Raw genomic sequence first — 55545 nt, forward strand, 5'->3', positions numbered from 1 at the left:
GCGCTGGTTCTCCCGGTCCGGGCTGCGCTCGCCGTGTCCTGCACCGCAGACGGCGGCCACCTCGATATCCATCAGCTGCTGCGCGGCACCTCGGACCAGTTCCCGCAGGAAATCCGCATCATCGCTCTTGGCGATCACGCCCGGAAGGTCAATCATGGTCCCGGTCATCGTGCTCTCCTTCGTTGTCATCGGTCGTTGAACAACCTCAGACTACGAAGAAACGCGGTGGCCGCCAGCCCCGGCCGCGCGCTGCGCTACGCCAAAAGGCTCCGCGCGCGGCCTCTTACACCACCCGGTGGGACACTACCGGAACGAGCCGTTGACGATATCGACGCATTCCGAAAAACCGCTGCCGGTGCTGCCGAAACAGTCAATGCCGCTGTCGCTGATCCTGTCCGAGGCCGGAGAGGGCGACGACGAAGACGCGTCATCACACCGCTGTTCGCGCGATGCAGGGGAACCGCGCCCTGTTTCAGGCGTTGATCGAGTGCAGACAAACGAAAGGATACATCATGTTTCGCACAACCACGATTTTGCTGTCGGTGATCTTTGCTTTTGTGCTTTCCGCGTGTGAAACGGTGGAAGGTGCGGGACGGGACATCGAACATCTCGGTGAAGACATCACCGAGGAATCCCAGGAGGCGCAATGAGCGCCCCATCCGCAACAGCCAACCCAGGGGGATATACGCCCATGCCTGCGAAATCGAAGGCCCAGCAAAAGGCGGCGGGCGCCGCACTGGCCGCCAAACGCGGCGAGATAAAGGTGTCCGAGCTTCAGGGTGCGTCGAAAGAGATGTACGATTCGATGAACGCCGACGAGTTGGAGGATTTCGCCTCGACCAAGCGTGAGAACCTGCCGGACAAGGTCGACGGCGACGATTGAGAATTGCAGCGGCGAAAAGGCGGCGCTCGACCGTAGCAACGCTGTTTCGCAAATTCACCCCCGGGTTTCATGCTCGGGGGTGAATTCACTTGCTGTCCCGTCCGGCCAGGTGCCGGCGGGCGACGCAAGAGCCTGTCACGGACAATCGTCGACGTAGCGGTTGCCGTAGGTGTCCTCATAGACGCATTGGCCGGGGTTGTTCGGCGCACGGCCCAGATAGTTCCCCGCTAGGCCGCCGGCGACACCCCCGATGACCGCGCCTTTTGCCTCGTCATCGGAAACCGCTGCGCCGATCGCTGCGCCCGTGGCCGCACCGGCCAGGGTCGATTGGCCTTGTGTCTCGCAGCCCGCCAGCAGCGTCACCGAAGCGGCAGTTAGGATAAACTTTTTCATTGTTGCCTCCTTGATGATTGCAGGAGTCCAACGCGCCTCGCTCGCCGCAGTTCCAGCGCGTGCCCAGATCGGCAAAAATCAATCAAACGTGATCGGAGAGATGGCTGTTCCCACGTCCGTCTCGGAACCTTTGTGCCTGCGCTTGGTTGTTACCACAGACCCCGCGAAAAGCGTTTCGCGGGGAAATACGGAAAGGAAGAAAACGATGAACCTTCTCAAAACAACCGCAATCTGCAGTCTCGTCGCCCTTGGCTCCACGGCGGCCTGGGCCGACATGAAACAAGTCGGCAAGGTCGAGGTAAAGACCGAGCTGGCGGCGTTCAACGAAAGCAATGCGCTGGAATACTGGACTGATCTGGAACAGGATCTGGGCAGCGCCATCGCCGAAAAACTGGACGTGACCGACGACCCCGAGGACGACCGCCTGGTCGTGGCGATCAATCACGTCATGCTGGACGGCAACCCGATGCTGCCCGACACCGGTGAGTTCAACTTCCTCGAAGGTACGATCACGGTGTTCGACGGCCAGGACGAAGGTGCGAATGAAGACGTCGGCAGTATCGACAAGGGAGGGCTGGAAAGCTATGCGCTGCGGGTCTTCGCCGAGACCGAGGGCGCCGTCGTTCCTGAGGGTGCGACTGTGATCACGCCCAACAAGGACGACTTCTACAATTCGCTGATCGAAGGGTTCGCCACCGAAGTCGTAAAAAATCTCGACTAGGTGTTGCGACACGCCTCGGATGAGCAAAATCCACGGCCGCCTTAACGGCGGCCGTGGGCTTTTTCGTCACCCAGCGCCTGCACACTCCAATGCTGACCGCAAACGTGAAGGAACACAGGCTGATACCGATAGCATTATCGGGCGGGATGTAATTCCAGGTACTGCATGATGATGTCGCCGATACGTTCGCGCACCGGGCCCTGCTTGATCGGGCCGGGGCCGCCACTGCCGGCCCTTCAGATCACCTTGATCACGTCCTTGTCGATGGCCAGCATATAGCCGCGCCGGGCGATGTTCTTGACCAGCAGTTCGCTAATCATCTGGTTGCCCAGCGTGTCGCGCAGCCGCTTGATGCGGGTGGCGCCGGCGGCCTCGTCGCAGTCCTCTCGCGCCCGGCCCGAGATGACGGCCTCGATCTCGGCACCGGTCATCACGTCGTCATCCATCCGCGCCTCGGCCAGCACGCTCAGCGTTTCCATCGCCGCGCCGGTCAGCTTGAAGCCCATGTTGTTCAGGTAGACGGTGTTTTCCTCGCGGCTGATCAGCAGCGAATTGACCTGGATGCCGGCGCGCTCGATCTGGGCCATGCGGCGGTTGAGCGCCACAAGCATGACCAGGAACACCAGCGCCGCGATCAGCAACGCGGTGGCAAAGACCAGCAAGACAAAGATCACCATGCGATAGCTGGTCAGCGTCTCGGAAAAAGCGGTGCCGGACAGAGCCAGAATTTCCAGCAGCTTGATCTCGGCATTGCCCGTCAGCGCGTCGTTCTCGACAAAGATCCGCTCGACCCTGGCGTTGAACGCGTTGGCGTCGGGCAGGTTCAGGAACAGCAGCACCGCCGCCAGCGTCAGGATGGCCACGATGGCGATCACCCCCAGCAGCACCACCCGGCTGCCCGAGCGGCGAGCTTCTGTCGCGCTGACGCCTTCGCCGATCACACGCACATTTCCGCCCTCCTTGTCCTTGCCGGATTTATTGTGGCCGCGCCGAAAGGATTTTCAGCAGCACCAGCCCCCTGGCCGCAAGCATCCGCCGCAACTGTGCCCGGGCCGTGCTACAGGGCCCGCTCAGAACCGCCGTATCATAGTAGAGCGTCAGCGGGTTGTCGCTCTTGGCCTTGTATTCCACGCGGCAGGCCGCCTGCGCATCGGCCACGCCCGCCACGGAAAGAGCCGCGCCAAGCAGCACTATGAAGAACATCCGTTTCATGCCGGCAACCATGCGCCAAGGCCGCCAGCTATTCAATAACCTCCCCCGTCAGCAGGCATTTTTCCCGGCCGCTATCCGATAACAGGCGGCCGTTATTGCTTGGCCAGCGAGTCTGCCCCCAACCTCGACTCATGCGTCACGCCCTGAGGGCCTGCTCGCCACTAACGGCACCAACTGGTCAGAAAGGATACGTCATGACCCACAAGCATTTCATCGCCGCCATCCTCGCCGCGGCTGTCAGCATCACCGCGCTTGCCCCTGCTCAGGCACGCGCAGGCAACAACACTGCCGAGATCGTCGCCGGCGTTGCGGCGCTGGCCATCATCGGGGCTGCCATCTCCGAGTCGTCGAACAACAGAAACGTCTATGTCACCCGCAACGTGCATCCCCGCCCGCGCCACGGCTGGCAGCCGCAGCGCCATCATGTGCGGCAGCATCGGCAAATACAGCGGCGCCACCAACAGCAGCACCAACCCCGTCGCCACGGGCACGGCGGCCACCGCTAAGACAGGCAGAGCAGCAGCAGTCGGGGGAAGGGCATCAGCCCTTCCCCTTTGCGCATGGCGCGGTTTCATGCTTTCTGGGCGCATGAGCGGCCCTGACTTTTCCCTTGAACACCAGGCCATTGCCGATGGCCACGCCCCCATCGCCGGGGTTGACGAAGTCGGACGCGGCCCGCTGGCCGGGCCGGTGACAGCCGCGGCTGTCATCCTTGACCCTGCCCGCATCCCTGCGGGGCTGAACGATTCCAAGAAACTGACCGCCCGCCGGCGCGAGGCGCTTTTCCCCGAAATCCTGGCCGTGGCAGAGGTTTCGATCGCCCATGCCAGCGTGGGCGAGATCGACCAGATCAACATCCTGCGCGCCAGCCACCTGGCGATGGTGCGCGCGGTTTCGGGCCTTTCGCGGCGGCCCGGGCTGGTGCTGGTCGACGGCAACATGGTGCCTGACGACCTGACCCTGCCGGCCCGCGCCGTGGTACGCGGCGACGCGCTGTCACTGTCGGTGGCGGCGGCCTCGATCGTGGCCAAGGTCACGCGCGACCGCATCATGCGGGATTTGGCGCAACAGTTTCCCGGCTATGGGTGGGAAACCAACGCCGGCTATGGCAGCAAAACCCACATAGCGGCGCTGCAAAATCTCGGGGCCACCCCACACCATAGGCGTTCGTTCCGGCCCGTGCACAATATATTGTATCAAGACAAATCTGTAAGTCCCTGATTCAAAAAAGAAATTGACGGCGAATCGCCTTTGACTCATCTTCGGAGACAACAATCCGAAGCGCACCAAGCGCCGGGACAGAGGCAGAAATGACGAAAAAGACCAAGACACGGCGCCCCAGCGCGGCGCTTGAACTAGACACGATTCATCAAGGCGATTGCATCAAGGTGATGAACAGCCTGCCCGAGGCCAGCATCGACCTGATCTTTGCCGACCCACCCTATAACCTGCAACTGCGGGGCGACCTGCACCGCCCAGAAGGCAGCGCCGTCGACGCCGTCGATGACGCCTGGGACAGCTTTGCCTCTTTCGCCGCCTACGACCGTTTCACCCGCGACTGGCTGGCGGCGGCGCGGCGGCTGCTGAAACCCGGCGGCGCGATCTGGGTAATCGGCTCCTACCACAACATCTTTCGCGTCGGCGCGGCGTTGCAGGATACGGGTTTCTGGGTTCTCAACGATGTGATCTGGCGCAAGACCAACCCGATGCCCAACTTTCGCGGCAAGCGGCTGACCAACGCCCATGAAACCCTGATCTGGGCCAGCAAGGAAGAGGGCGCGCGCTATACCTTCAACTACGAGGCGCTCAAGGCCCTGAACGAAGGGCTGCAGATGCGGTCGGACTGGGTTCTGCCGATCTGCACCGGGCATGAGCGGCTCAAGGACGAAACCGGCGCCAAGGCGCACCCGACGCAAAAACCCCAGTCGCTGCTGCACCGCATCCTGGTGGGCACCACCAACCCCGGCGACGTGGTGCTGGACCCGTTCTTTGGCACCGGCACCACCGGCGCCGTGGCCCGGATGCTGGGGCGCAACTATATCGGCATCGAGCGCGAAACCAACTATATCCGCGCCGCCGAACGCCGGCTGGCCGCGGTTCGCCCGCTGGATCGTTCGGCACTTGAGGTGACGGCCTCGCGCCGGTCAGAACCGCGCATTCCCTTCGGCCAGCTTATCGAACGGGGGCTGCTGCGCCCGGGCGAACAGCTGCACTCGATGAATGACCGCCACACCGCCAGGCTTCGCGCCGACGGCACGCTTGTCGGCAATGACGTGACCGGCTCGATCCACCAGGTCGGCGCCGCGCTCGAAGGCGCGCCCAGCTGCAACGGCTGGACCTACTGGTGCATCAAGCGCGATGGCAAGAAGGTCTCGATCGACGTATTCCGCCAACAGATCCGCGCCGAGATGGCCGGACGGCCGAACTGAACCCCACCCAACGATAATTCCGCCGGCGCCCCGCCACAAACGGGGCGCTACACCTCTCCCCCGCCCTGACAGGCGGGGGATTTTTTGTGTTGGGTGGTCTCTGCCTGACCGCGTCTTCCCCTCGCCCCGGCCGCCCCAATTGGGGACGCGTTCCGCACCACCCTCGGGGGTTTGGCAAACTCGCGCACATCGTTTTTGCAAATAATTCTCAATTGCATTGACAAATTGCAAATGACTCGCATATTCATTCCCCAACACGAACAGTAACCCCGGAGAAACGACAGCATGATGCCGACCCGCCGGTCCTTTATCGGCCTGACCCTTGGTGCCGCAGCACTTGCCGCAACGCCGCTGCGTGCGGCCACGGCGCAAATCGACGTGGTGGCCACAACCGGCATGATCGCCGATGCCGCGCAGAACGTGGGCGGTGACCTGGCCAGGGTGACGGCGCTGATGGGCCCCGGGGTCGACCCCCATTCCTATCGCCAGACCCGCAGCGACATCGTCGCCCTGACCCGCGCCGACCTGGTACTCTGGCACGGGCTCTACCTCGAGGCGCAGATGGAAGAACTGCTGCTCAAGCTCGCCGCGCGCGGCAATGTCGCCGCCGTGGGCGAGGCGGTGCCGGTCGAACAGCGCATCGCTCATGCGGATTACAGCGGCAAGTACGACCCCCATGTCTGGATGGCGCCCGAACTCTGGACCCACGCCGTGCGCGCGGTCGAGGCGGCGCTGATCCGCACCGCGCCCGAACACGCCGATACGTTCGCCGCCAACGCCGAAACCTACCTGACCGAGATCAACCGGCTGCACGCCTACGCCCGCGATGCTGTCGCCACCGTGCCCCAGGACGCGCGCGTGCTGGTCACGGCCCATGATGCATTCGGCTATTTCGGCCGCGCCTACGGGTTCGAGGTGATGGGCATCCAGGGCATCTCGACGGAATCAGAGGCCGGGCTCGACCGCATCAGGACGCTTGTCGACATGCTGGTCAGCCGCCGCATCGGCGCGGTCTTCGTCGAAAGCTCGGTCTCCGACCGCAATATCCGCGCGCTGGTCGAAGGCGCCGCCGCCCGGGGCCACGAGGTGCGCATTGGCGGAGAGCTGTTTTCCGACGCGATGGGCGAACCCGACACCTATGAGGGCACCTATCCCGGCATGATAGACCACAACGTGACCACCATCGCCGGCGCACTGGGCGGCAATGTGCCGCCGCGCGGGATGGCCGGCAAACTGTCAGCGGGGATCTGAGCGCATGACCCTGACCCTTGCCGCCGCAGACGGACGCCCGGCCCCGGCCGAGGACCTGGCCCATTTCCCGCTGGCGATCCGCGGGCTGACGGTATCCTACGGCGAAAAGCCGGCGGTATTCTCGGTCGATGCCAGTTTTCACCCCGGCGCCATGACCGCCATCATCGGCCCCAACGGCGCTGGCAAGTCGACGCTGCTCAAGGCCGCGCTGGGCATCGTCACGCCCTTGTCGGGGCAGATCACCTGCTATGGTCGCCCCTTGGCGCGCCAGCGCGAACGCATCGCCTATGTGCCCCAGCGCGCAAGTGTCGACTGGGATTTCCCCACCCGCGTGATCGACGTGGTGCTGATGGGACTTTACCGCCAGCTTGGCCTGCTGGGCCGGGTGCGCCAGCGCCACCTGGATACCGCGCGCGCCTGTCTTGACCGCGTCGGCATGGCCGAATTCGCCACCCGCCAGATCGGCCAGCTTTCGGGCGGACAGCAACAGCGGGTGTTCCTTGCCCGCGCGCTGGCGCAGGGGGCCGACCTCTATTTGCTGGACGAACCCTTTGCCGGGGTCGACGCGGCCACCGAAAAGGCGATCATCGCGGTGCTCAAGGATCTCAAGGCGCAGGGCAAGACGGTGGTGGTGGTGCATCACGACCTGGCCACCGTGCGAGACTATTTCGACCGGGTGTTCCTAATCAACACCACCCGCATCGCCGAGGGCACCGTTGCCGAGGCCTTCACCGAGACCAACCTGCAAGCCGCCTATGGCGGACGCCTTGCGACCGCGCAGATGGGCGCGGCGGTCTGACGGGCGCCATGACCGGCAGCACGATCCTTGACGCGCTGACCCTTCAACTGGGCTACAACGCCTCGCTTGTGGCCGTGGGCGCCGCCCTGCTGGGCTTTGCCGCCGGCGCCACCGGCAGCTTTCTCTATCTCGGCAAGCGCGCGCTGGTCAGCGATGCGATCAGTCACGCCACATTGCCCGGCGTCGGGCTGGCCTTCATCGTCATGGTGACGCTGGGCGGCGACGGGCGCGCCCTGCCCGGGCTGCTGGCCGGATCGGCCCTGTCGGCGGCGGCGGGGCTTTTGTGCGTGACCTGGCTGACCACCCGCACCCGCCTGTCCGAGGATGCCGCAATCGGCGCGGTGCTGTCGGTGTTCTTTGGCCTCGGCATCGTGTTCCTGACCATCATCCAGGCCATGACCGCCGGTCGGCAGGCGGGGCTGGAAAGTTTTCTGCTGGGGGCGACGGCGGGTATGCTGCGATCCGAGGCGCTGACCATCGCTGCCGGCGGCGCGTTGGTTCTGGCGCTGACGCTGCTCTTGCGCCGGCCGATGACGCTGGCCTCGTTCGACCCCGACTTCGCCACCGCCAGCGGTCTGCCGGTACGGCGGATCGGGCTGGCAATGATGGGGCTGGCGCTGGCAATCACGGTGGTCGGGCTGAAAATCGTCGGCCTGATCATGATCGTGGCAATGCTGATCATCCCGCCCGTGGCGGCCCGGTTCTGGACAGACCGCGTCGGGCATGTGGTGCTGATCGCCGGGGTGATGGGCGGGGTGTCGGGCTATACCGGCGCGGCGCTGTCGGCCACCGCGCCCGACCTGCCCACCGGACCGATCATCGTGCTGGTGGCGTTTGCCCTTTTCGTGCTGTCGCTGCTGTTTTCACCCGGGCGCGGGGTGCTGGCAGCACTGGTCCGTCACCGCCGCCACCAGGCGCGGGTGCATGTGCGCCAGGGCCTGCTGGCGCTGGCCCAGGGCCAACCGATCTATGAGCACCTGACCCTGCGGCTGATGCGGCGGCGCGGGCTGATCCGCCCCGATGGCGTTGCCACCGAGGCCGGGCGCGCCCAGGCCGCGCGCGCGCTGCTGGATGAACGCCGCTGGCAGATCCTGCGCGCCGACCCAAGGCACGAGGCCGCAGCCGCCCGCTATGATGGGCTGACGCCGCTCGAAACCCTGCTGACCCGCGACCAGATCGCCGAGCTGGACCGAACCCTGAAACCGGAGGCTGTCACATGATCGGCGCCGAATTCGTTCCGCTGTCGCTGCCGCCGCTGCTGATAGGGGTCTGCGCGGCCATCGCCTGTGCCCTGCCGGGGAATTTTCTGCTGCTCAGGCGGCAGGCGCTGATCGGCGACGCCATCAGCCATGTCGTGCTGCCCGGTATCGTTCTGGCCTTTCTTGTCACCGGCGCGGTGTCGGCCTGGCCGATGATGCTGGGCGCCGGTTTCGCCGCGGTACTGGCGGTGGTGCTGATCGAAACCATCCGCCGCGTAGGGCGGATCGAACCGGGCGCCGCGATGGGCGTGGTCTTCACCGCAATGTTTGCTGGCGGCGTGCTGCTGCTGGAACAATCCGACACCTCCAGCGTCCATCTCGACGTGCAGCACGCGCTTTATGGCAGCCTCGAAAGCCTGATCTGGCTGGACGGGCTTGGGTGGGCGTCGCTGCTAGACCCGCAGGCCCTGCGCGGGCTGCCGCCCGAGCTGCCGCGCATCGCGCTGACGCTGATCTTTGTCTCCGCCTTTACCGCGCTGTTCTGGCGCCCGCTCAAGATCTCGACCTTTGACGAGGGCTTTGCCCGCACCCTGGGCCTGCCCACCGGCCTGATCGGGCTGGCGCTGGTCATCGTCGCCGCGATCGCCGCGGTGGCGGCCTTTGACGCCGTGGGTTCGATCATCGTCATCGCCATGTTCATCTGCCCGCCGGCGGCGGCGCGGATGATGACCAACCGGCTGGAGGCGCAGATCGGCTGGTCGGTGGGCTTTGCCACGCTGTCGGCGGTGCTGGGCTATGTGCTGGCGGGTTACGGGCCGCTGTGGCTGGGCTATGCCAACGCTGTCAGCGCCGCCGGGATGATCGCCACCGTTTCGGGCCTGCTGCTGGCGCGCGCGGCAGGCTTTGGCCCCTGCCGCACTCGCGCCGGCGCCCCGGTAGAGGGGTAAGGGTCTGCGAAGGCGTCGCTTGTTCGGCCTGCAACGTCTGGACATCCGAACCGCCGGGCGAAAGGGCAATGATCAGGGCAACCCGCCCTAAGGCAGGAGATCTGCCACCACCTGGACAAAGGCGCGCGGGATGTCGTTCAGGGTGTACCCGCCCGGCCGGCTCTGTACCGCCCAGACAATCAGGCACCCCGACACCACCGCGACAACGGCGGCCGCGCGCGGCCGCCGGCGGTCCGATATCGCCGACAGCATCGCTGGCAGCGACAGCGCCGCCAACACGATGCCGATGACGAGGATCAGATCGCTGTTCATGCCGTGGGCTCCGGGTTGGTGCCGGCGGTTGGCGCCGGGCTGAAAAAGCCTAGCCCGGATCGGTGGCCGAAATCAAACCCTCCTGACACGGCGCGACCCGCAGGATATTCGTGGTGCCCGGCACGTTGAAGGGCACCCCGGCGGTGACCACGATCTGGTCCAGCGGTTGGGCATAGCCCTCGGCCCGGGCGGCCCGCACGGCATCGAGCACCGCCATCTTGAAGCGTTCCAGCGGCTCGGTCATTACGCAGTGGACACCCCATGTCAGCGCCAGCCGCCTGGCGGTGTGGCGCAGGCTGGTCATGGCGATGATCGGCACACGCGGGCGTTCACGCGCGGTCAGCAACGCGGTGGTGCCCGACTGGGTGTAACAGCAGATGGCGACGATATCGGTGGCCTCGGCGATCTCGCGCGCGGCGGCGACGATACCGTCGGCCACACTTTCGCGGTTCACGACGCGAGACGCCTCGATGATCTGGACATAGGTCGGGTCATCCTCGACCTCTTGCGCGACGGCATCCATCGTTGACACGGCCTCGACCGGCCAGCTGCCGGCGGCACTCTCGGCGCTCAGCATCACCGCGTCTGTACCCTCATAGATGGCGGCGGCCACGTCCGACACCTCGGCCCGCGTCGGCATCGGGCTGGTGATCATCGATTCCAGCATCTGCGTGGCCACGATCACCGGCTTGGCCGCGGTGCGGCAGCGGCGCACCAGGCGTTTCTGGATTGGCGGCACGTTCTGCACCGGCAGTTCCACCCCCAGGTCGCCGCGCGCGATCATGATGCCGTCGGACGCGGCAAGGATGCTGTCGAACCATTTCACCGCCGACGGCTTTTCGATCTTGGACAGGATCGCCGCGCGCCCGGCCACCAGTTCGCGCGCCTCTTCCACATCCTCGGCACGCTGGACAAAGCTGAGCGCCAGCCAGTCAACGCCCAGTTCGCAGGCGAATTCCAGATCCTTGCGGTCCTTGTCGCTGAGCGCCTTGAGCGGCAGCACCACGTCAGGCACGTTCACGCCCTTGCGGTCGGATATGGTGCCCCCGACGACCACCTCGGTCTGGGCGAAATCCGCCCCGCAATCGGTGATCTTCAGCCGGATCTTGCCGTCATCGACCAGCAGGGTCGCCCCCGGTTCCAACGCGGCGAATATCTCGGGGTGGGGCAGGCAGACACGGGTCGCGTCGCCGGCGGTTTCATCAAGGTCGAACCGGAACGCCGCGCCCTCGGCCAGATCAACAGCGCCGTCGGCAAACTGACCCACGCGCAGCTTGGGACCCTGCAGGTCGGCCAGGATGCCGATGGGGCTGTTCAGCTCATCCTCGATCTGGCGGATGATCCGGTGTTTTTCGGCGATGCTTTCGTGGCTGCCGTGGCTCATGTTCAGGCGAAAGACATCGGCGCCGGCCTCGTGCAGGGCGCGGATGGTCTGGTAATCCTCCGACGCCGGGCCCAGCGTGGCGACGATCTTGACGTTGCGGTGCCGTCTCAAATGGTGCTCTCCTCAAGCGCTGCGGCCGGTCTGCGTTATCGCTAACGGGCCTCTGTTTCCGTAATATCCAATTCACATCGCTGCGCAACTATCCTAGATCGTGCGCAAAGGACATGACACCCCGATGACTTATCACCCGTTCGAGATCGAAGGGGCCGGGCGCCCCGCGCGCTGGCTCGTGACATGTGACCACGCGTCCAACACCGTCCCGCCCTTTGTGGGCGGCGGTTCGCTGGGACTGGCGGCCGGCGACATGGCCCGCCACATCGCCTATGACCCGGGCGCCGCAGGCGTTGCGCGCGCACTGGCGGAACGGCTGGACGCGCCCTGCATCTGCGCCAATTTTTCGCGCCTGGTGATCGACCCCAACCGGGGTGAGGACGACCCGACCCTGGTGATGAAGCTCTATGACGGCACCATCATCCCGGAAAACCGCCACGTCGACGCTGAAGAAGTCGAGCGCCGCCTCAACCGCCTTTACCGCCCCTACCACACCGCGCTGGCGGAACTGGCCGCGCGGCGCGACGACACGGTGATCGTATCGATGCACAGCTTTACGCCCCAGCTGCAGGGCCGCCCGCCACGGTCGTGGCATGTGGGCGTCCTCTATGCCGCCGACGAGCGCCTGTCGCGCCCCCTGATCACACGCCTGCGCGCCGAGCCCGACCTGTGCATCGGTGAGAACGAGCCCTATGGCGGCCACCTGCCGGGCGACTCCATCGCCCGCCATGCCATCGCCCACCAGCGGCCCAACGCCCTGCTCGAGCTGCGCAACGACCTGATCGAAACGGCCGATCAACAGCGGGCCTGGGCAGAACGGCTGGCGCCGATGCTGGAACAGGCGGCCGAAACCGCCGGGGTCTGAGCGGCACACGCTTGATCCGCCGGGTTCGCACACGCATCTTTGCCACAGGCAACAGGAGGTACCCCATGGACGACCGCACCCGGACCGAGATAGAGGCCGCCGCCTTTCGCACCCTGCGCGCGCACCTGATGGAAAAGCGCCCGGATGTGCAGAACATCGACCTGATGAACTTGGCCGGGTTCTGCCGCAACTGCCTGTCGCGCTGGTACCAGGAGGCAGCAGTAGAACGCGGCATAGAGCTGAGCAAGGACGAGGCGCGCGAGATCTTCTATGGCATGCCCTATGACGACTGGAAGGCCGGCCACCAGACCGAGGCGGACGCCGCGAAACAGGCCGAGTTTCAAAAAGCCTTTGCCGAAAATGTCGGCAAGGACGGCTGATACCGGCAGGCTCGGTATCGCCCCCGAAAACGCGGCGCTGGTTACTTGAGGCGAAAGAGCCCCTATATTCGGTGCCATCCGCAACCGCATCCAGGGGGACTGACCATGATCGACGTTGAACACACCGGCGAACACGGCATCGTCGAAATCCGCATGACGGCCCCGGTCACCGACCGGGACTATACCGAAACCCTGATCCCGGCCATCGACGCGGCCATTGCCCAGGGCGACAGGGTGCGGCTGCTGGCGGTGGTCGAGGCGGGGTTTTCCGATTTCACCCTGGGCGCCATGCTGCAGGACGCGCGCACCGGGCTCAAGCATTGGCGCGGCTTCGACCGGGTGGCGCTGGTCACTGATAATTCAGCGGTCAAGACCACAGCGGCGGCGTTTTCCGTCTTTCTGCCCTGCCCCATGGCCCGGTTCACCATGGCCGAACTGGACGACGCGCGCCGCTGGCTGCGCGAAAGCCTGGGAACCATCCAGCAGGAAGAGATCGGCGACGGCATCCTGCATATCAGCCTGCGCGGCAAGATCGACGGCGCGGCCTATGAGAACGACCTGGAGGACATCAACCGCTTCATGGCGCAGCACGACAAGGTGCGCCTGCTGATCGACCTGCGCGATTTTGACGGCTGGCAGGGCCTTGGCGCGCTCAGGGACCATTTCGAACTGGTACGCGGGCACGCGCCCCGGGTCGAACGCGCTGCCGTTGTCGGAGACGCCGGCTGGCAGGAGATGGCCGTCGGCATCGGCAAGCGCGCCTTTGGCCTTGAAGCCCGGCACTTCGCCACCGGTGAATTCGACGCCGCCAAGGCCTGGCTGGCCGGGTAAAAGGGCGGGTTTGGCGGGACTGTTGCTGAGTGGGCGGGGAGGGTGAGCTATCGCTGGGATTGCTCAAATGTCCTCGCGCTTGGGAAGACCGCAGGAAGGAAGGGTGGTTTCCAGACTTTCGCTGTGCATCGCATGAAGGTCCGCGAAGCGCGGGCAGCGTACTTTGCTAAGCATCGCAAATTGTCGGCCTGGGAGCGACTGTTTGTCCGGCGGGACACGAGCGTCCAAACTGGGCTGTTCCTGTCCTATGGTTTTCAAGAGGCGATTCGTGCAAATTGCCTCGAGAGAAGAGATATTGACGACAGACCAGACTCTATCAACGAGGTAGTATGCAGCAGTATCGGGCGAAAAGCGTCGAGGAGATTGAAACGCTTCTGGGAGAGTTTGGCGAGAACTCACTTTTTCGTGGACAAACCTCTCATTACGGGGAGGCAGCCCTGCCTTCCGTTTTGACTTCATTCGATCGGCACGGTTGCATCCCGAGCGAGATGTTGAAATGGAGCCGCTACGCTAAGAACGTTCTTAATGGTTACCTGTATGGGTATGCTGATCGCTTAGAATTCACACAAGCCCTCCTGCAGCACTACGGATGGCGATCTTTCTATATTGATTGCTCGTCGGACTCGGCTGTCGGCGCATGGTTCGCAAGTCACAAGTACGTCGAAAACTTGACGATTGAGATGAGCGAAGATTACGAAGAGCGGCCCGTTTGGCTTCACAAGCGAATGGCACAATATTCTTTCGAAGCGGGCGACGGCCATCTCTATGTTATTGACAAGGCTGCGGCAGAGCGAGTGGGTGCGATTGATCTTGCAGTTCTTAAGATCAGTGCGAGCAGGTGCCGTACAGATGCTCAGGCGGCTTGGCTCATCGGTCCCCTCAGGGGCGCTCCTGTGCCCAGCAGTTGTTTCCTAGCGCACATCGTCGCTGATCGTTCTATCTTCCGCGACTATGCAGCTAAGAAGGGCTTTCGAGAAACGAGCTCGCTTTTCCCTCCGCCAACCGAAGACCCCATTTTGAACGCATTGCTCGGGTTGCCCTGGCGAGAAATTAAAGGCGTAAGAGATGGCAACTTCTCAATTCCAACCTTCAGGAGAGCGCTAGAATTGCCGGAGTACTCAGAGAGCTTTGTCAAGATCGCCTGGCCGCGAACGGCATTTTTTTGCGGGGAGAAGATTAATGAGAAGTTCGACTCCATCGACGGAGATCCAATTGGAGGCATCTCCATATTAGTGCCTGACATTGTATTATTCGGCTCAGCGGATAAGCGAACGCCGATGCGTTTCCCTGAGGTAGAAGCACTTTTGGAAAAGCATGGTACTGTTGCATTCGAGATCGACGAACTGATCCAGCACGTTAACATGGGCGATACAACATATTATCAAAAAGGGATCGGCATAATTCCTCGTGAGTCAGACCTATTTGAGGTCTGTGAGTTGATGGTTGAGCATCCAGGGCTCGACATTACAGGAGTCGGGTTCGACAGAGGCTGGTTCTATAGGCGGAACCTAGATGGACTATGGATTCACAAGAGACACGCCGAAGAATGCGATTGTGGTAGTGCTGAGGTGCATGATACGCATATTTCTGCCCTGCACATCGTTGAAGCCTTCCTTACTGACCCCGAGGGTTTCTAGGTGGGCTACCGTCGTCAGGAGAAACAGCATTTGATGCGTGTGTCCACTTGGAGCTCTTCAACGAATGACGGCTTTGGGCTTATACCTTTGAAAACTCGCTAAGTAGCTCGCATCCACCAAGCTGCAGAACACCGTTCCTGTTTAGCGGTGCATTTGCCAGACATCGAGGTCCTTCTCAAAAATACCAGAACATCTTTCTGCGACTTTGTTCTTTCAAGCATGGCTGCGGAGTTTTTCAACTGAATGGACTGGCTCCTGTCATCCGCTGCGTTTGGCATGAGTGACCGGAATGGGCCGCGAGCGATCATCTGCCACACGTCGCACGAACGTCCGCAAAGGGCCGTTCGTATCAAAAACCCCCACCCCGCAACCCCGAGCCACCTATCTCAGAGCGCAGCCAATAACCGCCCCAACCACCCAATCCGTGCCAGGCGGCAGACCTATCCGCCGCCCTGCCCTCAGATCGCGGCCTTGCGGCTTTCGTCCAGGTAGATTTCGCGCAGACGGCCGGCCACCGGCCCCGGTGTGCCGTCGCCCAGCTTGGTGCCGTCGATCTCGACCACCGGCATGACAAAGGTCGAGGCGGAGGTGATGAACGCCTCGTCCGCCTGCTGTGCCTCGGCGATGGTAAAGGGGCGTTCCTCGACCTTCATCTGCGCCTCGCGGGCGAACCGCAGCACCGCCGCGCGGGTGATCCCGTGCAGGATGTCGTTCGACAGCTGGCGCGTGATGATCCTGTTGCCCTTGACGATATAGGCGTTGTTCGACGTGCCCTCGGTGACGTGGCCATCCTCGACCATCCAGGCGTCATCGGCCCCGGCGCGTTTCGCCATCATCTTGCCCATCGAGGGGTAAAGCAGCTGCACCGTCTTGATGTCGCGCCGCGTCCACCGCTGATCTTCGATCGAGATCACCCTGATGCCCTTTTTCGCCACCGGGTTGTCGGCCAGGCCGGGTTTGGACTGGGTGAACAGCACCAGCGTCGGCTCCACCTGTTTGGGGTCGGGAAAGACGAAATCGCGGTCGGCGGCGGCACCACGGGTGACCTGCAGGTAAACCAGCCCCTCTTCGATGCCGTTGATCCGCACCAGTTCGCGGTGAATCGACAGAAGGTCGTCGAATGCCGCCGGCTTGGCCATGTCCAGCTCGACCAGCGAACGTTCCAGCCGCGCCAGGTGGCCGTCAAAGTCGATCAGCTTGCCATCAAGGACGCTGGTGACCTCGTAAACCCCGTCAGCCATCAGAAAGGCCCGGTCAAAGATCGAAACCGTGGCTTCGGCTTCAGGCAGGTACTCTCCGTTCACGTAAACAGTGCGCATATCGCTTATCCCCATAGGGCGGTTTCCGGGGGGTGGACCCCGACCGCGTCATACTTCAAGGCGTCGTCGCGGTCTTCGGCCAACAGGAGCGGGCCGTCAAGGTCCGTTACCAGCGCACCCTGCGCCACCAGCACCGCCGGCGCCATCGCCAGGGATGAGCCAACCATGCAGCCGACCATGTCGCCATAGCCCGCCGCGCGTGCCGCGTCGCGCAGCGCCAGCGCCTCGGTCAGGCCGCCAGTCTTGTCCAGCTTGATGTTGATCACGTCGTACTTGCCCTTCAGCGCGGGCAGGCTGGCGCGGTCGTGACAGCTCTCATCGGCGCAGACCGGCACCGGGCGGGCCATGCCGGCCAGCGCATCGTCGTCGCCCGCCGGCAGGGGCTGTTCCACCAGCGCCACGCCCAGGCGCACCAGGTGCGGCGCGAGGTCGGCATATACTTCGGCGCTCCACCCCTCGTTGGCATCCACGATGATCCGCGCCTCGGGCGCACCGGCGCGCACTGCCTCCAGCCGGGGCATGTCGTCGGGCGTGCCAAGCTTGATCTTCAAGAGCGGGCGATAGGCATTCTTTTCCGCCTGTGCGCGCATGTTTTCGGGCGTGTCCAGCGACAGGGTATAGGCGGTTATCTCGGGCCCCGGCGCGGGCAGGCCGGCCAGTTCCCACACCCGTTTGCCGGTCTGCTTGGCCTCCAGGTCCCACAACGCGCAATCGACGGCGTTGCGCGCCGCCCCGGCGGGCAGCAGATCATAGAGCGCGGCACGGTCGATGGTTTCGGGCAGCGCCGCGATCTGCGCCTCGACACTGTCGAGGGTTTCGTCATAGCGCGCGTAGGGTACGCATTCGCCCCGGCCGGTCACGCCATCCTGCGACACCCGCACCGTCAGCACCTGCGCCTCGGTCCTCGACCCGCGGCTGATCGTAAAAACCTGCGCCAGCCTGAACACGTCCCGCGTTACAGTGATTTCCATGTCATTCCGTCCCGGGCCAAACCCGGAACCTCCCGCAGGTTCAGAGGCCCCGGGCCAGGCCCGGGGCGCGTTGCATTCAGATCGCGGCCAGCGCGTCTACCAGCTTGGACGGGCCAAAGCGATAGGGGTCGGTCGCCGGCAAGTCCATCTCGGCCTCGACCTGCGCCAGATATTCCCTTGCCGCGGCCTCGTCCATGTTCTGGGTGTTGACCGCGATGCCGGCCGCGACACAAGCAGGGTTGGACACCCGCGCCAGCGGCAGCGCGGTATCACGCAGCCGCTGCAGCGTCGGCAACTGATAGCCCGGCAGGCCGCGCATGTGCTTGCGGGTGGGTTCGTGGCACAGGATCAGCGCATCGGGCTGGCCGCCATGGATCAGCGCCATTGTCACCCCCGAATAGGAAACATGGAACAGGCTGCCCTGCCCCTCGATCATGTCCCAGTGGTCAGGGTCGTTGTCCGGCGTCAGGTATTCCACCGCCCCGGCCATGAAATCGGCGATCACCGCATCCAGCGGCACGCCGTGGCCGGTGATCAGGATGCCGGTCTGCCCGGTGGCGCGAAAGGTGGCCTTGATCCCGCGCTCGCGCATGTCGCGTTCCATCGCCATTGCCGTATACATCTTGCCGACCGAACAGTCGGTGCCCACGGCCAGGCACCTCTTGCCCGTGCGCTTGACGCCGTTGGCGATCGGGTATCCGACCGACGGCACCCGCACGTCATGCAGCGTGCCGCCATGGGTCTGCGCAGCGGCGACGATGTCGCCCTCGTCCCGCAGCAGGTTGTGCAGGCCGCTGGCCAGATCATAGCCCATCTCGAGCGCCTCGATCAGCACCTTCTTCCAGGCCGGACTGATGATGCCGCCCCGGTTGGCCACGCCGATCACCAGCGTACGCGCGCCGGCCTCTTTCGCCTCGGCCAGGGTCATCTCCTGCAGCCCCAGATCAGCGCCGCAACCGGGCAGGCGGATCTGGCCGACGGCATGTTCCGGGCGCCAGTCACTGATGCCGATCGCCACCTTGGCGGCAAGCATGTCGGGCGCATCGCCCAGGAAAAGCAGATAAGGGGTCTCGATCATCGCGGGTCTCCTTTGCGGGCTGACGCATCTGCCGGAGTGTCCGGGGATTCGCGTTTCGGACAGTTAACTTCAAGCATCGCGCCATTTCCTGCCTGATATTCCCGGCATAGCTAAATAATGCCGAATTATATTCGAAGAATGCTAAGTTATGGCGAAGATTCGTCGATCAGGAATCAGGCAAACGCGCCACGCCTCCGGCGTCACGCCTTGCGGCGCGGGGCGCAATTTTATACCGCTTTGCCCGATACCCACACGACTTCGTCCATGAAAGGCCCCGAAAGATGAGTTTTCGACTGCAACCGCCCGCCCCCGCACGCCCCAACCGCTGCCAGCTGTTCGGCCCGGCATCGAACACCAAACTGTTCGAAAAGATGGCCGCCTCCGCCGCCGACGTGATCAACCTCGATCTCGAGGATTCGGTCGCGCCCACGGACAAGGACAGCGCCCGCGCCAACGCCATCGCCGCCATCAACGATATCGACTGGGGCCGCAAGACGCTGTCGGTGCGCATCAACGGGCTCGACACCGCGTGGTGGTATCGCGATGTCGTCGACCTGCTGGAAAAGGCCGGTGATCGGCTCGACCTGATCATGATCCCCAAGGTGGGCTGCGCCGCCGACATCTATGCGGTCGATGCGCTGGTTACCTCGGTCGAAAAGGCCACAGGTCGGAAAAAGCCGCTGGGCTTCGAGGTGATCATCGAATCGGCGGCCGGCATCAGCCATGTCGAGGAAATCGCCGCCGCCTCGCCCCGGCTGCAGGCAATGAGCCTCGGCGCCGCCGACTTCGCCGCCTCGATGGGCATGGCCACCACCGGCATCGGCGGCACGCAGGAAAACTATTACATGCTGCACCAGGGGCAGAGCTACTGGCCCGACCCCTGGCACTGGGCCACCACCGCCATCGTCGCTGCCTGTCGCACCCACGGGATTCTGCCGGTTGACGGCCCCTTTGGCGACTTTTCCGACGACGAGGGCTTTCGCGCCCAGGCACGCCGCGTCGCAACGCTGGGCATGGTCGGCAAATGGGCGATCCACCCCAAGCAGATCGCCTTGGCCAATGAGATCTTCACCCCCTCGGACGAGGCCGTCGCCGAGGCGCGTGAAATCCTGAAGGCAATGGAAGATGCCAAGGCCCGTGGCGAGGGCGCCACCACCTACAAGGGTCGGCTCGTGGACATCGCCTCGATCAAGCAGGCCGAGAACATCGTGAAACAGGCCGACATGATCGCCGCGATGTAACCAGCCGCCTGCAAGGCCGCACCCCGTCGGATGCCTCCGGCGGGGTACGGGCGGTCCCTTCCCCCGTTGCCGGATTCGGTCTAGAGAGGGCGCATGATCTGGACCGTTCCAAATGTGCTGACCATGCTGAGGCTGCTGGCCGCGCCGGGCCTGGCGGTGATGTTTCTCTATTTCCATCGCCCCTGGGCCGACTGGTTTGCTCTGCTGCTGTTCGTGGGTGCCGCCGTGACCGACTGGTTCGACGGCTATCTTGCGCGCAGCTGGAAACAGACGACACGGCTGGGTACCATGCTCGACCCCATCGCCGACAAGGCGATGGTGGTGATCGCGCTGATGGTGATCGTGGGCTATTCCAGCATGTCGCCCTGGCTGGTGCTGCCGGCAACGGTGATCCTGTTCCGCGAGGTCTTTGTCTCGGGGCTGCGCGAATATCTGGGCGACACCGCCGGCACGCTGAAGGTGACAAAACTGGCCAAGTGGAAGACAACCGCGCAAATGGTCGCCATCGCCGTGCTCTTTGCACAAGGCGTGTTCGAGCATTATCTGTGGGGCAGTACCGACGGCATGGACCAGGCCGTGGTTGATGCCATCCTGACCGGCGGAGGCGACGATGACCTCGGCCTGCGCTGGAAATATGACGGCATGATCTGGTCGGGGCATGCGGGGCTGTGGCTGTTGTGGCTGGCGGCAGCGCTGACGCTGGCAAGCGGCGTTGACTACCTGCGCAAGGCGCTGCCCTTTCTGAAGGATTGAAGCGATGGATGTTCTGTATTTCGCCTGGGTCCGCGAACGTATCGGACAGCCGAAAGAGACAGTCGAGACCACCGCCCCCACCGTGCGCGACCTGGTGAAGGAGCTGCGCGGGCGCGAGGAACGCTATGCCGCCGCCTTTGCCGATCTGGACGCGCTGAGGGTGGCGGTCGACCAGGAACTGACCGATTTCGACGCCTCGCTTGCGGGCGCGCGCGAGGTCGCGTTCTTTCCTCCGATGACGGGGGGCTGAGGTTGGATATCCGGGTTCAGGCCGAACCGTTCGACCTTGGCGCCGAAACCGCGGCCTTTGCCGCGCGCCAGCAAGGCATGGGCGCGGTCGTGACCTTTACCGGCATCGTGCGCGATCCGCCCGACGGCGGGCTGGGCGCGATGGAGATCGAGCATTACCCCGGCATGACCGAAAAGGCCATTTCCGGCATCGCGGCCAAAGCGGCGACGCGCTGGAACACCGGCGACATCCTCGTGATCCACCGCTACGGGCGGCTTGCGCCGTCAGAGATGATCATGATGGTCGCCACCGCAGCCGTGCACCGGGCCGAGGCGTTTCAGGCCGCCGAATTCCTGATGGACTATCTCAAGTCGCGCGCCCCCTTCTGGAAGAAAGAGATCGGCGAGCAGGGCGCCGACTGGGTCGCGGCCAAGGCCGATGACGAGGCAGCGTTGGGCCGCTGGTAAGCCCCGGCTGTTCAGCACCCCTGCCAGCATGGTCGCCCCCGTCTGCAATCCGGGTATCCCGGCAACACAATCCATATAGCTTATACAAGATCAATTCTATATCGTGACAGTGTGCGCGGAAGCTGTAGTTTATCCCTTCTGAAACCCGCCTTTGCCTGTAGGGAGGAATTCGATGTTCAAGGGCCTTATAATTCGCGCAGCCGCCATCGTATCGCTTGGTGTGATCGGTCCCGTTTCGGCAAGTGCGCAGGATATGTATATCGGTATCGACGCCATCGGAACCGTGACCGATTTCGACATGGATGGCAGAAATACCAACGGCAACTTTTTTAACACGGACTCCCAAAGCGAATCGCAACACGGCATCGCCCTGAACTTCGGCCTACGGGACAAGTGGGCCCTGGGCACGACCAAGCTGACGCCCGAGGCCGAATTCGCATGGTATTTTGACCGTTCCGTCACCTCGGCCAGCTTTCCCGGCCTGCCGGCGCCGACGTTTTTTTACAACTCGTCAGTCGAATCCGGTCGGTTGGGGCTGAACCTGTGGGCACTCTTTCATGAAACCAACCACTGGCGGGCCGAGGCTGGCCTTGGTCTTGGTGCCATGTACCGCGACATTTCCACCAGTGATGGCGTTGTGATGGGGTCTGGCGATGACTACGTGCTTTACGGCAAGTTCGGCCTGCGATTCATCCGGGCAATCGACGACCGCAACAACCTCGTCCTCGGGGTGAACTACGTGGTGGCTGACAAGAGCGACATCATGCTGCGGAACGTGGGCGGGGGCGCTCCGGCTGGCAACTTCTCGATGGAAACCAGCAGTGTCGAGCTGCACATCGGGTACCGGCGCGACCTGAACTGATCGGGGCCGGCGCCGCTATCGCGGCGCCCCCCAACCGCCGCCACCCGGCGTTTCCATTCCGAACACGCTGCCTGAAGGCAGATCGATCTCGTCGTTGCCGGCCATCTCGCGCCGGGTCCCGTCGGGCAGCTCGGCCCAGTTGCGCCCGACCTTTCCGGGTGCACCGCCCGCGGCACCGAAAGGCGGCACGATTCGGTGATTTGAAAGCGTGGTGACGGTGACGGGTTCGAGAAACCTGAGCCGCCGCACCAGCCCGTTACCACCGCGCCACTCGCCGGCCCCGCCGGAACCGGGGCGGATTGAAAACTCTTCCAACCGGACAGGAAAGCGCTTTTCCAGGATCTCGGGGTCGGTCATGCGGGTGTTGGTCATGTGGCTTTGCACAGCGTCGCAGCCGTCGAACCCCGGCCCCGCGCCGGTGCCCCCGGCGATGGTTTCGTAGTTCTGAAAAACCTCGTTGCCCCAGACAAAATTGTTCATCGTAGCCTGGCTGCCAGCGACCACCCCCAGCGCACCATAGAGCGCGTTGCAGGCGGCCTGGCTGACCTCGGTGTTGCCGGCGATCACCGCCGCCGGGTAGACCGGGTTCAACATCGAGCCTTCGGGGACGACAATGTCGAGCGGCTTCAGACAACCCTCGTTCAGCGGGATGTCGGCGCCCACCATGGTGCGGAAGACATACAGCACCACCGCCCGGCAGATCGATTTCGGCGCGTTGTAATTGCCCGAATGCTGCGGCGAAGTGCCGGTAAAGTCGATCCGCGCGGACCGGTTCGCCGCATCGACGCTGACCTCGACCTCGATCGCCGCGCCATGATCCATTCCGTAGCTGAAACGCCCGTCGCTCAGCCGGTCGATGACGCGGCGCACGCTTTCCTCGGCATTGTCCTGAACATGGGCCATATAGGCGTGCACCACGTCCAGCCCGAACTGGTCGACCACCTTCAGCAGTTCCTGACGGCCGGTTTCGTTGGCCGCGATCTGCGCCTTGAGGTCGGCCATGTTCTGGGTCGGGTTGCGGCAGGGATAGCGCCCCAAGGCCAAAAGCGCCTCGACCTCGGTCTCGCGCAGCTGGCCGCCAGCCACCAGTTTGAAATTGTCGATCAGCACGCCCTCATCCTCGATATGGGTGCTGTCGGGCGGGGCCGACCCCGGCGTTCGCCCGCCGATATCGGCGTGGTGGCCGCGCGAGCCCAGCCAGAACACCGCCTTGCCGTCGATGAAGACCGGCGTCACCACGGTCACATCGGGCAGATGCGTGCCGCCCTTGAAGGGCGAGTTGAGCATGAAGGCATCACCCGGCGCGGCATCAGGGTTGAGCCGCATCACCGTCTTGATCGAATCCGACATCGAGCCAAGGTGCACCGGCACATGCGGGGCATTGGCGACCAGATCGCCGTTGGCGTCGAAGATCGCACAGGAAAAATCCAGCCGTTCCTTGATGTTGACCGAGGCAGAGGTCTTTTCCAGCGTGACCCCCATCTGTTCGGCCACGGACATGAAGAGGTTGTTGAACACCTCCAGCAGCACCGGATCGGCGCTGGTGCCGGCGGCATGTTCGCGCGCCCGTGCCCGGGTGCGTTCCAACAGCAGGTTGCCCATCGCATCGACGCCAGCCGTCCAGCCGGGTTCGATCACGGTGGTGCCCGTCGCCTCGGTGATGATGGCGGGGCCGTCGATGCGCGCCGCCGGGTCCAGCCGGTCACGGGCGTAAAGGGGCACGTCCTGGCGGGCGCCGTCCACATGCAGCTGCACCTGTGCCACCGGCTGCCCGTCGCCCGCAGGCAGCACCGCCTGCGGCGCCTCACCGGTCTGGCGGATGGCCTCGACGCTGAGCATGTCGAACAGGATCGCACGTTCGGGCGAATGAAAGCCGAATCGCTGGCGATGTGCGGCCTCGAAAGCGGCCTGCATCTGCTCGGCGGTGCCGAACGGCACCTCCAGCGCCTGATGCGCGCCGTCATAGCGCAGATGCGCGCGCGGCTCGATCACGATGTCGGATACGCCCTGTCCGGCGACCTCGGCGCGGGCCTCTTCGGTGATACGGTCAAGCGCGGCGCGCGCCTCGTCCGCCTCTGCCATGGGCGCATCCATCTGGGTTTCGCGCATGGCGCGGATTTCGGCCAGCCCCATGCCATAGGCCGACAACACCCCGGCATGCGGATGGATCAGCACCCGCGTCATGCCCAGCGCATCGGCCACCAGGCAGGCATGCTGCCCCCCGGCGCCGCCAAAGCATTGCAGCGTATAGCGGGTCACGTCATGGCCGCGCTGAACGCTGATCTTCTTGATCGCGTTCGCCATGTTGTCGACGGCGATGCGCAGGAACCCTTCGGCCATTTCCTCGGGGGTGCGGGCGGCCTCGCCCGTCTCGGCGGCGACGGTTTCGGCCAGCTCGGCGAACTTGGCGCGCACCGCGTCAGCATCAAGGGGCGCGTTGCCATCCGGGCCGAACACGGCCGGAAAGTGATCGGGGTTGAGCTTGCCCAGCATGACGTTGCAGTCGGTCACCGTCAGCGGGCCGCCACGGCGGTAACAGGCCGGGCCGGGATCGGCGCCGGCACTTTCCGGGCCGACCTGAAAACGGCCGTCCTGGAACTTGCAGATCGAGCCGCCGCCGGCGGCGACAGTGTGGATATCCATCATCGGGGCGCGCATCCGCACGCCCGCAACCTCGGTTTCAAAGCTGCGCTCATAGTCGCCGGCGTAATGGCTGACATCGGTCGAGGTGCCGCCCATGTCAAAGCCGATCAGCCGGTCATGCCCGGCGGCGACGCCGGTCTTGACCATGCCGACGATACCACCGGCAGGCCCTGACAGGATCGCATCCTTGCCTTGGAAAAGCTGCGCGTCAGTCAGCCCCCCGCTGGACTGCATGAAGCCCAGCCAGCGGCACGCGCGCCCCAGGTCCAGCGCCCCCGCCACCTGGTCGACATAGCGCCGCAGGATCGGCGACAGGTAGGCGTCCACCACGGTGGTATCGCCGCGCCCGACCAGCTTGGCCAGGCGGCTGACGCTGTGGCTGGCGGTGATCTGGGTAAATCCGATCTCGGCGGCGATCTCGGCAACGCGCGCCTCGTGCACGGAGTTGAGATAGGCGTGCAGCGCGGCGATGGCGACGGCGCGAATGCCCCGGTCATGGGCGGCCTGCAGCGCGGCGCGCGCTGCGGCCTCGTCCAGCGGGCGGATGACACGGCCCTCGGCATCGAGGCGTTCGTCCATCTCGGCCACTTCCTCGTACAGCAGCTCGGGCCGGCGGATATCCAGATCGAAAAGCCGCGGGCGGGTCTGATAGCCGATGCGCAGCAGGTCGCGGAACCCCTTGGTGATCAGCAGCAGAACGCGTTCGCCCTTGCGCTCCAACAGCGCGTTGGTGGCCACGGTGGTGCCCATCTTGACCGCGCCGATGGCACCGTCGGGAAAGCGGCCGCTCACGCCCATCACCTCGCGGATGCCCTGCACGGCGGCGTCGGCGTAACGTTCGGGATTTTCCGACAACAGCTTGTGGGTCCGGATACGGCCATCGGGGGCGCGCGCGACGATGTCGGTAAACGTGCCGCCGCGATCGATCCAGAATTCCCAGGTGCTGCCCATTCCATGCTCCGCTTTTCAAACCCGCGCCACGTTTGGGGCGGGGCCGGAAAATGTCAACGCCACCGCCATTGAAATGGCGGGGCGTTTCGGTGCACAACACGGGACATCGCCGCGAAAGGGGGCCGAGAATGGACCTGCGCCAGTTGACCGACCGTTTCACTGTCTCGCCGCAGATCGACGTGGCCCACCTGCACGAGATCGCCGGCGCGGGCTTTCGTTCCATCCTGTGTAACCGCCCCGATGGCGAGGAGCCGGGACAATGCGATTACGACAGCATTGCCGAGGCCGCCCGCGCCGAAGGGCTGGAAGTGTGCTGGATACCCGTCTCGGGCGGCGTCTTTAGCCCGCAGGCGATCGAGGAATTCCGCACCGCCCTGGCCGAGATGCCGGGGCCGATCCTGGCCTATTGCCGCTCCGGCACGCGCTGCACCATGCTGTGGGCCCTTTCCCAGCACGGGGTGATGGCCGACCAGGAAATCGCGCTGCGCGCGGCAAAGGCGGGCTATGACGTCTCGGGCCTGCTGAGCCGACTGCGGACGCGCTGAGGCGCACGCCCGCCCGCAATTCCCCTTGCCTTGCGCCCGCGCCCGGCGTATATGGCGCCCTCATCCGCGCGGCCGGCCCAAGGCGGCATGCCGAGTCGCGCGCGAACCCGACCGTAAAGAGGAGCCGGAAATGCCCAAAATGAAGACCAAGTCGAGCTGCAAGAAGCGCTTCAAGGTAAGCGCTGGCGGCAAGATCATGCGCGCCCAGGCTGGCAAACGCCATGGCATGATCAAACGGACGAACAAGTTTCTCCGAAATGCACGCGGCACCACCGTGATGAGCGAGGCTGACGCCAAGATCATCCGGCCAATGATGCCCTATTCGCGCTGAGGAGGAACTGAGATATGTCACGCGTCAAAGGCGGAACCGTCACCCACGCTCGCCACAAGAAAGTCACCACCGCTGCCAAGGGCTATTATGGCCGCCGCAAGAACACCTTCAAGGTGGCGCGGCAGGCAGTGGACAAGGCCAACCAGTACGCCACCCGCGACCGCCGCAACCGCAAGCGGAACTTCCGCGCGCTGTGGATTCAGCGGATCAACGCCGCCGTGCGCGCCCATGACGAGAGCCTGACCTATTCGCGCTTCGTCAACGGCCTGTCGCTGGCCGGTGTTGAGGTCGACCGCAAGGTGCTGGCCGACTTGGCCGTGCACGAACCGGCGGCCTTCGGGGCAATCGTCGAGCAGGCCAAGAGCGCCCTGGCACGCTAAGCCAGCCGCATCGAGGGACAGAACGGAACGCCGCCGCCCATCCGGGCCGGCGGCGTTTTTCGTTGCCGGGGCAGAGATGAGGATAAGCTCGCCTCGAATGGCACGCTCGCCATCCACCTTTCGTGCTCTGCCCCTGCGCATCCCTTGCGTCCGGGCGCGTGGCGGGGTAACCCGCCGCCAAAGGCCGGACGGAAGAGACCCATGGACGATCTGAGACAGAAATACCTGGGCGCCATCGCCGATGCCGCCGACGAGGCCGCGCTCGAGGCGCTGCGCGTCGCCGCCGTGGGCAAAAAGGGCGAAGTATCCCTGAAAATGCGCGAACTGGGCCGGATGACGCCCGAGGAACGCCAGCAGGCCGGCCCGCGGCTGAATGCCCTCAAGGACGAGATCAACGCCGCACTGGCCGCCCGCAAGGCCGCGCTGGCCGATGCCGCGCTGGATGAGCGCCTGCGCGCCGAGTGGCTGGACGTGACGCTGCCCGCGCGCCCGCGCCGGGCCGGCACCATCCACCCCGTCAGCCAGGTCACCGAAGAGGTCACCGCGATTTTCGCCGACATGGGCTTTGCCGTCGCCGAGGGGCCGCAGGTCGAAAGCGACTGGCACAATTTCGACGCGCTCAACATCCCCGGCCACCACCCCGCACGGGCCGAGATGGACACCTTCTACATGCACCGGTCCGAGGGCGACGACCGCCCCCCGCACGTGATGCGCACCCATACCAGCCCGGTTCAGATCCGGTCGATGGAACTGTCGGGCGCGCCGCTGCGGGTGATCTGCCCCGGCCGCGTGTTCCGCGCCGATTACGACCAGACCCACACGCCGATGTTCCACCAGGTCGAGGGGCTGGCGATCGACACCGACATCTCGATGGCCAACCTCAAGTGGTGCCTTGAGGAGTTCGTCAAGGCGTTCTTCGAGGTCGACAATGTCGAGCTGCGCTTTCGCGCCTCGCACTTTCCGTTCACCGAACCCTCGGCCGAGGTCGATATCCGCTGTTCGTGGGAGGGCGGTACGCTCAAGGTCGGCGAGGGCGACGACTGGCTGGAGATCCTCGGCTCGGGCATGGTGCACCCCAAGGTGCTGGAGGCCGGCAATATCCACCCGTCAGTCTGGCAGGGCTTTGCCTTTGGCGTCGGCATCGACCGGATCGCGATGCTGAAATACGGCATCCCCGATCTGCGCGCCTTCTTTGAATCCGACCTGCGCTGGCTGCGGCACTACGGCTTTGCCGCGCTCGACGTGCCAACCCTGCATGGCGGGTTGAGCAGGTAAGCAGCCATCGCAAGGTGGACCCGTAGGGTGGGCTTTCAGCCCACCATTATGCATGGCCGGTTTTGCCGGATTTGCCGGGCTGAAGCCCGGCCTACGGCATATACCATTTCATGTCTGCCAGTCCCGCGCATTGCCGGCGCGCGCGGTGGCGATGACCGGCAGGTGCCCCGCGCTTTATCCCAGCCAAACCCGCACGACATGGCCGTTGCGCGGAACCTCGGCCAGATCGCCGCCGCGTGGGGGCGCGGCGGCGTGCGGGCACGCCGCTGTTTCGCGCAAGCACGGCCTAGCCTGCGCATATTTGCCCCTTTCACCGTCTCTCCCCGCCGGTATTGTGATCCCAACACAAAGGGGGCCCTCATGCCTGCACGATTTGCAATCATCCTGATGCTTGCCCTCTGGCCGGGGCTTGCGCATGCTCATGCCTCGGAACAGGGCTATGTGCTGTTGTTGCCCACCGATGTCTACATCGCCGCCGGGGTGGCCAGCGTCGCGCTGACGGTACTGCTGATCGCCCTTTTGCCCCCCGGCGCGGCCGAGGCGCTGTTTCGCCCCGCCACGCTGTGGCCCCGCCGGCGCCCGGCGCTGCGCCACCTGACAAGCTGCCTGTCCGCGCTTTTTCTGGGGTTTCTCGTCTGGCGCGGGATGACCGGGCCGCATGACCCGATGATCAACCCGCTGCCGCTGTTCGTCTGGACGGTGTGGTGGGTGGCGCTGGTGGCGGTGCAGGGCCTTGTTGGCAACCTGTGGGGCTGGATCAACCCGGTGACCGGCCCGGCGGCCCTGATCGCACGCCTGAGCGGCGTACGCGCGCCCCTGCGCTGGCCCCGGCGGCTGGGGTACTGGCCGGCGGTCGCGCTGTTCCTGGGCTTTGGCGGCTTTCTGATGGCCGATCCCGCGCCGACCGACCCCGACCGTCTGTCCATCGTCACCGGCGTCTACTGGTGCGCCACCCTGCTGGGCACGCTGCTGTTCGGCCCGGCCTTTGTGGTGCGGGCCGAGATGACGACCGTCATCATGCGCGCCTATGGCCGCATGGCCATCCTGGGCCGCGCACGCGGGTGCCGGGCGCTGGGGGTGCCGGGCTGGCAGGCGCTGGCCGGTCCGGGCGTGCCGCTGTCGTTGGCGGTGCTGATGGTGGTGCTGCTGGGCACCGGCAGCTTTGACGGCATCAACGAAACCTTCTGGTGGCTGGTGATGCTCGGCCTCAACCCGCTGGAGTTCCCCGGCCGCTCGGTCATCATCCCGCAGACGCTGGCGGGGCTGGTGCTGGTCAACCTCGCCCTGATCACCGCCTTTTGCGCCTGCCTCTGGCTGGGCGAGCGGCTGGGCGGCACGCGCCGGCCGCTGGCGGTAGCCTTTCGCCGCTTTGCCCCGTCGATCCTGCCCATCGCGCTGGGCTATCACGTCGCGCATTATCTCACCGCGCTGCTGGTGGACGGGCAATATGTGCTGAAATGGCTCGACGACCCTCTGGGGCGGGGCGCCAACCTGTTGGGGCTTGCCGACACCTATGTCACCACCGGTTTTTTCAACACCCAGCACACCGTCCGCGCGATCTGGCTGACCCAGGCCGGGGCGGTCGTCGCGGGGCATGTGGTGGCCATCCTGCTGGCCCACGCGCTGGCGATGCGGGATGCCGCAGACAGGCGTCAGGCGGTGCTGGGACAGGCGCCGCTGGCGGCGTTCATGGTGGCCTATACCTTTTTCGGGCTGTGGCTACTGGCCTCGCCGCGCGGTATATGAACCGCGCAATTATCTGGACAAAATGTCCTGCGCTTCGCAGACTTTACTCTGAAGGGCCCCGATAACGGACCCGGAGGGACGGCAACAAGGGAGCTTGTCATGACCAAACCCATCAAGACCACCACGCGCCGCGGCGCGCTAAAGACACTGGCGGGCGGCGCCGCCGGGGCGGCGACGCTGCCGCTTTGGGCGCGCTACGGCCAGGCGCAGTCGGCTGAACCTATCCGCATCGGCTTTCAGGTTCACCGCACCGGCATCGGCGCCGCCTATGGCCGCTGGTACGATCGCACCACCCAGGCGGCGGTCAAGCTGATCAACGAAGAGGGCGGCATCAACGGCCGCATGGTCGAGATCGTGGCCGAGGATGACGGCACCGACCCCAAGCGCGGCGCCGAGGTGGTCGAGAAATTCGCCACCCAGCACAATTGCGACGTTGGATACGGCACGCTGTTTTCCCATGTCGTCGTCGGCTCCGCCCCCCGCGCGGGTGAGCTGAAGCTGCCCTATTTCGTGGTGTCCGAGGGGCATCACGTCGCCTCGGGCATGCTCAACCGCTATACGCTGCAGCCCGGCATCACCGACGTGAAAAGCCAGGTACAGGCAATGGCGCCCTTCATCACCGGCAACCTGGGCAAGAAGGTCACGATGGTCTTTCCCGACTACGGTTTCGGCTACGATCACCGCGACAACCTTGGCCCCGCGATCGAGGCCAGCGGCGGCGAGGTGATCGCCAAGATCGCCATTCCGCCCTCGGAAACCTCGTTCACCAAGTATTTCCCAAAGATCCCGCGCGAAACCGAGGTGCTGTATCACGTCATGGTCGGTCCCGCGGTGCTAACCTTCGTCAAGGAACTGGGTGAATTCTTTGGCCCCGCGCGGCCCGAGATTTTCGGCTTTATCGACAGCCTCGAGGCGGTCGACATCGCCAGCCCGGGGCTGGAATTCCTGGATGGCACCTACATGTGGGAAGGGATGCCGCGCCACGCGCAGGAGGATCAGTCGGAATTCGACCGCTTCTACCGCGGAAAGGTCGGGGTCGATGCCCGCGGCGCATCGGTCAGTGACCCCACCGACGTGTCGACCTATGCCCACATGTTCGGCTGCTGGGAGACGCTATTCGTCATCAAGGCCGGGATGGAGGCCGCCGATTATCGCGGCCCCGATGACCGCGCCGCGCTGATCGAGGCGGTGGAGGCAATGACCGAGATGGAACATTCACGCCAGCATCCGCAGGGCGCCAAGCTGTTCAACGGCAAGACCCACCAGGTATTCGGCCCCCAGTTTATCAGCCGGGTCGAGGACGGGTTCCTGCGCAAGGTACACACCACCTCGATCGAGGATACCCTTTACCCCGACGAAGTCGACTATACGACACAACCGTTCTGAACGCAGAGGCGGCGAAAAGACAAAGGGCGCCCCACCGGGGCGCCCTTTTTACATCCGCTGTTCGCGGTGTCAGCCGTTGCCAAGCGACAGCGCCACGAACCGCGGCTCGCCACCCCGGCGCACCAGCAGCAGGATCGACTTGCGCCCTGCATCCTGTGCCTCGGAGATGCGCGTTTCGAGGTCGGTGATGCTGCGCAGCTTCTGCTGGCCGGCCTCGGTGATCACGTCACCGGCGCGCAGGCCCTTTTCATAGGCTTCCGACAGCGTGTCGATGTCCTTGACCACCAGCCCCTCGACGCCATCGTCCAGGTCCAGCTGCTCGCGCAGTTCGTCGTTCAGCGGCGTCAGGGTCAGCCCCATCAGCGTCTTTTCGACCTGGCCCGGCATGTCGTCTCCGGGCTGGGCCACGGGAATTGCGCCCTCGGCCTCTTCGCGGCGGCCCAGCGTCACCTTGAGGGTCTTGGTCTTGCCATCGCGGAAAACAACCATGCGAACGGTCTTGCCGACTTCGCTGTTACCGACGATGCGGACCAGCTGGCGGGTGTCGCTCACCTCGTGCCCGTCGAAGGACATGATCACATCGCCGGCCTCGATCCCCGCTTCGGCGGCGGGGCCCTCGGGCACATCGGTCACCAGGGCACCGGCGACCTTTTCAAGCCCGATCGCCTCGGCCACGTCGTCAGTCACGTCCTGGATGCGCACGCCCAGCCAGCCACGGCGGGTTTCGCCGTATTGTCGCAGCTGGTCGACGACCCGCGAAACCACGTTCGAGGCCATCGAAAACCCGATCCCGATCGAGCCGCCATCGGGGCTGAGGATGGCCGTGTTCACACCGACCACGTTGCCATCCACGTCGAAAAGCGGCCCGCCGGAATTGCCCCGGTTGATCGCCGCGTCGGTCTGGATGTAGTCGTCATAGGTGCCCGACAGCGCCCGGTTGCGTGCCGAAACGATTCCCGCGCTAAGCGAAAAGCCCTGCCCCAGCGGGTTGCCCATCGCCAGCACCCAGTCGCCCACACGGGCGGTGTCACTGTCGCCGAAGCTGACGAACGGCAGCGGTTCCTCGGCATTGACCTTGAGCAGCGCGATATCAGTCTTGGGGTCGGTGCCGATCAGTTCGGCCTCCAGTTTCTTGCCCGAAAAGAATTCGACGATGACCTCGTCGGCGCGCTCGATCACGTGGTTGTTGGTGACAACATAGCCATCCTCGGAAATCACGAAACCAGAGCCTAGCGCGGTCGTCCGGCGCGGCTGATCGCCGTTGCGATCCTGGAATTCACGAAAGAAATCCTCGAAGGGAGAGCCCTTGGGCACCATCGGCATTGGCGTCGCACCCTGGGCGACCACGGTTGTCGTGGTGATGTTGACCACAGCCGGGCTGACCTTTTCGGCCAGCTCGGCAAAGCTGTCCGGACGGGCCTGCGCCGAAATGGCCTGGGCAACGATCAGGGCTATCGTCAAGGCCGTCAGCCAGATGGCCCGGACAGCGCCCTGATGGTCAGCCTGCTGCGCAATTGATCTTGAATACACGGAATTCTCCTCCGTATTGGGGGCCGGCTGGCGGCCCTTCTCTTGATGAGTTGCACCGCCAATGTAGGCAGTGCGACACCGATCTGAAAGAGACGCGAGGGATGTCACGATCATGTGATACTCCGCACCGGCACGATCAGGCGCCCAGCGCCTTGGCGCACCACAGGAATACCAGCCCCAGCGCGACAGCCCCCAGCCCCACCAGGCGGCGGTTTTCCACCGGCATGGCGCGCAGAACGGCAAGCATCTGTTCAACAAGCGAAGGGGCCAGCGCATAGACCAGCCCCTCCACCACCAAAACCAGCCCGAACGCCAGCAGGACGGTCGCCATTACTGCGCTTCCGTCGCGCCAGCCCCGTCATCCGCCGCGCCCGACTGTTCCTGTTCCAGCCTCTGGCGTTCGGCCTCTGGCAGATCGTCCGAGATCTGCTGCTCCGGCGCCATCTCGCGCAGCTTGTCGATGTCGATGCCGTCAACATCGACACTGCCCAGCCCGCCGGCACGAATGGCCGAGAACATCTCGGTCAGGAATTCGCTGTTCGGCGAAAAGACCAGGGTCGAATTCCCCGGCTGCAACGTCCGTTCCAGTGCCGCCAGCGAACGGTAGAAGGCAAAGAACTCGGCGTTGTTGCCGAACGCCTCGGCATAGATGCGGTTCCGTACCGCGTCGGCCTCGCCTCGGGTGATCTCGGCATCCCGCTCGGCGTTGGATACGGTCTCGACAACGGTCCGGTCTGCGGCTGCGCGCACGCGCTGCGCCGCCTCGTTACCGCGGGCGATCTCGTCTGCGGCCTCGCGCTCACGCTCGGCGCGCATCCGGGCAAAGGTGGCATCGAGGTTCTGCTGTGGCAGGTTGGTCTGCTTGAGCCGAACATCGACGATTTCCAGCCCCAGGCCCTCGGCACTGGTACGCGCCTGGGCGCGGATTCGCAGCGCCAGATCACGCCGCTCGGGCGACAGGATCGTATCCGACGTCACCTGGTCGGCGCCCAGCACCTCGCGGATCTGGGCGTTGAGGATCGACGAAAGCCGGTCTTCGGCGGCGCGAATGCCGCCCACGCCCACCGCCTGGCGGAACTGAACCACGTCGGCGATGCGATAGCGCGCGAAGGCATCAACAACCAGCCGGCGGTCGTCCGACGGCGTCACTTCGATGGTTTCGGTGTCGAACGACAGGATGCGGTCGTCATAGCGCACCACCTCCTGGATGATCGGGATCTTGAAGCCCAGACCGGGCTCTTCGACCACCTGCTTGATCTGGCCAAATTGCAGCACCAGCGCCTTTTCACGTTCGTCGACAATGAAGAGCGACGACAAGACCCCGATGACCACGATCACCAGAACGGGAAGAAGAAAGGCCGTTTTCCGCATCAGTTCGCTCCCCCGGTCCCGCGAGAACCCGTGCCGCGCGTCAATTCATTCAGCGGCAGATATGGCACCACGCCATTGCCGCCCTCGCCGCCCGCCAGGGTTTCGTCGATCAACATCTTGTCGAGCCCACCCAGCGTGCGTTCAATCGTTTCGAGATACAGCCGGCGCTGGGTCACTTCGGGCGCACGGTTGAACTCCTGCGCAACGGCGATAAAGCGGCTTGCCTCACCGATGGCCTCGTTGACCACCGAGGCGCGATAGCCCTCAGCCTCTTCCAGCACGCGCGCGGCCTCGCCGCGTGCCTCGGCCAGTACCCGGTTGGCATAGGCGTCGGCCTGGCGTTGCAGCCGGTCACGTTCCTGTTCGGCGGCCTGCACTTCGCGGAAGGCATCGATCACCTGCACCGGCGGGTCGGCGGTATCCAGGTTCACCCGCACGATGTTGATGCCGCTTTCGTAATCATCCAGCGTCTGCTGGATGTTTTCGCGGGCGGTATCGGCGATGATGCCACGGTCACGGTTCAGAATCGGGGCAAGGTTCGTTGCCGCGATGATCTCGCGCATGACCGATTCCGACACCGCGCGCACCGTCAGCTCGGGGTCGCGAATGTTGAACAGCAGCTTGGCGGGATCGTTGATGTTCCAAACCACCTGGAAATCGATGTCAACGATGTTGGCGTCGGTGGTCAGCATCAGCCCGTCATCGTCGCGGCCGCGGCCGACACCGACATCTTCGGTCCGTTCCGAGGTGACGTTGACCACGTCATAGGTCACCACCGGCCACGGCGCAAAGTTGAGGCCCGGATTCCCGATCGAGGAAAACTCGCCCAGGAAGAGCTCGACCGATTGTTCCTCGGGCTTGACGGTATAGAAACTCGCCGCGCCCCACAGGACCACGGCGATGACGGCGCCCAGCAGCACCGTACCCCGGCCAAAGGCGGGGCCTCCGCCCTGGCCGCTGCCGCCGCTGCGGCCACCGCCGCCACGGCCGCCCATCAGCACCCGCAGCTGGTCCTGGCCCTTGCGCACAAGCTCGTCAATCTCGGGGATCTGCGGCCCGCCCTCGGTCGGGCGCCGTCCGCCACGGCCGCCGCGACGATCATCGTCGCCGCCATTGCCGCCCGAACCTCCGCCGCCCCAAGGGCCGCCAGAATTTCCAGCCATCTATCCTCTTCCTTCCGTTTTCAGCGTCTTCCGGAACACTGTGCCCTAAACTGTGTGCGAAGGGGCAAAAATCAACCGCCGCGCACCGGCTCTTTCATAGTTACGACCTCTTCGGACATGGTGGGATGCACCGCAACCGTGCGGTCGAAGTCCGTCTTGGTGGCCCCCATCTTGACCGCGATACCAACCATCTGGATCATCTCGCCCGCCCCGGGCGCGACGATGTGACAGCCCAGCACCTTGTCGGTGGCGCGGCTGACGACCAGCTTCATCAGCACCCTGTCGGACCGGCCGGCAAAGCTTTGCTGCATAGGCTTGAACGAGGTGCAGTAGATATCCACCGGCTCGCGTTCGCGCGCCTCTTCCTCCGACAGGCCGACGGTGCCGAATTCCGGCTGGGTAAAGACCGCGGTCGGGATCAGCTCGTGATCGACCGGCGTCGGGTTGCCGTTGAACACCGTCTCGACAAAGGCCATGCCCTCGCGGATGGCGACCGGGGTCAGGTTGACCCGGTCGGTGACGTCACCGATGGCATAGACAGACGGCACGCCTGTCTGGCTGTATTCATCGACGATCACCTCGCCCTTGCGGCCCAGTTTCACGCCGGCCTCTTCCAGCCCCATGTCGGCGGTGTTAGGCGCGCGCCCGGTGGCGAACATCACCTTGTCGAATACCTGCTCGGTGCCGTTGGTGGCCTTGATGCGCCAGCCGCCCTCGGCCGGCTCCATTCCCAGTATGTTGGTGCCCAGGTGCAGGTCGACACCGTTGTTGATCATCTCTTCGGCGATCAGGCCGCGCGCCTCTTCGTCAAAGCCGCGCAGGATCTGCGCGCCGCGGTAGAATTGGGTCACCTGCACCCCCAACCCGTTGAGGATACCGGCAAATTCGCAGGCGATATAGCCGCCGCCGATGATCAGCATCGACCTGGGCAGATCGTCGAGATGAAAGATGTCGTTCGAGGTGATGCCGTCCTCGGCGCCGGGCAGGTCGGGCTTGACCGGCCGCCCGCCGGTGGCGACAAGGATATGCTTGGCGGTTACGCTGCGGCCGTCAGCCAGCTCGACCGTGTGCGCATCGCGCAGCCGCGCGCGCTGGTCAAAGGTTTCCACCCCATTTGAACCCAGTATCTTGCGATAGACCCCTTCGAGGCGGTCCAGCTCGGCGTGCAGTTTTGTCTTGAACGCCGGCCAGTCGAACCCGCCGGAATGCGCCGTCCAGCCATAGCTTTGCGCGTCCTCAATATGGCCGGGGTATTCGCTGGCAAAGACCATCAGTTTCTTGGGCACACAGCCCCGAATCACGCAGGTGCCGCCATAGCGGTCTACCTCGGCCAGCGCCACACGCGCGCCACCCTGTGCCGCCACGCGGGCCGCGCGCACGCCGCCCGAGCCGCCGCCGATCACGAACAGATCATAGTCGAATGCCATATGCCGTGCCGTTCCTAGTCCTGCAGGTCGGAAAACAGGTTCTCGGATTCCAGGAAATCCAGGCGATCCTGCTCGACCGTGCCCTCGTTGATGTTGCGGGTCTCGACCCGGCCATCGCCATGACCGACGATGACCACATCGCAGATATCCATGAACAGCCCGTTTTCAACGACCCCCGGCATCTGGTTCAGCGCCATCGCCAACTGATGCGGGTTGCCGATCCGGCCCAGGTGCAGATCGAGGATGTAATTGCCCTCGTCGGTGACGAAGGGATGATCGCCGTTCATCCTGAGCGACGCATCGCGCCCCAGTACGTCCATACTGACCAGCAGCTCCTCGATCAGCGCGCGCGTGGTCTGCCAGCCAAACGGGATCACCTCGACCGGCAGGGGAAAGGCGCCCAGGTGTTCGACCTCCTTGCCGACATCGGCGATCACGATCATCTGGTCGGACGCGGTGGCAACGATCTTTTCCTGCAACAGCGCCCCGCCTCCGCCCTTGATCAGGTTCAGATCGCCATCGAATTCATCAGCGCCGTCGATCGTCAGGTCCAGCCATTTCGCCTCGTCCAGGCTGATGACGTCGATGCCGACCTCGCGGGCCAGTTCGGCGGTGCGCACCGATGTCGGCACGCCGCAGATCTTCAGCCCGTCATCGCGCACCAGTTCCCCAAGACACCGTACCATCCAGGCGGCGGTGCTGCCGGTCCCCAGACCGACGCGCATTCCGTCCTCGACGAAATCGACCGCCCGCTTGGCGGCGACGAACTTGGCCTTGTCGATAGGCGACAATTCTCCGGACATGGCAGACCCCCGATACATCCCGCCCGGTTATAAGAGAGATGCGCGCCCGGTGCGAGGGGCAAAAGGGAGGTTCCGGGCTATTCTCTTGCCGGAATGGCCTTGAGATAGGCGGCAATGGCGCGACGGTCCGAGGCAGGCAGATGCGCAAGGTTGCGGCGCACCGCCTCCATCCCCTCGCCCCAGCGGTGCGATTGTGCGTGTGTCTCGGCCGGTTCCAGCAGGGCGGCGATCTCGTCCAGGCCGGCCTCGGCGATCAGGGGCGACGCAGGGGTGATATTGGGCGCGGGCAGGCCATCGGGCCCCTCCAGCGCCTCGGCCCCGGCCAGCCAGCGGCGATAGTCGGGCCCGCCAAGGGCGGCGCGCGGCGTGTGGCAGGTGCCGCAATGGCCCGGCCCCTCGACCAGGTATTGTCCGCGCGCCACGTCGGCATCATCGCCCGCCCCGGCAACCGCGCCGGGCCTCAGAAAACGCTGCTTCCACACCCCCAGCAGCCGCCGGTTGTCATAGGGAAAGCGCAGATCATGCGGGGGATTGTCGCGCGCCTCGGGCGGAAGGGTCTGCAGGTAGGCCCACAGGTCGGCGATGTCGCCCGCGCGCATCCGGGCATAGGAGGTATAAGGAAAGGCTGGATAGTAATGCTCGCCCTGAGGCGATACCCCGCGCGTCATAGCCGCCATGAATTGCCGATCGGTCCATGCGCCGATTCCGTGAGTCGGGTGGGGCGAGATGTTGGGTGCCACGAACGTGCCGTAGCGGCTGACCAGTTCGCGCCCGCCGCCCAGCCGGGGATTGGCGGCGGCGTCGCTGCCGGGTGTGGCGTGACAGGTGCCACAGCCCCCGGCCCGGAACACCGCCTCGCCCCGGGTCGGGTCGCCTGGGGCGGGTGCGTCAGACAAGGGGGCGGGCTCGGGCGCGCAGGCCGCGAGCAGCGCCAGCGCCAAGGCCGTGATCCGCACGCGCATAATCGCCCCGCCCGGCGGCACCGCCGGGCAGCCCCCGGCCGCCCCCCCGGGCGGGGGCTTTACCCCCACCCGCGGCCCGGTGCTGCCCTCTGCGCAAGTGCCGTCATGACCCAAGTCGGATGGATGCGGCCCGAAGGCCAGCCACCATCCTTTGTTCCCTGACTGCGCCGATTTCATCGAAGGTTATCTTGCTTTGGCCGGCGATCACGACATTCGTTCGACCCACCCGGCTGCCCGCGTTCAGCGTTTCTTGAACTTGTAGGAAACCCCCAGCGCGATCTGGTTGCTGATCACCTCGGTGTTCAGCCAGCCACCGCCGCTAAGGTCGGCCTCGATATCGGCCCAGCCCGATTTCAGCTCGGCGAAAACCGCCCAGCGGTCATTGATCTCGGCCTCGACCCCGACCAGCACCTGCGCCGCCGGCCCGCCGAACTGGTATTCCGAGGTCCGCGTGGTCAACGGAACGTTGGCGACCTCGACATGCGGGGTGGTAAAGCCCAGCCCGGCCCCGACATAGGGCGTGAACCGCGATTTGTTGAGAAACCGGTAGTGGACGTTGAATGTCACCATGTTGATGCCGTCGGTGAATTCCAGCATCGAGAACTGGGCCGGCATCGGCTTGGCCGCAACCTTGGTATGGGCGTTGTCAAAGGCCAGGCCCCAGTTGGGATGGTTGTCCATCCACCAGGTCACCCGCCAGCCGAAATAGGGTGGCATCTTGTTTGATTCGCCGTCCCAGTTGGCCCGCGCCGATTGCGGCCCCGCCCCGTCGAGGAAATCGAAATTCACCGTCGAGCTGGGTGAGTCGTTGATGCCGGTATAAAAGGACAACACGATCTCGGCCGAGGCCGGTGCCGCACCGCACATCGCCGCCACCCCCGCAGCCGCCAGAATCCGCCGTCCGATTGTCCGAATCCGTATCATCCTCAGCCCTCGCATCCGTGAATTTGATTGCGCCCGCATAGCGCCGCCCGTTCGGCGGCAAGCCCGGCCTTTGGCCGTATGTTTCCGGGCTCGGTCAGGCTGGTACAAGGGCTTTCCGGCAACAGCGACGATATGTCCGACCAGAGTGCCGCGCGGGGGCGGGTTTCAACGTGTGGTTGCCGGATTCCGGCATGACGCGGGCCCGGATTTCGGGCAACATCGCGGCATGAAACACGGCTACCGCCTGCATTTCGGCCCCGACAATGCCTCGCTGATCGTGCGCCTCGCGCTCGAAGATCTGGGCCAGCCCTATACGACCGCCCTCGTCGATCGCGCCACGCGGGCACAGGAATCGCCCGCCTACCGGGCGCTCAACCCCGCCGGGCTGATCCCGGTTCTGGAAACCCCCGACGGACCGATATTCGAGACCGCGGCGATCCTGCTGTGGCTGGCCGACCGGCACGGCGCGCTTGCCCCCTCCCCCGACAGCCATCAGCGCGCGGCGTTCCTGAAATGGCTGTTCTTTACCTCGAACACCCTGCACACGGCACTGCGGATGCGGTTCTATCCCGCCCGTTATGCCGGCCCCGACAAGGGCGCGCAGCAGGCCCTTTCAGCACATATGCGAGGCGAGGTTGCGCGCCATCTCGACCTGGTAGAGGCAGCAGCGTCCGACCGCCCCGGCTGGCTGGGCGGTGCTGACCCTTCGGTGCTGGACCTCTACCTTGCCTGCCTGATACGCTGGACCCAACTTTACCCCGTGGACGAGGACAAGGGCTGGGCAAACCCCGCCCACCGCCCGCATCTGCACGACATGGCGGCCCGGCTGGAAACACGCCCCAGCGTCGCCGCCGCCATCCGCGCCGAGGGGCTGGGCGACACCCCCTTTACCGCCCCCGGATACGCCCGCCCGCCCGAAGGCAGCGCCACCTGATTTCCACTGCGGCGGCAGGCCACTTGGGATTTAGCAGCCTTGATCGGTCGCTTTGAGACAAGTACGTCCCGGCAGGACCGGCGATAACGCCGGCAAGGAGAGCGCGCGCACATGTTTCTTTCGGTCTTCGATATGTTCAAGGTCGGCATCGGCCCGTCCTCGTCGCATACCATGGGGCCGATGGTGGCGGCGGGCCGATTTCTGGACCTGGTGCGCGCCGCGCCCTTTACCCCGCACGGGGTCAGGGGGTCGCTGCATGGCAGCCTGGCGTTCACCGGGGTCGGGCACGCCTCGGACCGCGCCACTATCCTGGGGTTGGCAGGTTTCAGGCCAGAGGATTACGACCCCGACGCCGCCGAGGCCGCGCTGAAGGAAATCCGCGAAACCCACCGCCTTTCGCCGCCGGGCCTGCCGGAACTGGTGTTCAATCCCAAGGAAGACCTGGTCTTTGACTTCGGGCCCAACCTTCCCGGTCACGCCAACGGCATGATCCTGATGGCCACCGACGCCCAAGGCGACGTGATCCTGCAGGAAACCTATTACTCCATCGGTGGCGGTTTCGTGATGACCGAGGCGGAACTGGCCGCCGGGCGTAACACCGACGACGGCGATCCGGTGCCCTATCCCTTCAAATCCGCGGCCGAGATGCTGCAAATGGCCGAAACCTCGGGCAACACCATCGCCGAGATGAAAAAGGCCAACGAAATATCGCGCGGGGGGCCGGCAAACCTGTCATCGGGCGTGACCCGCATATGGGAGGTGATGAACGCCTGCATCGAACGCGGCATCACCACCGACGGCACCCTGCCCGGCGGGCTGAACGTCAGGCGCCGGGCCAAGGCCATCCATGATGCGCTGCTGGCCGAACGCGGCACCAACATCGACGCACCGCACAAGATCAACGACTGGATCAGCACCTATGCGATGGCCGTGAACGAGGTAAACGCCGCCGGCGGGCAGGTGGTGACCGCCCCCACCAACGGCGCCGCGGGCGTGGTGCCGGCGGTGATCCGCTATTGGCTGGACCATGTGCCGGGCGCGACGGAATCAAAGATCGAAACCTTTCTGCTGACCGCCGCGGCGATCGGCGGGCTGGTGAAATACAACGCCTCTATCTCGGGCGCCGAGGCCGGCTGCCAGGCCGAGGTGGGCAGCGCCGCCGCGATGGCGGCCGCCGGGCTGGCGGCGGTCATGGGCGGCACCCCCGCGCAGATCGAGAACGCCGCCGAGATCGCGCTGGAACATCACCTTGGGATGACCTGCGACCCGGTCAAGGGGCTGGTGCAGGTACCCTGTATCGAGCGCAACGGCCTGGGCGCGATCAAGGCGGTCAGCGCCGCCAGCCTGGCGATGCGCGGCGACGGCACCCACCTGGTGCCGCTCGATGCCTGCATCGAGACCATGCGCCAGACCGGCGCCGACATGAACGAGAAATACAAGGAAACCTCGCTCGGCGGTCTGGCGGTCAACGTGCCCAACTGCTGAGGAATGCAGGGGCTGGTGCGAAACACTTTGCTTTTCAGAGTCGGCTTTCAGGATTTTGCTGCCGGTCGAGTGGAATGCAACGGATGGCATCGCAGGGCCGCGGTCGGGCGATCCGACAATCGAGGTCGGCATTTTATGGTGCCACCACATCTTTTCTCAAATCATGGCGCTCATGGTTTACAATCGCCCGGCCGGGGGGCGGCCGGGCGATGCCCGGGCCGCTACGCGGCTGTTCCGGGCATGGCGCTTTGTGCAGGTGTTGCAGGCAAGCTCCGCCAGCACTGACATCCCTCGTTTTCTGACAAAGCTGGGCCTTGCCGTCTTCGGTGACCTTCCCGACCCGCTGGCCTATGCCGGCATCGCGCTGATCGTGGCGTCGAATCTCACGGTGCGGGCCAACCGGTCGGGGCCGACAACAGCGCGCGCACCGCGATTTCCAGCGTGTCCTGCGGCAGGATCACCAGCATCTTGGGCGCGGTCAGCGTCAGGTGCACCGTGCCCGTGGCGATGTTCGACGTGCCCACCCGCCCGTCAGGCGCAAAGTTGAGCCCGCCAATCGGCCATTTCAGCCCGTCCGAGACCCCTTCGACCGCGCCCAGCGGGAAAAGCGATACCGCCGTTCCCTCCGACAGCGGCAGCGCCAGCGACGGCGGGGCGAGAAACACCAGTTCCTCGCTGCCCAAAAGCAGGCAACGCCGGCCGGGATGACGCACCAGCGTATTATAGGCCGCCAGTTGATGATCCAGCCGATCACCCGAAAACCCGATCCCGATCACCAGGGGCGCGGCGATGTTGCGCAGGCACTTGTCGAAATCGGTGCTGTCCTGCTCTGCAATCGGGTGCAGGCTGTCAGGCGGCAGGCGGCGGCGCGCCTCGTCACCGAGCGAATCGAAATCACCGATCGTCGCACGCGGGATGACGTTGTGGGCCAACGCCGCATCCGCCCCGCCATCCGCCGCCACCAGGTGCGGCGCCACCGCCATGGCGCGTGAAATCCGCGCCTTTGTCACTGCTGCCCCGCCGATCAGGGTGACAGGCTCATTCACGTCTACAATCATGCAAAAATACCCGACATTGTTCCCCAATTAGGAAATAAAACACATTCTGACCACGAAATGATACGGTAATAATCCCAGATTCGGACTGCTTTGGCCTGCGGCACAATGGTAAAAGCGCTAATTGCAGGCAATTCAGAGCGAGCATTGTCATGGTAAGTACAAGTAAAATTCTAACTGTTTCCTACGGCACCTTTTCCTGCACTCTGGAAGGGTTCGACGACTCATTCGACACGATGAAGGCCATCGCGGAATATTTCCGCGACCTTGCGGCCGACGACCGTTATTTCGGCGCCGAACCGCCCACCCCCGATGCCGAGATGCTTGCCCGAATTGCCGGGCGGGAAATTTCGCGCCGTGTCGACGCCCATCAGGGCGAAACCGGCATCGTGCTGCGCGCCACTCAACCGCCCCAGGAACTGGGCCGGACCGAGGCGACGCCGGACCAGGCACCCGAAGCACCTCAGGCGGCACAGCCTGCCGAAACTGCCGAGATGCAGCCGGAACCCGCCGCGCCCGCACCCCAACAGGCCGCGCCGCAGGAAATCGCCGCACAAGAGCCTGCCGAGGTTGAAACCTCTGTGGCTGAAACCGGTGTGGCCGATACTTCGGAGGTCGAGGAAACCACCACTCACGAGAACGAAGAACCCGCAACCGAGGTTCCGGTCGCCTTCGAAGATCTGCCCGCTTCGGCCGCCGAAACGCCTGAAACGCCCGAACCCGCCGACGATGGCGACAGCGTCGCCGCGCGGCTGCGCCGTATCCGGTCGGTCGTGGCCCGATCCGGCGCCAGCTATGGCAGCGACTATTCCGAAGACGAGCACGCGCAGGATTTCCTTGCCCGCACGGCGGACGAGCTTGAAATGACCCTGGCCGGCGACGACGAAGCCGAAGCCGTGGAACCCCAGGCCGAAATAACCGACTTTGACGACTTTGCCGGTTTTGCCGACAACGAAGCTGACGAAGACGGTGAAACCGACGGCACCATCGAATGGGACGCGGCAGAGGATGACGCCGACGACGATACCAGCGTCGTGGATGCGCTCGATGGCCTGGCCGCCCGCCTTGCCGAAGATGCCGAGGCGGTGGACGCCGTCAAAGCGGCCCCAGTCAAAGCCGATACCGGTGAAACCGACGACTTCGACGAAGACGAAGCACTGGAAGACGACCTGTCCGAGGACACGCTGTCCCAGCTTCTGGCCGACGCCATACCCGGCGACGAGCCCCTTGACGAACCTCGCGAAGCCCAGTCCGACACTACCCACGAGACGGCTGGGCACCCCGCCGCGCCCCGGGTGCTGAAGATGAAGCGCAGCGAATTCGAGGCGCTTGCCCTGGGTGAATTCGAGGAACTGGACGAAGAAGACATCGCCGCAGAGGAACCGGAGGACACCGCCCCAGAGGCCATCCAGGACGCCAAAGAGCCGGGCGAGAACGCTGTGTTGAGCCCCGAGGAAGAGGCCGAGCTGCTACTTGAACTGGCCGAGGTAGAGGCAGAGCTGTCCGAAACCTCCAAAGAGACCGGCGAAGACGAAGGCGAAGACGCCAACATCTTTGGCGATACCGATACCGACGACGATCAGGGCACAGACGCCGAGGCAGAGGCAGAAGCCGCCGAAATGCCCTATGACCGGCCCCTCGAACAGGGCCGCGGCACGCATCTGCACGCCAGCGGCGCCGACAACGATGCCTCGCGCATCTTTGACGAGGCCGAAAGCAAGCTCGACGCGCCCGATGCCAGCCGCCGCCGCAATGCCATCCAGCATCTGCGCGCCGCCGTGGCCGCGTCAAAGGCCGAGATCCGCGCCGGCAACCGGCTGGAACCCGACCCTGGCGTTCAGCAGGCCGCCTATCGCTCGGACCTGGCGCAGGTCGTGCGCCCCCGCCGCCCGCAGGCCGATCGCAGCTCGCGTTCGCCCCGGCCCGAAGACACCCGGCCCGCGCCGCTCAAGCTGGTGGCCGAGCAACGCATCGACACCCAGCGCGCACCGGTTCGCCCACGGCGTATCTCGGCGACGCAGATGGCAGCCGAGGCAGCCGAAGGCGCTCCGGCCGACAGCGGCTTTACCGACTTTGCCCGGGAAATCGGCGTCGCCGAACTGCCCGACCTGCTGGAGGCCGCCGCCGCCTATCTGGCCGACATTGAAGGGCACGAACAGTTCTCGCGGCCGATGCTGATGGGCAAGCTCAAGGAAGCGACCGGCGAGGCATTCTCGCGCGAGGATGGCCTGCGGTCGTTCGGAAACCTGCTGCGCCATGGCAAGCTGCAAAAGATCAGAGGCGGCCGCTTTACCGTGACCGAACAGACCGAATTCCGCGCCCAGGCCCGCCGCGCGGCGGGCTGAGCCGGACCGGCGCGCACCACGGGGCACAGGGGCCTCTGTGGTGTGTGTCACGTTCGATTGAAAACACCCGCGCCCCGGGCCAAGCCCGGGGCGCGTAACGGTCTGAACTGGCGGGAAACGCCTTAGCCCTGCCCCCACCCCTCTGACTGCATTTCGCGCAGACGGCTGGCGGTCCGTTCGAACTCGAAACTGCCCTCACCCTCGACATAGAGATACTCAGGCTCGGCCGCCGCCGAGCAGATCAGCCGCACGCCCGCCTCGTAGAGCGCGTCGATCAGGGTGACAAAGCGCTTTGCCTCGTTGAAGTTAGAGCGCGACAATTGCGGGATGTTCTCCAGCACCAGCACCCGCGCCGCATCGGCCAGCGCCAGGTAATCCGCCGGCCCCAGCGCCACGCCGCACAGGTCATAGAACCCCGCCCGCGCGACACCGTTGTGAAAGGCCGGGATCGTCACCTCGCGCTTGTTGACCACCAGGGTATGGGGGGCGCCGGCGCCGCCGCTCAGGTCCTGCCAGATCTCCTCGATCCGCGCGCGCGCGGCGGCGTTAGCCGGAGTGAACCATGTCTGTGCCCCCGCCAGCCTGTCCTGCCGGTAATCGATGGGGCCAGCCATTTCATGCACCACCATCCGCGATTTCAGCATGTCGATGAACGGCAGGAAAAGCTGACGGTTCAGCCCGTCCTTGTACAGCTCGTCCGGCGCCCGGTTCGAGGTGGTGACCACCACCACCCCGGCGGCGAACAGCGCCTCAAAGAGCCGCCCAACGATCATCGCGTCGGTGATGTCGGTAATCTGCATCTCGTCGAATGCCAGCAGCCGCAGCTTGTCGGTCACCGATTTCGCCACCGGCGCCAGCGCATCCTCGACCCCGCGGCCGCGGGCCGCGTGCATCCCGGCATGGATTTCCTGCATGAAGGCATGGAAATGCACGCGCCGGACAGGCACCGACAGCGTATCGATAAAAAGGTCCATCAGCATCGACTTGCCACGCCCGACCCCGCCCCACAGGTACAGCCCCTTTGGCGGCGGCGGCGCTTTGCGCAGCCATCCACGCCGGGCCGGGGCCGCCAGCCCGGCGCGGATGCGCTCGAACTCGGGCAGCGCCGCGGCCTGCGCGGGGTCGCGTGTCAGCGCGCCCTCGGCCACAAGGCGGTCATATCGCTCTGGCAGCGTCTCCATCGGCCCCGCATAGCGCGGCCCGGCGCCGGTGAAAAGTGGCCGCAAGCGGCAGTTCGTCACGATCCGTGAACACCACCCTCACAATCTCTGAATTGACGCCACCGCCCCGGCGGCTAATCTGCGCCGACCGCCACAGGAGCCCAGCATGTCAAAACCCGCATCCATTTTCACGCCGGTGCTGATCGCCGGTTGCGTGATCATGCTGGTTTCCTTCGGCATCCGCGCCTCTTTCGGCGTCTTCCAGATCCCCATCGCGCAGGATTTCGGCTGGCTGCGCGTCGAATTCTCGATGGCCATCGCCATTCAGAACCTCGCCTGGGGCTTTGGTCAGCCGCTTTTCGGCGCGCTGGCCGAACGTATCGGCGACCGCAAGGCGATCATGCTGGGCGCGGTTGTCTATGCCGCCGGACTGGTGCTGTCGTCTTTCGCGGTCTCGCCCGAGGCGCACCAGACCTATGAAATTCTGGTCGGTTTCGGCATCGCCGGTACCGGCTTTGGCGTCATCCTGGCGGTGGTCGGGCGCGCCAGCTCCGACGCCAACCGTTCAATGAGCCTTGGCATCGCCACCGCCGCGGGGTCGGCCGGGCAGGTCGTCGGCCCGCCGGTGGCAGAGGCGCTGTTGTCGGTGATGAGCTGGCAGATGGTGTTCGTCGTGTTTGCCGCCGCCATCCTTGCCACACTGATGATGCTGCCGCTGATGCGCGCGCCGGAGCCGATGTCGCGTGCCGAGCTCGAGGAAAGCATGGGAACAATCCTGCGCCGTGCCTTCCGCGACCCGTCCTATACGCTGATCTTCCTTGGCTTCTTTTCCTGCGGGTATCAGCTGGCCTTTGTTACCGCGCATTTTCCCGCCTTCGTGACCGAGATGTGCGGCCCCATCGCGCCCGGCGGCATGCTGCATTCGATGGGGGTCACCACCACCTCGGCGCTGGGGGCGATGGCCCTGGCGGTGATCGGGATGGCCAATATCGCCGGCACGCTGACCGCAGGCTGGCTGGGCAACCATTTTCCCCGCAAATACCTGCTGACGGCGATCTATGCCGCGCGCACCATCATCGCGGCGGCCTTCATCATGACACCGATGACACCGGCGACAGTGCTGCTGTTCTCAGTGTCGATGGGTGCGCTGTGGCTGGCCACCGTGCCGCTGACCTCGGGCCTGATCGCGCATCTCTACGGGCTGCGCTACATGGGCACGTTGTATGGCATCGTCTTTTTCAGCCACCAGTTGGGCAGCTTTCTGGGCGTGTGGCTGGGCGGGCGGATGTACGATATCTATGGCAGCTATACCGCCGTCTGGTGGGTCGGCGTGGGTGTCGGCGCCTTTTCGGCAGTCGTGCACCTGGCGGTGCGCGAGAAACGGATATCCCCGCTACCGGCCTGACCGGGCGCCGGAACAGGCCAGGGCGTCAGCGCCCGGCCCGCCAGGTATCCAGGATGTATCGGCTGGTCATCAGGTCCAGATGCGCACCGCCACCATTCTTGAACAGCGTGATTTCTTCATCGCTGTTGCGGCGGAACTTGTCAGGCTCATAGTAATCCGCCACCAGGTCGGAACGCGCGATAACGCCGGTCTCAACCGGTGTCTTGATCTCGCCGATATGACCAACGGTGGTGTCATAGCTGTCAACAAAGACACGCGCGCGGGTAATCGCCTCGTCATCGGCCTCTCGCATGTCGGGGCGGTAGGCGCCGATCAGGTCGACATGCTGGCCCGGGCGCAGCCATGCGCCACGGATAAGCGGCTCGGTCGACATGGTGGCCGAGGTGATGATATCGGCCGCGCGTACCGCTGTTTCCAGGTCGTCCGCCACCTGCAGGCCGGGGCAATCCTGCGCCATCGACTCGGCGTTGGCGCGGGTGCGGTTCCAGACCGTGAACCGCGCGCCGGGAAAGGCGGCACCATAGGCCTGGAACAGCGATTTCCCCACCGTGCCCGCACCCACGATCAATATCTCCCGGCTGTCGGGCCGCGCCAGCCGTGTTGCCGCGTACAGGCTGTCGCCGGCGGTCTTCCACTTGGTCACCAGGTGGAAATCTATCACCGCCTCCAGCGCGCCGTCACTGTCGGAAAAGACGCAGACCGCGCCATTGACCATCGGCTTTCCCTTGCCCGGGTTCCCTGGAAAAATCGTGGCCGATTTCACCGCCAGCCCCATGCCGTCAATCCAGGCCGAGCGCGACAGCAACGTGTCGGGATCGCGGTAAAGAAAGGTATCGCCGATCTCGGCCTTGGGCAGTTTATGCCCAGCCTCAAAGGCGGCGCAAAGCGCCATCCAGTCAAGCCCCGCCTCGCCCTCTTCAAAGGGAATGATGGTCGCGCTCATGCCGTGTCCTCCGCTTGCAGCAGCCCGGTGTCGCGCAAAGACTGCGCCAGCCCGGCCGCGCCGTCAAACAGATGTGTGCGCCATCCGCGCGCGGCGGCGGCGGCGATATTGTCGGCCCGGTCGTCGGTGAATAACAGGCGTTCGGGCGCGATGGCACAATCGGCCTCGACCGCGGCATAGATTTCCGGGTCGGGTTTGGCCATCCCCATCTCGCCCGAGATATAGCGGCGGTCGAACTCGGCCAGAAACGGAAATTGCGCCTCGCTGAGCGGGAAATTGGCCGCCCCGAAATTGCTGAGCGCAAAGACCGGCACCCCCCGCGCCCTGAGCGCGCGCAGGATCGCCACCGTGCCCGGTATCGCGGGCTGCGCGATGTCGCACCAGCACCAGCGAAAGCGCATGATCTCGGATCGCCAGTTCGGGTGCCTGTCGGCTGTCTGTCCGATCACCTCGTTGAAATCACCGCCGCTGTCGATCCGCGTCATCATCGCGTGAATATCCACATCGGCAAACAAGGCGCGCCGATGCGCTGCACCGATGACGCGGTCAAAATACCGCTCTGGCTGCCATTCGATCAGCACGTTGCCGATGTCGAAAATCACCGCCTCGATTGGCATGGTCATTTCACGCCAGATGCGGTGATTCTCCGCAATACCCGTTCCAGTGCATCCAGAAAACGCGCCCTGTCTGCCTTGGTAAACCCCTTGCCCCCGCCTTGGCGGAACGGGTCGGCGGCGCGCAGATCGGTCATCAGGTCGCGCGTGGCCAGCACGTTGCCGATATTGGCGGCGGTCAGCGCCTCGCCATCGGGTTTGAGCACCTGCGCCCCGCCCTCGACACAGCGCGCCGCCAGCGGAATGTCAGCGGTGATGACGACATCGCCCGCGCCCGCGCGCTCGGCAATCCACAAATCGGCCACGTCCGGCCCCTCGGACACGACCACCGTCTCCACCAGCGGGTTGGCCGAGGGCCGGATACCACCGTTCGAGACGACGAAAACCCGCACCCGGTGACGCGTCGCCACGCGCTCGACCTCGGCCCTCACGGGGCAGGCATCGGCGTCGACATAGATCACGTCATGCCGGCCCTTGCCGCCCTGGTCTCGTCCGCGTCGGTCACCTCCAGCCCATGCGGGCCGGGGATGATCGGGTCGTATTGGCCCGGCTGGCTCATACCGCCCCCGCGTACAGTGCTTCGGCGTGAAAGGCGACGTGGTCTTCCATGAAGGTGGTGACAAAGAAATAGCTGTGATCATATCCCGGCTGCAGCCGTATCGTCACGGGCTGGCCCCGTTCGGCGGCCGCATGGGCGAAATCGTGGGTGCCCAGCAGGCCGAAGAACTGGTCCTTCGTGCCGGTGTCGGTCAGCACCGGCCCGTCGAAACCGCGCTCGCGCATCAGCAGCGTGGCATCATGGGCGGCCCAGGCGGCCTCGTCCTCGCCCAGATAGGCAGTGAACTGCTTGCGGCCCCAGTCGCTTGCCGTCGGGTGGCAGATCGGCGCAAAGGCCGAGACCGAGCTGAACCGCCCCGGCAGGCCCATCGCCAGCGTCAGCGCACCATGCCCGCCCATCGAATGCCCGGTGATGGCCTGGCGGTCCATGTCCAGCGCGAATTCCGCCCCGATCAGGGTTGGCAGTTCCTCGGCGATATAGTCCCACATTCTGAAATGCGGCGCCCAGGGCGCCTGGGTGGCGTTGACATAAAAGCCGGCCCCCTGGCCCATGTCATAGGCATCATCATCTACCACATCCGCACCGCGGGGGCTGGTGTCGGGAAAGACCACCGCCAGCCCCTGCTCGGCCGCCCACTTCTGTGCGCCGGCCTTTACCATCGCGTTCTCATGCGTGCAGGTCAGCCCCGACAGGTACCACAGCACCGGCACCGGGGCATCGCGCGCCTCTTCCGGCAGGAACAGGCCAAAGGTCATGTCGCATCCGCAGACTTCGGACGCGTGGGTGTAAACCCCCTGCTGTCCCTCGAAACATGCGTTTTCCGAAACCGTTTCCATTCTCTTTCAGCCTCCTTTTCCGTCGGCCCCAACTGTCAGTAAAGCACACTGACCCAGCCGATCACCAGCGACACGGTAAGGACCGCAAACGCCGTCGAGATCAGGATCGAAGCCGAAACCCGGTGCGGCGCGACACCGTAATGCTGCGCCAGGATATAGACGTTGCCTGCCACCGGCAGCGATGCAGCGGCAATCATCACCGCAGCGGCATATGGTTCGACCGAGAACAGCACCAGCGCCGCAAACGCCGCCGCCGCCGGGTGCAGCACCAGCTTCGACAGGCTGAGCCACCCGGCCACGAACGGCCGCTCTGCCGATTTCGACGCCAGAGATGCGCCGATGGCGAAAAGCGCGCCGGGCGTTGCCGCGCCTCCCAAAAGCTCCAGGAACCCGTTCATCACGCGCGGAATCGGCAACTGTAATGTCGACCAGCCCAGCCCCAGCACGATTGCCACGATCATCGGGTTCTTCAACAGCCCCAACCCCACCGTGCGCAGCACCGCCGCGCCCCCGCCCTCGTCGCGTGATCCGGTGACCAGGATTACCACAAGCGAGCCAAACACGATCAGGTCGATCGACAGCACCAGCATCACCGGCCCGATCGCGGCCTCGCCCATCAGCAGCGTCAGCATCGGTACGCCCAGGAAACCGACATTGCCGATCACCCCGCACTGCGCCTCGATGGCCGCCTCCTCAATGGATGTGCCGCGCAGGAACGCCACCAGCATGACGATGCCATAGACAAACCCCGTCGCCCACAGATAGGCGGCGACGAAACGCATGTCGAAGACTTCGCTCACCGACAGGTTGGCGGCAAACCGAAACAACATCGCCGACAGCGCAAAGTAGAATACGAACTTGGTCAGCCACGCAGTCGCCTCCTCGGGGAAAAACCGGGTCAGCCCGGCCCCATAGCCCAACCCGAGGATCAGGAAAAACGGCAGCGTCTGCAAAAAGATATCCAGCATTCCCGCCTTGTTAGCACGGGGCGACGGTTGCGCAAGCCGCAAAGCGGCAGGGGGCGCTGCCCCCGCCGCGGCCCGCAGGGCCGCGACTCCCCCGGGATATTTGCCAAACAGAAGAAGGGGGCAGAGTTGCCCCCGCCCCCGCAGGACGCGCCCGTGCCGCCCGGCCTTCTCCTGTTGCGGTCATCGGCGTCCCCGCCTGTACCGCGCCCCGATCCTGGCGCGACAGGGTTAAGAAAGCGTTGCTTCTTTTGTTTGGAAAATATCCTCGGGGGTGAATTGCCCCGGACATGTGGCCGGGGCAAGAGGGGGCAGACAGCCCCCTTTTCTAACCGCTGCCGATCAGGATGCCGGCGGCAAAGACCAGCGCGCCGCCCAGCACCACTTGAAATGTCGCGCGGAAGAACGGCGTTTCCATATAGCGGGTCTGCATCCACACGATCGCCCACAGCTCGACAAAGACGACGACAAAGGCAATCACCGTCGCGGTCAGGAAATCCGGGATCAGATAGGGCAGCGCGTGCCCCAGTCCGCCAAGCGCCGTCATCACGCCGCTGGCGATGCCGCGTTTCAGGGGGCTGCCCCGGCCCGACAGCTCGCCATCGTCGCTGGCGGCCTCGGTGAACCCCATGGATATGCCCGCGCCAATGCTGGCGGCCAGCCCGACCTGGAAGGTGGTCCATGTGTCCTGCGTGGCGAACGCGGTGGCAAAGATCGGCGCCAGGGTCGAGACAGAGCCATCCATCAGCCCGGCCAGGCCCGGCTGCACCCAGGTCAGCACGAATTGGCGCTTGGCGGTGCGATCCTCCCTCTCGCGGGCATCTTCGCCCAGGTGTTCCTCTTCCAGCGCATCGGCGCGGTCCCGATGATGCGATTCGGCTGCTGCCAGGTCACCCAGCAACTTGCGGGTATCGGCATCCTGGCTGCGCGCCGCGGCCTTGAGGTAAAACCGCTCGGCATCGTGTTCCATCGCCGCGGCCTCTTCACGGGTGCGGTCAAGACCGAGGTTTTCCACCAGCCAGACAGGGCGGCGGGCATAATAGCCGGCCACATGTTCGCGCCGGATCAGGGGGATCACATCGCCAAATCGTTTCCGATGCAGCTCGATCAGGGCGTGGCGGTGGCCATCCTCTTCCTCGGCCATGCCGTCAAAGACCTTTGCCGTGTCGGGAAAATCATCACGCAGCATCTGTGCATATGACCGGTAGATGCGGCCATCATCCTCTTCCGACGAGATCGCCAGCGCCAGAACCTCTTGTTCGTTGAGATCGGAGAAGCGGCGGCGCGCCGACACACCTGGTATCATTGGATCATTCCTTTCTAGAACGATTCTAACCTTTAGACACTGACAACGATCACAAGACCCGCCCCCTCTCACCGGCTTGCAGTTGTCGCGCTGGCCCAACGAGCGTGGCTGGCCAGCATCCCGGAGAGCAGGGATGATGGCCACGGTCGCTGAAATCAAGAAAGGTCGCAAGTTCGAACAGGTGCTAACGGCGCCCGGCAGGTGTTTTGGCCGCCTGGTTGGATAGCGCCAGCATCGACGTGATCGCCCGCACCGCCGGCGTGTCCAAGGCGATGCTTTACAGGTATTTCCCCGACCAGCGGCTGCTGTTTTCCGAGAAAGAGCGCGTCGTGAACGGTGCGGTCGAGATATTTCTCGCCCGCTATCGCGCTCAGCCCGGGCTCAACCCCCGCAGCCGTTCAGACCGCCGTCTGAGCATTTCCACCGTCGTCAGCAGCACGATGGATACCCCCACCAGGATCGTCGCCACCGCCAGGATTGTCGGCGAAATCTGTTCGCGCAGGCCGGTGAACATCTGCCAGGGCAGCGTCTTTTGCCCGGCCGAGCCGACGAAGAGCACGACCACAACCTCGTCGAACGAGGTGATGAAGGCAAACAGCCCGCCCGAGATCACGCCGGGCAGGATCAGCGGCATCTGCACCCGAAAGAAGGTCGTCACCGGGTTGGCGCCCAGGCTGGCCGAGGCACGCGTCAGCGAACGGTCAAACCCCACCAGCGTCGCCGTGACGGTGATGATGACAAAAGGAATGCCCAGCGCGGCATGCGCCAGCACCACACCCCAAAAGGTGCCTTGCAGCCCCAGCCTGGAATAGAAAAAATACATGCCCGCCGCCGAGATGATCAGCGGCACGATCATCGGCGAGATTAGGATCGCCATGATCGCGCGGCGGAACGGGACGTGTTCAGACGACAGCCCGATCGCCGCCAGCGTGCCAAAGCTGACCGACAAAAGGGTTGCCACCGGCGCGATCGAAACCGAGTTCCACAGCGCCTGTTGCCAGTCGGGGTTGGTAAAGAAATCGCGGTAATGCTTGAGCGAATACCCCTCGGGGTCAAGCGACAGCATCTTGGGCGTGAAGGTAAAAAAGTTCTCGGCGTTGAACGACAGCGGCATCACCACCACGATGGGCGTGATCAGGAAAAAGAAGATCAGCCCGCAGACGACGCGAAAGGTGTAATGCCCCAGCACCTGCCCCGGCGTCAGATAGGGCAGCAGCGTCGCGCGGTACCGTCCCTCGCCGATCCAGTAGATGAACCAGCCGAAGAACCAGCCGAAAAGCCCGCCGACGATCAGCCCCGCCAGCCCGCCCAAGTACCAGCCGCCTGCCGCCATCAGCAAGATGACACCCCAGCGGAACGGCTTTTCCAGTTTCTCGTCCAGAACCGACAACGCCAGGACCCCCAGCACCGCCATCAGCACCGCGCCACCGATCACACCGTTGAGCATGGTGCTTTGCGCCGCCCCGACAAAGAGCCCGACAAAGCCCCCCGCCGCCGCCAGCACCTGCAGCGAGAACGACAGCGGTTTCTTTTCGACGTATTTCAGCGTGTAAGTCGCCATCGCCCTATCCCAGCTTAACGTTGTCGATGCCCACGATCTTGTCATAGGCCCAGTAGAGGATCAGCACCGCCGCGAGCAAAATCGTGCCCAGCGCCGCCGCCAGCCCCCAGTTGAGCGAAGACGAGATGTGATAGGCGATCCGGTTGGAAATGAAGGTACCGGTGGTCCCCCCGACCAGTTCGGGGGTGATATAGTAGCCGATAGACAGGATGAAGACGAGGATCGACCCCGCCCCAATCCCCGGCACCGATTGCGGGAAATAGACCCGCCAGAAGGCTGTCCAGTTGGTCGCGCCCAGCGATTTGGCCGCGCGCACATAGGCCGGCGGAATGGTCGACATGACCGAATACATCGGCAGTATCATGAACGGCAGCAGAATATGCGTCATCGCCACGATGGTGCCGAACTGGTTGTTGATCATCACCAGCCTGCCGGCATCGTTGACCAGCCCCAGCCAAACCAGCACGTCGTTGATCACACCCTGCTGTTGCAGCATCACCTTCCACGCACTGGTGCGCACCAAAAGTGATGTCCAGAACGGCAGCAGCACCAAAATCATCAGCAGGTTCGCCGTGCGCATCGGCAGGGTGGCCAGCAGGTACGACACCGGGTAGGCCAGCACGATGCAGGCGCCGCAGATCACTAACGACATGAACAGCGTGCGCT

At 64.8% G+C, this 55545-nt stretch carries 57 protein-coding genes (1 of these 57 only partly in view); 29 read left to right on the top strand and 28 right to left on the bottom strand.

Annotated elements, in window-relative coordinates:
- The coding region (locus DL899_RS20210) for a transposase (RefSeq protein WP_420820952.1) at positions 1 to 189 on the bottom strand (189 nt) is incomplete at its 3' end.
- Between the two features lie 323 nt (positions 190 to 512).
- Between DL899_RS20210 and DL899_RS05205 the strand changes: the two genes are divergently transcribed.
- Both DL899_RS05205 and DL899_RS05210 read left to right on the top strand, forming a co-directional pair.
- Positions 513 to 650 carry an entericidin A/B family lipoprotein gene (locus tag DL899_RS05205; RefSeq protein WP_111733101.1) on the top strand — a complete coding sequence of 46 codons (138 nt, stop codon included), beginning with the start codon at positions 513 to 515 and terminating at the stop codon, positions 648 to 650.
- Between the two features lie 41 nt (positions 651 to 691).
- The gene (locus DL899_RS05210) at positions 692 to 883 is read left to right on the top strand and encodes a DUF3008 family protein (protein ID WP_111732935.1); all 192 of its coding nucleotides are present in this window, start codon (positions 692 to 694) and stop codon (positions 881 to 883) included.
- 135 nt (positions 884 to 1018) lie between these two features.
- Here the strand turns inward: DL899_RS05210 and DL899_RS05215 are convergent, their stop codons facing one another.
- On the bottom strand, positions 1019 to 1276 hold the full coding sequence (locus tag DL899_RS05215) for a YMGG-like glycine zipper-containing protein (protein ID WP_111732936.1): 258 nt from the start codon (positions 1274 to 1276) through the stop codon (positions 1019 to 1021).
- 205 nt (positions 1277 to 1481) lie between these two features.
- On the opposite strand from DL899_RS05215, the gene DL899_RS05225 reads away from it, so the two are divergent.
- Complete coding sequence (locus tag DL899_RS05225) at positions 1482 to 1997, top strand: hypothetical protein (protein ID WP_162685510.1); 516 nt, start codon at positions 1482 to 1484, stop codon at positions 1995 to 1997.
- Positions 1998 to 2233: 236 nt separating this feature from the next.
- Here DL899_RS05225 and DL899_RS05230 read toward each other — a convergent pair whose 3' ends face one another.
- A complete protein-coding gene (locus tag DL899_RS05230; protein WP_420820954.1) occupies positions 2234 to 2938 on the bottom strand; it encodes a winged helix-turn-helix domain-containing protein in 705 nt (234 codons plus the stop codon).
- Positions 2939 to 2972: 34 nt separating this feature from the next.
- Positions 2973 to 3209 carry a hypothetical protein gene (locus DL899_RS05235; RefSeq protein ID WP_239494616.1) on the bottom strand — a complete coding sequence of 79 codons (237 nt, stop codon included), beginning with the start codon at positions 3207 to 3209 and terminating at the stop codon, positions 2973 to 2975.
- 194 nt (positions 3210 to 3403) lie between these two features.
- On the opposite strand from DL899_RS05235, the gene DL899_RS05240 reads away from it, so the two are divergent.
- The 7 genes from DL899_RS05240 to DL899_RS05270 all read left to right on the top strand — a co-directional run bounded on the left by DL899_RS05240 (position 3404) and on the right by DL899_RS05270 (position 9834).
- Positions 3404 to 3715 (top strand): hypothetical protein, encoded by a 312-nt coding sequence (locus DL899_RS05240; protein WP_239494617.1) that lies wholly within the window; start codon positions 3404 to 3406, stop codon positions 3713 to 3715.
- Positions 3716 to 3797: 82 nt separating this feature from the next.
- On the top strand, positions 3798 to 4430 hold the full coding sequence (locus DL899_RS05245) for a ribonuclease HII (RefSeq protein WP_111732940.1): 633 nt from the start codon (positions 3798 to 3800) through the stop codon (positions 4428 to 4430).
- An 89-nt stretch (positions 4431 to 4519) separates the two neighbouring features.
- Positions 4520 to 5638 carry a site-specific DNA-methyltransferase gene (locus DL899_RS05250; protein ID WP_111732941.1) on the top strand — a complete coding sequence of 373 codons (1119 nt, stop codon included), beginning with the start codon at positions 4520 to 4522 and terminating at the stop codon, positions 5636 to 5638.
- Positions 5639 to 5923: 285 nt separating this feature from the next.
- Entirely contained in the window at positions 5924 to 6889 is a 966-nt protein-coding gene (locus DL899_RS05255; protein WP_111732942.1) for a metal ABC transporter solute-binding protein, Zn/Mn family, read from the top strand.
- A 4-nt stretch (positions 6890 to 6893) separates the two neighbouring features.
- Entirely contained in the window at positions 6894 to 7688 is a 795-nt protein-coding gene (locus DL899_RS05260; RefSeq protein ID WP_111732943.1) for a metal ABC transporter ATP-binding protein, read from the top strand.
- An 8-nt stretch (positions 7689 to 7696) separates the two neighbouring features.
- Positions 7697 to 8908: a metal ABC transporter permease gene (locus DL899_RS05265; RefSeq protein WP_111732944.1), complete on the top strand. Its 1212-nt coding sequence runs from the start codon at positions 7697 to 7699 to the stop codon at positions 8906 to 8908.
- Complete coding sequence (locus tag DL899_RS05270) at positions 8905 to 9834, top strand: metal ABC transporter permease (RefSeq protein WP_111732945.1); 930 nt, start codon at positions 8905 to 8907, stop codon at positions 9832 to 9834. Before DL899_RS05265 ends, DL899_RS05270 begins: the two co-directional genes overlap by 4 nt.
- A gap of 87 nt (positions 9835 to 9921) precedes the next feature.
- Here DL899_RS05270 and DL899_RS05275 read toward each other — a convergent pair whose 3' ends face one another.
- Together DL899_RS05275 and pyk are read right to left on the bottom strand one after the other, a co-directional pair.
- Complete coding sequence (locus DL899_RS05275; RefSeq protein WP_111732946.1) at positions 9922 to 10146, bottom strand: hypothetical protein; 225 nt, start codon at positions 10144 to 10146, stop codon at positions 9922 to 9924.
- A 49-nt stretch (positions 10147 to 10195) separates the two neighbouring features.
- Positions 10196 to 11641: a pyruvate kinase gene (gene pyk / locus DL899_RS05280; protein ID WP_111732947.1), complete on the bottom strand. Its 1446-nt coding sequence runs from the start codon at positions 11639 to 11641 to the stop codon at positions 10196 to 10198.
- Positions 11642 to 11765: 124 nt separating this feature from the next.
- Here pyk and DL899_RS05285 point away from each other — a divergent pair, with 124 nt between their 5' ends.
- The 4 genes from DL899_RS05285 (at position 11766) to DL899_RS05300 (ending at position 15354) form a co-directional block, all read left to right on the top strand.
- Positions 11766 to 12506, top strand: coding sequence for an N-formylglutamate amidohydrolase (locus tag DL899_RS05285; protein ID WP_111732948.1), 741 nt, complete (start codon positions 11766 to 11768; stop codon positions 12504 to 12506).
- A 65-nt stretch (positions 12507 to 12571) separates the two neighbouring features.
- Positions 12572 to 12886, top strand: coding sequence for a DUF1244 domain-containing protein (locus DL899_RS05290; RefSeq protein WP_111732949.1), 315 nt, complete (start codon positions 12572 to 12574; stop codon positions 12884 to 12886).
- A 105-nt stretch (positions 12887 to 12991) separates the two neighbouring features.
- Positions 12992 to 13717 (top strand): SpoIIAA family protein, encoded by a 726-nt coding sequence (locus DL899_RS05295; RefSeq protein WP_111732950.1) that lies wholly within the window; start codon positions 12992 to 12994, stop codon positions 13715 to 13717.
- 329 nt (positions 13718 to 14046) lie between these two features.
- The gene (locus DL899_RS05300; protein ID WP_111732951.1) at positions 14047 to 15354 is read left to right on the top strand and encodes a hypothetical protein; all 1308 of its coding nucleotides are present in this window, start codon (positions 14047 to 14049) and stop codon (positions 15352 to 15354) included.
- A gap of 458 nt (positions 15355 to 15812) precedes the next feature.
- On the opposite strand, the gene DL899_RS05305 is transcribed toward DL899_RS05300, so the two are convergent.
- From DL899_RS05305 to dgcN, 3 genes are all read right to left on the bottom strand, one after another.
- The gene (locus tag DL899_RS05305) at positions 15813 to 16673 is read right to left on the bottom strand and encodes a D-amino-acid transaminase (protein ID WP_111733104.1); all 861 of its coding nucleotides are present in this window, start codon (positions 16671 to 16673) and stop codon (positions 15813 to 15815) included.
- Between the two features lie 5 nt (positions 16674 to 16678).
- Positions 16679 to 17644, bottom strand: a complete 966-nt coding sequence (gene dgcA, locus DL899_RS05310; protein ID WP_111732952.1) for an N-acetyl-D-Glu racemase DgcA — start codon at positions 17642 to 17644, stop codon at positions 16679 to 16681.
- A gap of 76 nt (positions 17645 to 17720) precedes the next feature.
- Complete coding sequence (gene dgcN, locus DL899_RS05315) at positions 17721 to 18722, bottom strand: N-acetyltransferase DgcN (protein ID WP_111732953.1); 1002 nt, start codon at positions 18720 to 18722, stop codon at positions 17721 to 17723.
- A gap of 281 nt (positions 18723 to 19003) precedes the next feature.
- On the opposite strand from dgcN, the gene DL899_RS05320 reads away from it, so the two are divergent.
- The 5 genes from DL899_RS05320 to DL899_RS05340 all read left to right on the top strand — a co-directional run bounded on the left by DL899_RS05320 (position 19004) and on the right by DL899_RS05340 (position 22274).
- Positions 19004 to 19963, top strand: coding sequence for an L-malyl-CoA/beta-methylmalyl-CoA lyase (locus DL899_RS05320; RefSeq protein WP_111732954.1), 960 nt, complete (start codon positions 19004 to 19006; stop codon positions 19961 to 19963).
- 93 nt (positions 19964 to 20056) lie between these two features.
- Complete coding sequence (gene pgsA, locus DL899_RS05325) at positions 20057 to 20716, top strand: CDP-diacylglycerol--glycerol-3-phosphate 3-phosphatidyltransferase (protein WP_111732955.1); 660 nt, start codon at positions 20057 to 20059, stop codon at positions 20714 to 20716.
- 4 nt (positions 20717 to 20720) lie between these two features.
- Entirely contained in the window at positions 20721 to 20966 is a 246-nt protein-coding gene (moaD, locus tag DL899_RS05330) for a molybdopterin converting factor subunit 1 (RefSeq protein WP_111732956.1), read from the top strand.
- Between the two features lie 2 nt (positions 20967 to 20968).
- The gene (locus DL899_RS05335; RefSeq protein ID WP_111732957.1) at positions 20969 to 21412 is read left to right on the top strand and encodes a molybdenum cofactor biosynthesis protein MoaE; all 444 of its coding nucleotides are present in this window, start codon (positions 20969 to 20971) and stop codon (positions 21410 to 21412) included.
- Positions 21413 to 21584: 172 nt separating this feature from the next.
- Complete coding sequence (locus DL899_RS05340; protein WP_111732958.1) at positions 21585 to 22274, top strand: hypothetical protein; 690 nt, start codon at positions 21585 to 21587, stop codon at positions 22272 to 22274.
- A 15-nt stretch (positions 22275 to 22289) separates the two neighbouring features.
- Here the strand turns inward: DL899_RS05340 and DL899_RS05345 are convergent, their stop codons facing one another.
- Entirely contained in the window at positions 22290 to 25868 is a 3579-nt protein-coding gene (locus DL899_RS05345; protein ID WP_111732959.1) for a hydantoinase B/oxoprolinase family protein, read from the bottom strand.
- 128 nt (positions 25869 to 25996) lie between these two features.
- On the opposite strand from DL899_RS05345, the gene DL899_RS05350 reads away from it, so the two are divergent.
- The 6 genes from DL899_RS05350 (at position 25997) to DL899_RS05375 (ending at position 31531) form a co-directional block, all read left to right on the top strand.
- Complete coding sequence (locus DL899_RS05350) at positions 25997 to 26413, top strand: protein tyrosine phosphatase family protein (RefSeq protein WP_111732960.1); 417 nt, start codon at positions 25997 to 25999, stop codon at positions 26411 to 26413.
- 130 nt (positions 26414 to 26543) lie between these two features.
- Positions 26544 to 26744 carry a 50S ribosomal protein L35 gene (gene rpmI, locus DL899_RS05355; RefSeq protein WP_111732961.1) on the top strand — a complete coding sequence of 67 codons (201 nt, stop codon included), beginning with the start codon at positions 26544 to 26546 and terminating at the stop codon, positions 26742 to 26744.
- Between the two features lie 14 nt (positions 26745 to 26758).
- On the top strand, positions 26759 to 27124 hold the full coding sequence (rplT, locus tag DL899_RS05360; protein WP_111732962.1) for a 50S ribosomal protein L20: 366 nt from the start codon (positions 26759 to 26761) through the stop codon (positions 27122 to 27124).
- A gap of 201 nt (positions 27125 to 27325) precedes the next feature.
- A complete protein-coding gene (pheS, locus tag DL899_RS05365) occupies positions 27326 to 28399 on the top strand; it encodes a phenylalanine--tRNA ligase subunit alpha (RefSeq protein ID WP_111732963.1) in 1074 nt (357 codons plus the stop codon).
- A gap of 360 nt (positions 28400 to 28759) precedes the next feature.
- Positions 28760 to 30145: a hypothetical protein gene (locus tag DL899_RS05370; protein ID WP_239494618.1), complete on the top strand. Its 1386-nt coding sequence runs from the start codon at positions 28760 to 28762 to the stop codon at positions 30143 to 30145.
- Between the two features lie 99 nt (positions 30146 to 30244).
- Entirely contained in the window at positions 30245 to 31531 is a 1287-nt protein-coding gene (locus DL899_RS05375; protein ID WP_111732964.1) for an ABC transporter substrate-binding protein, read from the top strand.
- A 69-nt stretch (positions 31532 to 31600) separates the two neighbouring features.
- Here DL899_RS05375 and DL899_RS05380 read toward each other — a convergent pair whose 3' ends face one another.
- The 8 genes from DL899_RS05380 to DL899_RS05415 all read right to left on the bottom strand — a co-directional run bounded on the left by DL899_RS05380 (position 31601) and on the right by DL899_RS05415 (position 39711).
- The gene (locus tag DL899_RS05380) at positions 31601 to 33061 is read right to left on the bottom strand and encodes a Do family serine endopeptidase (RefSeq protein ID WP_239494619.1); all 1461 of its coding nucleotides are present in this window, start codon (positions 33059 to 33061) and stop codon (positions 31601 to 31603) included.
- Between the two features lie 136 nt (positions 33062 to 33197).
- Positions 33198 to 33392: a DUF2065 domain-containing protein gene (locus DL899_RS05385; RefSeq protein ID WP_111732966.1), complete on the bottom strand. Its 195-nt coding sequence runs from the start codon at positions 33390 to 33392 to the stop codon at positions 33198 to 33200.
- Positions 33392 to 34432 (bottom strand): protease modulator HflC, encoded by a 1041-nt coding sequence (hflC, locus tag DL899_RS05390; protein WP_111732967.1) that lies wholly within the window; start codon positions 34430 to 34432, stop codon positions 33392 to 33394. Before hflC ends, DL899_RS05385 begins: the two co-directional genes overlap by 1 nt.
- Complete coding sequence (hflK, locus tag DL899_RS05395) at positions 34432 to 35595, bottom strand: FtsH protease activity modulator HflK (protein ID WP_111732968.1); 1164 nt, start codon at positions 35593 to 35595, stop codon at positions 34432 to 34434. The genes hflC and hflK overlap by 1 nt, the downstream gene beginning before the upstream one ends.
- A gap of 71 nt (positions 35596 to 35666) precedes the next feature.
- Positions 35667 to 37022, bottom strand: a complete 1356-nt coding sequence (gene gor / locus DL899_RS05400; RefSeq protein WP_111732969.1) for a glutathione-disulfide reductase — start codon at positions 37020 to 37022, stop codon at positions 35667 to 35669.
- Between the two features lie 14 nt (positions 37023 to 37036).
- Positions 37037 to 37825 carry a ribose-5-phosphate isomerase RpiA gene (gene rpiA, locus DL899_RS05405; RefSeq protein ID WP_111733106.1) on the bottom strand — a complete coding sequence of 263 codons (789 nt, stop codon included), beginning with the start codon at positions 37823 to 37825 and terminating at the stop codon, positions 37037 to 37039.
- 77 nt (positions 37826 to 37902) lie between these two features.
- Positions 37903 to 38787, bottom strand: coding sequence for a c-type cytochrome (locus DL899_RS05410; RefSeq protein ID WP_111733107.1), 885 nt, complete (start codon positions 38785 to 38787; stop codon positions 37903 to 37905).
- Positions 38788 to 39027: 240 nt separating this feature from the next.
- The gene (locus DL899_RS05415) at positions 39028 to 39711 is read right to left on the bottom strand and encodes an outer membrane beta-barrel protein (RefSeq protein ID WP_162685511.1); all 684 of its coding nucleotides are present in this window, start codon (positions 39709 to 39711) and stop codon (positions 39028 to 39030) included.
- A gap of 226 nt (positions 39712 to 39937) precedes the next feature.
- Here DL899_RS05415 and DL899_RS05420 point away from each other — a divergent pair, with 226 nt between their 5' ends.
- Positions 39938 to 40645: a glutathione S-transferase family protein gene (locus DL899_RS05420; protein WP_111733108.1), complete on the top strand. Its 708-nt coding sequence runs from the start codon at positions 39938 to 39940 to the stop codon at positions 40643 to 40645.
- Between the two features lie 111 nt (positions 40646 to 40756).
- On the top strand, positions 40757 to 42130 hold the full coding sequence (locus DL899_RS05425; RefSeq protein ID WP_111732971.1) for an L-serine ammonia-lyase: 1374 nt from the start codon (positions 40757 to 40759) through the stop codon (positions 42128 to 42130).
- Between the two features lie 383 nt (positions 42131 to 42513).
- On the opposite strand, the gene DL899_RS05430 is transcribed toward DL899_RS05425, so the two are convergent.
- Positions 42514 to 43176 (bottom strand): thiamine diphosphokinase, encoded by a 663-nt coding sequence (locus tag DL899_RS05430; RefSeq protein ID WP_338049644.1) that lies wholly within the window; start codon positions 43174 to 43176, stop codon positions 42514 to 42516.
- Positions 43177 to 43337: 161 nt separating this feature from the next.
- Here DL899_RS05430 and DL899_RS05435 point away from each other — a divergent pair, with 161 nt between their 5' ends.
- Complete coding sequence (locus DL899_RS05435) at positions 43338 to 45530, top strand: hypothetical protein (RefSeq protein WP_239494620.1); 2193 nt, start codon at positions 43338 to 43340, stop codon at positions 45528 to 45530.
- Positions 45531 to 45652: 122 nt separating this feature from the next.
- Here DL899_RS05435 and zapE read toward each other — a convergent pair whose 3' ends face one another.
- A complete protein-coding gene (gene zapE, locus DL899_RS05440; protein WP_111733109.1) occupies positions 45653 to 46711 on the bottom strand; it encodes a cell division protein ZapE in 1059 nt (352 codons plus the stop codon).
- Between the two features lie 145 nt (positions 46712 to 46856).
- Between zapE and DL899_RS05445 the strand changes: the two genes are divergently transcribed.
- Complete coding sequence (locus DL899_RS05445) at positions 46857 to 48095, top strand: MFS transporter (protein ID WP_111732974.1); 1239 nt, start codon at positions 46857 to 46859, stop codon at positions 48093 to 48095.
- 25 nt (positions 48096 to 48120) lie between these two features.
- On the opposite strand, the gene DL899_RS05450 is transcribed toward DL899_RS05445, so the two are convergent.
- The 8 genes from DL899_RS05450 to DL899_RS05490 all read right to left on the bottom strand — a co-directional run.
- Positions 48121 to 49038: an ornithine cyclodeaminase family protein gene (locus DL899_RS05450; protein ID WP_111732975.1), complete on the bottom strand. Its 918-nt coding sequence runs from the start codon at positions 49036 to 49038 to the stop codon at positions 48121 to 48123.
- Entirely contained in the window at positions 49035 to 49661 is a 627-nt protein-coding gene (locus DL899_RS05455; RefSeq protein ID WP_338049645.1) for an HAD family hydrolase, read from the bottom strand. The genes DL899_RS05450 and DL899_RS05455 overlap by 4 nt, the downstream gene beginning before the upstream one ends.
- Positions 49658 to 50113 (bottom strand): YaiI/YqxD family protein, encoded by a 456-nt coding sequence (locus tag DL899_RS05460; protein ID WP_111732976.1) that lies wholly within the window; start codon positions 50111 to 50113, stop codon positions 49658 to 49660. Before DL899_RS05460 ends, DL899_RS05455 begins: the two co-directional genes overlap by 4 nt.
- A gap of 94 nt (positions 50114 to 50207) precedes the next feature.
- The gene (fghA, locus tag DL899_RS05465; RefSeq protein WP_111732977.1) at positions 50208 to 51047 is read right to left on the bottom strand and encodes an S-formylglutathione hydrolase; all 840 of its coding nucleotides are present in this window, start codon (positions 51045 to 51047) and stop codon (positions 50208 to 50210) included.
- Positions 51048 to 51082: 35 nt separating this feature from the next.
- Positions 51083 to 52015, bottom strand: coding sequence for an AEC family transporter (locus tag DL899_RS05470; RefSeq protein WP_111732978.1), 933 nt, complete (start codon positions 52013 to 52015; stop codon positions 51083 to 51085).
- A gap of 325 nt (positions 52016 to 52340) precedes the next feature.
- On the bottom strand, positions 52341 to 53318 hold the full coding sequence (gene mbfA, locus DL899_RS05475; RefSeq protein WP_111732979.1) for an iron exporter MbfA: 978 nt from the start codon (positions 53316 to 53318) through the stop codon (positions 52341 to 52343).
- A 370-nt stretch (positions 53319 to 53688) separates the two neighbouring features.
- Complete coding sequence (locus DL899_RS05485; protein WP_111732980.1) at positions 53689 to 54879, bottom strand: ABC transporter permease; 1191 nt, start codon at positions 54877 to 54879, stop codon at positions 53689 to 53691.
- A 4-nt stretch (positions 54880 to 54883) separates the two neighbouring features.
- Positions 54884 to 55545: the end of an ABC transporter permease gene (locus DL899_RS05490; RefSeq protein WP_111732981.1), read on the bottom strand. 1006 nt of this gene lie beyond the right edge of the window; 662 of the gene's 1668 nt are visible here — the last part of the coding sequence; its start codon lies off the right edge, out of view; it ends in the stop codon at positions 54884 to 54886.

The organism is Roseovarius amoyensis (assembly GCF_003260265.1).
GTDB classification, from domain to species: domain Bacteria; phylum Pseudomonadota; class Alphaproteobacteria; order Rhodobacterales; family Rhodobacteraceae; genus Roseovarius; species Roseovarius amoyensis.

What these genes read in the sequence shown, in the direction of transcription:
- DL899_RS05205 (WP_111733101.1), top strand. Translation starts at nt 513, where the DNA reads ATGTTTCGCACAACCACGATTTTGCTGTCGGTGATCTTTGCTTTTGTG.
- DL899_RS05210 (WP_111732935.1), top strand. Translation starts at nt 692, where the DNA reads ATGCCTGCGAAATCGAAGGCCCAGCAAAAGGCGGCGGGCGCCGCACTG.
- DL899_RS05215 (WP_111732936.1), bottom strand. Translation starts at nt 1,276, where the DNA reads ATGAAAAAGTTTATCCTAACTGCCGCTTCGGTGACGCTGCTGGCGGGC.
- DL899_RS05225 (WP_162685510.1), top strand. Translation starts at nt 1,482, where the DNA reads ATGAACCTTCTCAAAACAACCGCAATCTGCAGTCTCGTCGCCCTTGGC.
- DL899_RS05235 (WP_239494616.1), bottom strand. Translation starts at nt 3,209, where the DNA reads ATGAAACGGATGTTCTTCATAGTGCTGCTTGGCGCGGCTCTTTCCGTG.
- DL899_RS05240 (WP_239494617.1), top strand. Translation starts at nt 3,404, where the DNA reads ATGACCCACAAGCATTTCATCGCCGCCATCCTCGCCGCGGCTGTCAGC.
- DL899_RS05245 (WP_111732940.1), top strand. Translation starts at nt 3,798, where the DNA reads ATGAGCGGCCCTGACTTTTCCCTTGAACACCAGGCCATTGCCGATGGC.
- DL899_RS05250 (WP_111732941.1), top strand. Translation starts at nt 4,520, where the DNA reads ATGACGAAAAAGACCAAGACACGGCGCCCCAGCGCGGCGCTTGAACTA.
- DL899_RS05255 (WP_111732942.1), top strand. Translation starts at nt 5,924, where the DNA reads ATGATGCCGACCCGCCGGTCCTTTATCGGCCTGACCCTTGGTGCCGCA.
- DL899_RS05260 (WP_111732943.1), top strand. Translation starts at nt 6,894, where the DNA reads ATGACCCTGACCCTTGCCGCCGCAGACGGACGCCCGGCCCCGGCCGAG.
- DL899_RS05265 (WP_111732944.1), top strand. Translation starts at nt 7,697, where the DNA reads ATGACCGGCAGCACGATCCTTGACGCGCTGACCCTTCAACTGGGCTAC.
- DL899_RS05270 (WP_111732945.1), top strand. Translation starts at nt 8,905, where the DNA reads ATGATCGGCGCCGAATTCGTTCCGCTGTCGCTGCCGCCGCTGCTGATA.
- DL899_RS05275 (WP_111732946.1), bottom strand. Translation starts at nt 10,146, where the DNA reads ATGAACAGCGATCTGATCCTCGTCATCGGCATCGTGTTGGCGGCGCTG.
- DL899_RS05285 (WP_111732948.1), top strand. Translation starts at nt 11,766, where the DNA reads ATGACTTATCACCCGTTCGAGATCGAAGGGGCCGGGCGCCCCGCGCGC.
- DL899_RS05290 (WP_111732949.1), top strand. Translation starts at nt 12,572, where the DNA reads ATGGACGACCGCACCCGGACCGAGATAGAGGCCGCCGCCTTTCGCACC.
- DL899_RS05295 (WP_111732950.1), top strand. Translation starts at nt 12,992, where the DNA reads ATGATCGACGTTGAACACACCGGCGAACACGGCATCGTCGAAATCCGC.
- DL899_RS05300 (WP_111732951.1), top strand. Translation starts at nt 14,047, where the DNA reads ATGCAGCAGTATCGGGCGAAAAGCGTCGAGGAGATTGAAACGCTTCTG.
- DL899_RS05305 (WP_111733104.1), bottom strand. Translation starts at nt 16,673, where the DNA reads ATGCGCACTGTTTACGTGAACGGAGAGTACCTGCCTGAAGCCGAAGCC.
- dgcA (WP_111732952.1), bottom strand. Translation starts at nt 17,644, where the DNA reads ATGGAAATCACTGTAACGCGGGACGTGTTCAGGCTGGCGCAGGTTTTT.
- dgcN (WP_111732953.1), bottom strand. Translation starts at nt 18,722, where the DNA reads ATGATCGAGACCCCTTATCTGCTTTTCCTGGGCGATGCGCCCGACATG.
- DL899_RS05320 (WP_111732954.1), top strand. Translation starts at nt 19,004, where the DNA reads ATGAGTTTTCGACTGCAACCGCCCGCCCCCGCACGCCCCAACCGCTGC.
- pgsA (WP_111732955.1), top strand. Translation starts at nt 20,057, where the DNA reads ATGATCTGGACCGTTCCAAATGTGCTGACCATGCTGAGGCTGCTGGCC.
- moaD (WP_111732956.1), top strand. Translation starts at nt 20,721, where the DNA reads ATGGATGTTCTGTATTTCGCCTGGGTCCGCGAACGTATCGGACAGCCG.
- DL899_RS05340 (WP_111732958.1), top strand. Translation starts at nt 21,585, where the DNA reads ATGTTCAAGGGCCTTATAATTCGCGCAGCCGCCATCGTATCGCTTGGT.
- DL899_RS05345 (WP_111732959.1), bottom strand. Translation starts at nt 25,868, where the DNA reads ATGGGCAGCACCTGGGAATTCTGGATCGATCGCGGCGGCACGTTTACC.
- DL899_RS05350 (WP_111732960.1), top strand. Translation starts at nt 25,997, where the DNA reads ATGGACCTGCGCCAGTTGACCGACCGTTTCACTGTCTCGCCGCAGATC.
- rpmI (WP_111732961.1), top strand. Translation starts at nt 26,544, where the DNA reads ATGCCCAAAATGAAGACCAAGTCGAGCTGCAAGAAGCGCTTCAAGGTA.
- rplT (WP_111732962.1), top strand. Translation starts at nt 26,759, where the DNA reads ATGTCACGCGTCAAAGGCGGAACCGTCACCCACGCTCGCCACAAGAAA.
- pheS (WP_111732963.1), top strand. Translation starts at nt 27,326, where the DNA reads ATGGACGATCTGAGACAGAAATACCTGGGCGCCATCGCCGATGCCGCC.
- DL899_RS05370 (WP_239494618.1), top strand. Translation starts at nt 28,760, where the DNA reads ATGCCTGCACGATTTGCAATCATCCTGATGCTTGCCCTCTGGCCGGGG.
- DL899_RS05375 (WP_111732964.1), top strand. Translation starts at nt 30,245, where the DNA reads ATGACCAAACCCATCAAGACCACCACGCGCCGCGGCGCGCTAAAGACA.
- DL899_RS05385 (WP_111732966.1), bottom strand. Translation starts at nt 33,392, where the DNA reads ATGGCGACCGTCCTGCTGGCGTTCGGGCTGGTTTTGGTGGTGGAGGGG.
- hflC (WP_111732967.1), bottom strand. Translation starts at nt 34,432, where the DNA reads ATGCGGAAAACGGCCTTTCTTCTTCCCGTTCTGGTGATCGTGGTCATC.
- hflK (WP_111732968.1), bottom strand. Translation starts at nt 35,595, where the DNA reads ATGGCTGGAAATTCTGGCGGCCCTTGGGGCGGCGGAGGTTCGGGCGGC.
- gor (WP_111732969.1), bottom strand. Translation starts at nt 37,022, where the DNA reads ATGGCATTCGACTATGATCTGTTCGTGATCGGCGGCGGCTCGGGCGGC.
- rpiA (WP_111733106.1), bottom strand. Translation starts at nt 37,825, where the DNA reads ATGTCCGGAGAATTGTCGCCTATCGACAAGGCCAAGTTCGTCGCCGCC.
- DL899_RS05410 (WP_111733107.1), bottom strand. Translation starts at nt 38,787, where the DNA reads ATGCGCGTGCGGATCACGGCCTTGGCGCTGGCGCTGCTCGCGGCCTGC.
- DL899_RS05415 (WP_162685511.1), bottom strand. Translation starts at nt 39,711, where the DNA reads ATGATACGGATTCGGACAATCGGACGGCGGATTCTGGCGGCTGCGGGG.
- DL899_RS05420 (WP_111733108.1), top strand. Translation starts at nt 39,938, where the DNA reads ATGAAACACGGCTACCGCCTGCATTTCGGCCCCGACAATGCCTCGCTG.
- DL899_RS05425 (WP_111732971.1), top strand. Translation starts at nt 40,757, where the DNA reads ATGTTTCTTTCGGTCTTCGATATGTTCAAGGTCGGCATCGGCCCGTCC.
- DL899_RS05435 (WP_239494620.1), top strand. Translation starts at nt 43,338, where the DNA reads ATGGTAAGTACAAGTAAAATTCTAACTGTTTCCTACGGCACCTTTTCC.
- zapE (WP_111733109.1), bottom strand. Translation starts at nt 46,711, where the DNA reads ATGGAGACGCTGCCAGAGCGATATGACCGCCTTGTGGCCGAGGGCGCG.
- DL899_RS05445 (WP_111732974.1), top strand. Translation starts at nt 46,857, where the DNA reads ATGTCAAAACCCGCATCCATTTTCACGCCGGTGCTGATCGCCGGTTGC.
- DL899_RS05450 (WP_111732975.1), bottom strand. Translation starts at nt 49,038, where the DNA reads ATGAGCGCGACCATCATTCCCTTTGAAGAGGGCGAGGCGGGGCTTGAC.
- DL899_RS05455 (WP_338049645.1), bottom strand. Translation starts at nt 49,661, where the DNA reads ATGACCATGCCAATCGAGGCGGTGATTTTCGACATCGGCAACGTGCTG.
- fghA (WP_111732977.1), bottom strand. Translation starts at nt 51,047, where the DNA reads ATGGAAACGGTTTCGGAAAACGCATGTTTCGAGGGACAGCAGGGGGTT.
- DL899_RS05470 (WP_111732978.1), bottom strand. Translation starts at nt 52,015, where the DNA reads ATGCTGGATATCTTTTTGCAGACGCTGCCGTTTTTCCTGATCCTCGGG.
- mbfA (WP_111732979.1), bottom strand. Translation starts at nt 53,318, where the DNA reads ATGATACCAGGTGTGTCGGCGCGCCGCCGCTTCTCCGATCTCAACGAA.
- DL899_RS05485 (WP_111732980.1), bottom strand. Translation starts at nt 54,879, where the DNA reads ATGGCGACTTACACGCTGAAATACGTCGAAAAGAAACCGCTGTCGTTC.